The organism is Pseudomonas sp. PH1b (assembly GCF_000633395.1).
Taxonomy (GTDB): Bacteria; Pseudomonadota; Gammaproteobacteria; order Pseudomonadales; family Pseudomonadaceae; genus Aquipseudomonas.
Genome location: NZ_AYMU01000014.1, coordinates 1 through 57,671 on the forward strand (window position 1 = coordinate 1; position 57,671 = coordinate 57,671).

Below are 57,671 nucleotides of genomic sequence, written 5' to 3' on the forward strand. Positions count from 1 at the left end.
TCGCCAACCCCTATGGCGTGAGCTGCAACGGCTGCGGTTTCATCAACACCCCGAAAGCCACCCTGACCACCGGCAAGCCGGTGATCGAGAACGGCCAGATCCAGCGTTATCAGGTGGACCAGGGCAGCGTCGCCATCGACGGCGCGGGGCTCAATGCGAGCAACGTCGACCAGTTCGAAATCATCACCCGCAGCGCCAGGATCAACGCCGAGATCCAGGCCCAGCACCTGGCGCTGATCGCCGGGGCCAACGACGTCGACGCCAAGACCTTGAACGCCACGGCACGCACCGCCAACCCGGCGGATGCACCGCAACTGGCCATCGACTCATCGGCCCTGGGCGGCATGTACGCCGGGGCGATCAAGCTGGTGGGCACCGAGGCAGGGGTTGGGGTCAAGCTCGATGGCAAGTTGATTGCCAGCGGTGGCGACATCCAGCTCGATGCCAACGGCCAGTTGCGCATGGTGGACGCGAGCGCCGAGAAAGGCGCGGTGGCGATCAAGGCCGGCAGCCTCGATGCCCAGGGAGCGGTCTACGCCGGCAGCGATCTCAAGGTGCAGACCCGGGGCGACCTGAGCAACCAGAAAACCCTTGCCGCCCGCGACAGCATCCAGCTGGACAGCGGTGGCCAACTGAGCAACCACGGCATCATCGAGGCTGGGGTCAATGCCGATAACAGCCGCAACGCCAGCGGCGATATCACCCTCAGCGCCAAGAGCCTCAACAACAATGGCCAGAGCGTGGTGGCCAGCCGCGATCTGACGGTCACGGCAGCCCAGACCCTGGACAACCGGGGCGGCACCCTCAGTGGGCAGCGGCAAGTGAAGGTCAATGCCGGGACCCTGGACAACCAGAACCAGGGCCGGGTCCTGAGCAGCGATAGCCTGGTGCTGCAGGCCAGCGAGGTGCTGAACCACAACGCCCTGATCGCCAGCGACGGCCAACTCCTGGCCGAGATCGGCCACCTGGGCAATCGCCACGGTGAGCTCAGCAGCCTGGACCAGGTCACTCTGCAACTGGCTTCGCTGGACAACGTCGCCGGGCTGGTGATGGCCGGTGAAACCCTGGATATCAACGCCAGCGGGGCCATCGACAACCGTGGTGGTGCCCTGGGGGCGGAGCGTTTGCTGAAGGTGCAGGCCGCGTCCCTGGACAACAGCAAGGCCGGCAACCTGCGCAGCGAAGAGCGCTTGGAGGTCCGGGTTGCCGGACGCCTCGACAACCAGGACCAGGGCCTGATCCAGGCCACCGCGGCCATGGAGGTGCAGGCCGGGCAACTGGACAACCGCAAGGGCAAGATTTCCGCCAGCGACACCCTGCTGGTGCGCGGCGAGAGCCTGGACAACCGCGGCGGGGTGATCCGCGCCGATCAGGCCCTGGGCCTGCACAGCCGCGACGTGGACAACCGCGACAAGGGCCGCCTGGAAAGCCGGACCGCGGTCACCGTCGAAGGTCGCCGGCTGGACAACAGCGGTGGCCTGCTCAGCGCCACTTCAACCCTGGTGCTGAACAGCGGCGAGGTGCTCAACCACGCCGGCCGCATCGCCAGCAAAGGCGAACTCCAGGCCCAGGTGGACAGCCTCGCCCAGCGCGGCGGCGAGTTGGTGGCCGAAGGTGACCTGCACCTGCAGGGCCAGACCCTGGACAACCGGGACCAGGGCCTGGTGGCGTCCCTCAAGGCCCTGACCCTGGACGTCGCCGAGGTGGATAACCGTGGCGGCGCGCTGTCGGGCCAGGGAGAGCTGCAGATCAACGGCCAGGGGCTGAACAACAGTGATGGCGGCAAGGTCCTGGCCGACCAGCGCCTGCTGCTCCAGGTGACTCGGGTGGTCAACCAGAACCAGGGGCTGCTGTTCAGCAAGCAGGGGCTGAACCTGACTGGCGCCAGCCTGGACAACAGCGGCGGCCAACTGGTGAGCCAGAAACCGTTGCTGCTGACCCTCAGCGCAGCCCTGGACAACCAGCGCGGCCTGATCAGCGGCGAAGACCTGCTGACCCTCAAGGTCGGCAGCCTGGACAACCGTGGCGGGCGCCTGACCGGTGCCCGGGCCCTGAGCCTCGACAGCAGCGGGGCGCTGCTCAACCAGGGCGGCTCGATCGTCGCCGAACAGGGCCTGAGCCTGGACAGCGCCAGCCTGAACAACAGCGACAAGGGGGTGATCAGCGCCAAGGCCGACACACGCCTGGGCACCGGCGCTTTCGACAACAGCCAGGGCGGCAGCTTGACCAGCGTCGGGCAGTTGACCCTGAGCACTGCCCAGTTGACCAACAACCAGGGCCGGATCGGCAGCGACCAGGCCCTCAACGCCAGCGTCACTGGTCTGGAACAGCAGGGCGGCGAGCTGTTCAGCAACGCCGACCTGAGCCTGGACCTGAACCACGGCCTGCTGGACAACCAGGGCGGCAATCTGCACACCCCGGGGCAACTGCTGTTGCACAACCTCGAGCGGGTGGACAACCGCGGCGGGGAAATCTCCGGGGCCAAGGCCTTCAGCCTCAACGCCCGGCAACTGGACAACGGTGCCGGCAAGCTCCTGAGCAACCAGGCCCTGACCCTGCGCATCGAGCAGGCCCTGGCCAACGTCAAGGGCCTGATCTCGGCGGCGGCCATCGACAGCCGCAGCGCCAGCCTGGACAACCGCAACGGCCAGCTGCACAGCCGTGGCGACAGCCTGCTGCAGGTCAGCGGGCACGCCGACAACCAGGGCGCAATCCTGCTGGCCGCAGGGCAGATGACCCTCAAGGCCGCCAGCCTGGACAACCGCCAGGAGGGGCTGGTGGGCGCCACCCGCGCCCTGGACCTGCAGATCGGGCAACTGGACAACCGCGGCGGTGAAGTATCGAGCCAGCAGATCGGCCTGAGCGGTGCGCGCCTGGACAACAGCGACCAGGGCCGGCTGCTGGCCAGCGGCGACCTGACACTGAACGTGGCCCGGGTGATCAACCAGAGCCTCGGGCTGATATCCGCGGACCAGGGCCTGAGCCTCACCGGCACCGGCCTGGACAACCAGGGCGGGCAGTTGCTGGGCGTCCAGCGCCTGGACCTTGGGCTGGGTGAAGACCTGGACAACCGCAAAGGCCGGATCAGCAGCGAAGGCCGCCTGGCGCTCCAGGCGCGCAACCTGAACAACGACCAGGGCAGCCTCTCCAGTGGCGGCGCCTTGCACATCAGCGCCGGGCAAGCCTTGAGCAACCAGGGCGGCAAGCTGCTGAGCGACGCCGCCCTGACCCTGGCCAGTGCCCGGCTGGACAACCAGCAGCAGGGCATCATCAGCGCCAAGGGGCGGCTGTCGCTCACCACCGGCGCCCTGGACAACAGCCAGGGCGGCCACCTCAACAGCGGTGATGAACTGAGCCTGAACGCGGCCCAGGTCAACAACGACCAGGGCAGCATCGGCAGTGCCAAGGCCCTGACGGCCTCGGTCACCGGCTGGCAGCAGCAGGGCGGCAAGCTGTTCAGCAAGAGCACCCTGAGCCTGGACCTGAACCACGGCACCCTGAACAACCAGGGCGGCCTGATCAATGCCCCGGGTGCGCTGCTGCTGAGCAACCTCGGCGCAGTGGACAACCGCCAGGGTGAAATTTCCAGCCAGCAGGCTTTCGAACTGGCTGCCCGCAGCCTGGACAACAGCGCCGGGCAACTGCTCAGCAACCAGGCCCTGACCCTGCGCATCGAGGGCGCGCTGACCGCGCTCAAGGGCAAGATCGCCGCCGCTGCGCTGCAGATCGACGCCGCCAGCCTGGACCACAGCGGTTCGCTGCTCAGCGACACTGAACTGGGCCTGCGGGTCACTGGCCCGTTGCGCAACCAGGGCCTGATCCAGGCCGTCGGGCCGCTGCAGATCAGCGCCAACGGCCTGGACAACCAGGGCGGGCGCCTGCTCGGTGGCACCGGCCTGGGCATCGACCTGGGGCATCAAGGCTCGGATCTGGACAACCGCCAGGGCCTGATCAACACCCAGGGCGTGCTGAGCATTGCCGGGCTGCGGGACCTGCAGAACCAGGCCGGTGAAATCTCCAGCACCCAGGGCTTCACCCTGGCCGGGCGTAGCCTGGACAACAGTGGCGGCACGCTGATCAGCCACCAGCAACTGGGGATCGAGGCCGTGCACCTGGGCAACCAGCAGGGCCTGATATCAGGCTGGCAGGGGCTCAAGGTCAGCGGCGGCAGCCTGGACAACCGCCAGCAAGGCACCTTGTCGAGCCTGCAGGGTGACCTGCACATCGACCTTGGCGGCGCCTTGCTCAACAGCGCGGCGGGCGGGCTGGCCAGCCAGGGCCAGCTGACGCTCAAGGCCGCCAGCCTGGACAACAGCGACAAGGGCATCGTCACCAGCCAGGGCGGGCAGCAACTGGTCCTCGGCGGCGCCTTGAACAACGCCCGGGGCGGGCTGATCGAAAGCAGCGCTGGCCTCGACATCGCCGCTGGCGACCTGGACAACCAGGGCGGCAGCCTCAACGCCGCGGGGGCCCTGAACCTCAGTGGCAACCACCTGAACAACCAGGGCGGCAAGCTGCGCGGCGAAGGCGCGGTAACCCTCGATCTGCTGGGCGCGTTGATCAACACCCAGGGCCAGTTGGCCGCCAGCGGCCCGCTGCTGCTCAAGCGTTCCAGCCGGATCGACAACCAGGGCGGGCAGTTGATCAGCCAGAACCTGATGACCCTGTTCAGCGACCGCCTGGACAACAGCAACCGCGGCACCCTGGCCGCCAACGGCGCACTGCAGATCAACGCCAGTGGCGAGGTGCGCAACCAGAACGACGGCCTGATCTACAGCCGCGACGCCGGCCTGAACCTGCGCGCCGGCAGCCTGGAGAATGCCAAGGGCGCGATCCAGAGCGCCAAGGCCCAGACCCTGGTGACGACCGGGGGCATCGATAACCAGGGCGGCAAGCTGATTGCCGAGGACGGTGACCTGGACATCCAGGGCTCCAGCCTGGACAACCGCGCGGGTGTGCTGTCGAGCCTCAAGGGCCTGTTCCAGGCCCGGGTGTCGGGCGTGCTGAACAACCATGGCGGCCAGGCCGAGGCCCAGCGCCTGGACCTGCAGGCCCTGGCCGGGATCGACAACGGCGCCGGACGCATGGCGGCCAAGGGCGGCGACCTGCTGCTCAATGCCGGCAGCGCCGGGGTGGATAACCGCCAGGGTGGCCTGTACGCCAGCGGGCGGATCAAGGCCAGCGGCAATCAGTTGAACAACAGCGCCGGGCAAATCAACGGCCAGCACATCGGCCTGGATTTCAACGGCGCTCTGCTCAACCAGGGCGGCCTGGTCGAAAGCCGCGAGAGCCTGGCGCTGCGCGGCGCCAGCCTCGACAACCAGGGCGGCAAACTGCGCGCCCTGGCCCCTGGCGGCATGACCGACCTGCAGCTCGGCGGGCTGTTCGACAACCGCAACGGCCTGCTGGAAACCGCCAACACCGACCTGAGGCTGGCGGCCTCGGGCCTGCTCAACGGCGGCGGCAGCCTGCTGCACCTGGGGGATGGCAACTTCGATATCGCCACCGGCAACGTGATCAATGCTGGCGGCAGCCTGGTCACCCAGGGCGGGCTGACACTGACCGCCGACAACTGGACCAACAGCAGCGTGATCCAGGCCGGGCGCCTGAACCTCAACGTCAATACCTTCAGCCAGACCGCCAGCGGCCAGTTGCTGGCCAGCCAGCACTTGCAGGCCCGGGGCGGCAACTGGAACAACGACGGGCTGTTGGCCAGCGATGGCAGCCTGGACCTGCAGATCGGTGGCAGCTATTCCGGCAACGGCCGGGTGTCCAGCCTGGGCACCCTTGGCCTGGGTGCTGCCCAGGTCAATCTCGGCGCGGCAGGCAGCATCGCCGGTGGCGGCGATACCCAGGTCACGGTTGCCGGGCAACTGAACAACGCCGGGCGCCTGACATCCAACGCCAAGCTCACGGTGAATGCCGGCGGCGTGCTCAACACCGGGACCCTGGGCGCCGCCCAGGACCTGAGCCTGAGCACCCCGACCCTGGTCAACGACCATGGGTTCGTGTTCAGCGGCCAGAACGCCAACTTCAACGTCAACACCCTGAGCAACAGCTATGGTGAGTTCTACAGCCTGGGCGGCCTGAGCGTGGCGGGCATGGCTCCAGGCACCTCGGCCCAGAGCCTGAGAAACATCTCCGGCAATATCCAGAGCGGCGGTGATATCAACATCGCCGTGGCGGACCTGGTCAACGACCGCGAGAAGTACGAAGCCAGCCAGCAGTACACCGACGGGCGCATCACCATACGGTGCGTGCAGCACTGCGGTGGTGGTGCCAGCTGGGTCCGCGGGCCGGTGTACGTGTACCGCACCGTGACCGGGGTGGTGACCAGCGATTCACCGACCTCGACCCTCAATGCCGGGGGCAACCTGACGGTCAACAGCGGCAGCTTCCTCAACCGCTACAGCACCGTCTCGGCGGGCAATGACCTGACCATCACCAGCGGCACCATCACCAACCAGGCCTCCCTGGTGGCCTCCGGCAGCTCGGCCGTTCAGGTGGGCGCCGGGGTCAAGATCAAGCGCGGGCTGTTCTTCCAGCTGGCCCGAGAGGTGCAGGCCTACGACAGAGCGCACCCCCAGGGCTCGGCCTTCGACCAGCAGGCGTTCGCCGCGCTGATCGCCAAGTTCAGCCCGGGCATCTTCACCGGCATCGACCAGCCCGTGCAGACCTCGACCCAGGGCACTTCCGCCGCGCCGGCGATCATCCAGGCCGGCGGCAAGGCGCGCCTCACGGCGGCCAATGACATCAGCAACATCAGCGTGATCAAGAGTGCCATCGCCGTGGGCGGCAGTGCCCGCGACACGGCGGTGGGCGCTGCCAGCAAGCCGTTGATGGTGGTACTCAATTCCCAGCTGCCGCCGGACCTGGCGCAGCAGCAGGTCAACCCCCTGAGCCTGCCCAACTTCAGCCTGCCGTCCGGGCAGAACGGCCTGTTCCGCTTGAGTGGCCAGGGCGGCGCAGCGCAGCCCACGGCCCCGACCCAGGGCTGGAGCATGGCCGGCGCCAGCCTCGAACTGAGCACCCGCCAGGCCGGTCCGGCGCCGGTCCGGCCCCGGGAGCTGAGCAACCAGCCACTGCCGCAAGTGGCCCAGAGCGCTCGTGACCTGAACCTGGTGGATCACCAGGCCACGGGCATCGATGGCCGCACCGCCACGGTGCAGGTGAACGCCGCGTCCGGGGCTGGGCCGGTGGGCGTGCTGCTGCCCGCGGGCGGCGCTGGCAACCAGAGCGTCAAGCGGGTCCAGGGGCTGCCAGACAGCAGTGTGCGCAGCAACCCGCACAAGTACCTGATCGAGACCAACCCGCTACTCACCGACCTCAAGCAGTTCATGGGCTCGGACTACCTGCTGTCGAACCTGGGTTATGACCCGGACCAGAGCGCCAAGCGCCTGGGGGATGGTTTCTATGAGCAGCGCCTGATCCAGCAGGCGGTCACGGCCCGCACCGGCCAGCGTTTCCTCGACGGCCAGAACAGTGACGAGGGCATGTTCAAGTACCTGATGAACAATGCCATTGCCAGCAAGGACTCGCTCAACCTGGCCGTGGGCGTGACCCTGACCTCCCAACAGGTGGCGGCCCTGACCCACGACATCGTCTGGCTCGAAGAGCAGGAGGTGAACGGCGAGAAGGTGCTGGTGCCGGTGCTGTACCTGGCCCACGCCAACAACCGCCTGGCGCCCAATGGTGCGCTGGTCCAGGGCCGCGACGTGACCCTGATCGCCGGCAAGGACCTGGTCAACTCCGGGACCTTGCGCGCCAGTGAGAACCTCAGTGCGACCACCGGCAACAACCTGATCAATGGCGGCCTGATCGAGGCCGGTGGGCGCCTCGATCTGCTGGCCGGTGACAACCTGGTCAACCGTTCTGGCGGCATCATTGCCGGGCGCGATGTGACGGCCCGCGCCCTGGCCGGGGATGTGATCAACGAGCGCAGCATCAGCACCTTCCAGAGCAACCCCGGGAACACCACCCAGCGCCTGGACTACGCCGACAACGCGGCGCGGATCGAGGCCCGCAATGACCTGAGTGTGCGGGCAGGCCGCGATATCAATAACGTCGGCGGGGCGCTGAGCGCTGGCGCCGACATCGCCCTGATCGCGGGACGCGACGTCAACCTGACGTCGGCCCAGGAGCACGACAAAGTCACTCGCGACCGGTATTTGAATGAAAGCATCACTCAGCACGGTTCCAGCGTCAGTGCCGGGCGTGACATCGCGGTCAGCGCCGGACGCGATCTGACGGCGGTCGCCAGCCAGATCGAGGCCAAGCGCACCATTGCCATGGATGCAGTGGGGGACATGACCCTGGCTTCGGCGGCGGATGAGCAGCACAGCTACTCCAAGACCAAGAAGGTCACCCGCCAGGAAGACCACGAGCACCAGGTCGGCACGTCCCTCACCGCCGGGGCCGATGTGGTCCTCAGTGCCGGTAATGACCTGAGGCTGATTTCCAGCCGCATCAATGCTGGCAACGAAGCCTACCTGGTGGCCGGTGACAACCTGGAACTGCTGGCGGCCCAGGACAGCGACTACTCGTTGTACGACATGAAGAAGAAAGGCAGCTGGGGGCGCAAGAAAGCGCGCCACGACGAGGTGACTCAGGTCACCAACATCGGCAGCCAGATCAGCACCGGTGGCGACCTGACCCTCAAGAGCGGCGGCGATCAGCGATACCAGGTGGCCAAGCTGGAAAGCGCCAAGGACCTGACCCTGGACAGTGGCGGCGCGATCACCTTCGAAGGGGTCAAGGACCTGCATGACGAGACGCACACCAAGAGCAAGAGCGATCTCTCCTGGTACTCGATGAAGGGCAAGGGCCGCACCGATGAAACCCTGCGCCAGAGCACCCTGGTGGCCCAGGGCAATCTGCTGATCAAGGCGGCCGACGGCCTGCGCGTGGATATCCGCCAGGTCGACCAGCAGACGGTCAGCCAGACCATCGATGCCATGGTCCAGGCCGACCCGGGCCTGGCGTGGATGAAGGACGCCCAGGCGCGTGGGGACATCGACTGGCGCCAGGTCCGGGAAATCCACGAGAGCTTCAAGTACGACTCCTCGGGCCTCGGCGCGGGGGCCAAGCTGGTGGTCGCGATTCTGATGTCCCTGGCCATGGGCCCGGCGGGCCTCGGCCTGGCGGCGCCTCAGGCAGCGGTGGCCGGCAGCCTGGCCACTACCGGGGTCAGCAGCACCATCAGCAACAAGGGCAACCTGGGACGGGCGCTCAAGGAGACCCTCAGCGCCGACAGCCTGAAAAACGCTGCCATCGCCGGGTTCACCGCGGGCGCCTTCGAGTATGCCGACACCAACTGGTTCGGCGGTGCAGACAGTGCCGGAGCGGGCGCCGCAGCCCCGGGCAGCGAAGGCACCACGGCCTCGACCTTGAACAATGCCAACCCGTCCAAGGACATCTTCCGCTGGAGCACGGCGGCCGACACCCTGACCCGCACCACCGGGCGGGCACTGATCTCCAGTGGCATTTCCACGGCGATCGGCGGCGGCAGCTTTGGCGACAACTTGGGTGCGGCCCTGCTCGCAGAGGCGGGCAACGTGGCCATGGCGACGGGGTTCAACTGGGTCGGCGACAACGTCCGGTTCCCCAATGGCGGGCTCGAGAAGGTCGTCGCCCATGCGCTGATGGGCGGCCTGCTGGCGGAAGCCACCGGCGGCGACTTCAAGACCGGCGCTGCGGCGGCCGGCTTGAACGAAGCTTTGATCAACCAACTGGCGAGCGTGGCCGACGGCAACAAGGACCTGCAATTGGCGCTGTCGCAATTGACCGGCCTGGTGGCGGCTGCGGCGGTGGGCAAGGATCTGGACCAGGGGGCGCAGATCGCTCAGATGGCGACGGCCTACAACTACCTGTTCCACGAGGAAATCCTCGAGAAAGACCGCAAGCTGGGCGCCTGCACGACGAAAACCGAGTGCGACTCCATTCGTGCCTACTACCGCACTCTGGATGAGACCCGGAACAAGGAGTTCCCGCAGCTTTGCCAGCAGAACCCCACCTTGTGCCAGGCGGTATTCGAGCGCCTCAGGTCCGAGGAAGGCACCAACCAGCAATGGATGAGCGACCTGCGCAAATCGGGCCGGCCCGAGCTGTTTGGCCAGTTGACCGACCTGTATCTTGTCCTGGGCAACAATCAGGCTGCGCTCAACCGCTATATCGCCAATGCCCAGCGGGACAAGTATGGAACCCTGGGGGTCGCTGCTGCCGACTACATCCTCGAAGCGGCGGACCCCAGGTCGAAACTCTTCACCCCGGGAGGGGGCGCCAAGGGCCTGGCGGACGGTATCAAGCGCGGGATGGTGGGTGGTGGGGCCGGCCAGAACGGCGGCATCAAGCATGTCTACGACTCTCTGCGCAAAGCGCCGCAGTACCCCGAGGGCTTCAAGGAGCGCGCGGGAGGAACCAGCCGCAACGCGATCAAGAACGGGGACGTGCTGGCTGACCTGCGCAAAGTGGAACCCGGCAAGTGGAGCAAGGTGTACAAGGACGGTTTCGACAGCAACGGTGCACGTGTTTCGGTGCACTATTTCCAGAGTGAAAGTGGCAAGGTCTTCAACGTGAAGACCAAGAACGGTTGGAGTAATACCCAGTGAAGGAAATATCGTTGATGGTTGAAGCCCTGGGCGCTGAACAGGCCACCCGGCTGGTGTGCACGCTGGCGATTGGCTTGTTGACCTCGCTGCGCGATGAGGCCATCACCCTGGAGGAGGCCGAGTGGACCCTGTTCACGCCGCGTACCGCCAGCCTGTTGCAGGACAAGGGGCTATCGCCCGAGCTCTGCAGCCTGATCATGGAGGCATGCGAACTGGAGGATGTGCAGAGCCTGAGGCCGGATCGCCTGGAGGCCAGTGTGCAACTGCTGAGGGAACGTTTTGCAGCGATCCTGCACAGCGATCCCGGTTATGCCCAGAGGGCCAGTGAAAAGATCGGGAGGCAAGACTTGTATGTCATCCGTTAGCCCTCGGCCTGCGGTTCTCCAGTGATTCGCTCCCCTGGCTGCGCTGATTGACAGCCGGGGGGCCCAGCGCGAATTATCCAGCCCCTGGATAACCGCGGTGGGCATTATTCATGAAGCTCAATGTGCAGCGCCTGGACCTCAACCTGTTGCGGGTGTTCGACGCCCTGATGCAGGAGCAGAACCTGTCCCGGGCGGCGGTACGCCTGAACCTCAGCCAGCCGGCGGTGAGCAATGCCCTGGCGCGCCTGCGCCGGCACCTCGACGAGCCGCTGTTCATCCGTACGGCGCGGGGCATGCAACCCACGTCTCGGGCCACCAGCCTGCACCTGGTGGTGCGCCAGGCCCTGCACCTGTTGCAGCAGGGGCTGGACCCCGGTGCGGTGTTCGACCCGGCGGCGGCCGACCAACTGTTCACCCTGTCGATGAACGACTATGCCCAGGCGCGCCTGCTGCCGGCCCTGTCCCGGCGCTTGCAGCTCGTGGCGCCCGGGGTGCGGCTGGCGGTGCGCAGCGACAGCGCCGACTCCATCGCCGCCTGGCTCAGTGCCGGCATGCTCGACCTGGCGGTGGACTACCTGTACTTCGACAACCCGGAGCTGTGCTACCAGCCCCTGCTGGAAGAGCAACTGCTGGTGATCGGCCGCCGCGACCACCCGGCATTCGTCCCCGAACTGAGCCTGGAGGCCTACCAGGGCTGCCAGCACGTCGCGATTCCCGACCGTGGCGGCCGGGGCTCGCCGCTGGAAATCGTCCTCGGCTCGGCCAAGGTCCAGCGCCAGGTGCAGGTGTTCGTGCCCAACTACCTGAGCATCCCGCTGATCGTCGCCCAGTCCGACCTGCTGGGCACCGTGCCGCGGCATCTGGCGGAGCATTTCTGCGCCTTGCTGCCGCTGCGCAGCGCCCACCTGCCACTGCCGGCGGCGCCGGTGCAGGTCAGCCTGATCTGGCATCGCCAGCAGCAACAGGCGCCGGGGCTGCAATGGCTGCGGGGCGAGATCGATGCCATCGCCCGGGCGCCGGAGCACTCGCTGCATAGCGCTCCGGGGCATTGAGGCGTCGACCCTTTCAGAGTCTTCTCAATGGCCGTGGCGCGGCGAGCCAGGCGTTGAGGGTGGGAGGGGGCCGAGGTCTTGGTGGGGGTCTGGCCGAAAATCAAGAATCTTCTCGAAGAAAGCACAGAGTCGTCCCGTCTCGTTCGCTGCTTAACCTTTGTAGGCTGGGTCTGCCTTGAGGAAAAAGGCCAACGTCAAACACGAGATAGGTAAGTAAACCCATGAAATTCATCAAGTCTGCACTGGCTGTCGCGACGTGCTGCATGGCCGCCCAGGCCATGGCGGCCGACGGCGAAATCAACTTCACCGGTTCCATCACCGCCAACACCTGTTCGGTGAATGTCGGTGACCTCAACGGCGGTGCCGGCACCAACGTTTCCCTGGGCAACGCGCCGTCCCTGTCGCTGAAAAAGGCCGGAGACACCGCCGGTGCCGGTTCCTTTGCCCTGACCCTGACCGCCCCCACGGTGGAAGAGGGTGAAACCGATCACTGCGTACTGACCGGCAAGACTGCCACGGTGCGCTTTCTCAGCATGAACGGTGCCGCCGGCCCCAACGGCGAATGGCTAGCCCTGGAGGGCGCAGGCGGCGCCGGGGTGGCGAAGAACGTCGCGGTGCAGATCCGTGATGCCAAGGGCCAGGATGTGCAGCTGGGGCGTGCCTCCAGCGAATACGCGGACCTGACCCAGCCCATGCGCTTCACCGCCAACTACATCGCCACGGGTGAAGCCACGCCGGGCACCGCCAACGCCAAGGCTTCCTTCAGCGTCGATTACAAGTAAGACACATCCCGACCGGGGTCGATGGTGCCGGATGCACTCGGCCCCGCTGTCTGCAGCCCCCTCCCCAGGTTTTAAGTTGATATGAAGACTGCTTTTCTGCGCGCCGCTTTCTCTAGCAGGAGCTGGCTCTTTGGCGCGGCCCTGGCCGCACTCTGCCCGGTGCCCCTGGCGTCTGCCGGCATCATGCTCAATGGCACGCGAATCATCCTCGGGGCCGATGAGCGCAGTGCCTCGACGATTGTTTCCAACCTCACCCGCAGCGACTACGCGGTGCAGACCTGGGTCAACGACGCCCGTGACAGCAAGGACCAGCGCAGCCCGTTCATTGCCATGCCGGCCCTGTTCAAGGTGCGCGCGGGCGAGGAGCAAGTGGTGCGGATCATCAAGACCCCGGGGCAACTGCCGCAGGACCGGGAGTCGGTGTTCTATTTCAACGCCCAGGAAATCCCGGTGCTGGAGCACAAGCAGGAAAACGCCTTGAAAGTGGCGGTGCGCACCCGGGTGAAGCTGTTCTATCGCCCCGCCAATCTGCCGGGCAACGTCCAGGAGGCGCCTGCGCTGCTGGCCTGGAAACTGGTCGAGCAACCTGGTGGTGGCGCCGTCTTGCGGGTCAGCAACCCCAGCGCCTACCACATCACGTTCATCGGGATCCGGGTGCTGGACGGTGGCACGCCCGTCGAACTGCCAGACGTCGACATGGTGGCGCCCAAGTCCAGCCAGGACTACCCGATTCCCCGCCGGCTCACGTCCAGGACGGTGCTTGTGGAGTTCTCCACCATCAACGATTACGGCGGCTACAGCGAACCGGTCAAGTCCAGTGCCGGGTTCTAGGTCATTGGCGCATCGATGGAGTGCAACCCCTGGGAAGTCATTGCAAGTGCTGAGGTCAGGATGGGTGTTTATTTGAGGGCTTTGAGCGGCTGTCTGGTTGGGTCGTTGTTGCTGACGACGCTCAAGAGCAACCAACTGTTCGCCGCCGAGTTCGATACCGGGTTCGTGGCGGATTTCGGCGACGGTACCGCGTTGAAAAGCGACCTCGAAGCCATGCTCCATGAGCAGGAGGTCGGCCCCGGCAGCTACCTGGTGGGGATCACCCTGAACCGTGACTATTTTGGCCAGCGTGAAGTCAGCTTTGTCCGTGCGGGGCCGGACCTGAAGGCCTGCCTGCCCCAGGCGTTGCTCGTGGAAATGGGCGTCAAGCTGGCGCCGCGCAAGGATTCACCGGGGGACCAGCACTGCCTGGACCTGCCGACCCTGGTGGAAGGCGCGACGGTGCGGTTTGACAGCCGGCAGCTCAAGCTGGACATCAGCGTGCCGCAGATCGCCATGAACCGTGATGCCCGGGGGTATGTGGCCCCCGAAGAGTGGGACAGCGGCATCAATGCCGGTTTTCTCAACTACCAGTTCTCCGGATCGCAGAGCAAGAGCCGGCAACGCAGTGCGGCCAACTACAATCTGTATCTCAATGGCGGCCTCAACCTGGGGGAGTGGCGCCTGCGTTCCAGTTCCTCCTACCGCAAGGATGGCACCTGGGAGCGCGCGGCCACTTATGTGCAGCGCGACTTGCCGGGCACCTTTGGCAACCTGACCCTGGGGGAAAGCGTGACCCCGGGTGATACCTTCCAGAGCGTGCCGTTTCGCGGGGTGCAGGTGGCCAGCGACACCCAGATGCTCCCCGATTCGCTGCAAGGCTATGCGCCGGTGATCCATGGCGTGGCCCAGACCCAGGCCCGGGTCGAGGTGCGCCAGCATGGTTATTCGCTGTACAGCACCTTCGTCACCCCGGGGCCCTTCGAGATCCGCGACCTCAACGCCGCCTCCGGCAGTGGCGACCTGGAAGTGATCATCACCGAAGCCGACGGTAGCGAGCGGCGCTTTATCCAACCCTATGCGACCCTGGGCAACCTGCTGCGCGACGGCACCTGGCGCTACAGCGTGACGGCAGGCCAATACCATGAACCCACGGCCTTGATCGACCAACCGACCTTCACCCAGGTCTCCCTGGCCTATGGCTTGCCGAGGGACTACACCTTGTCCCTGGGGGGGCTGCTGGGGGAGGGCTATCGCGCTTATCAGGTGGGCGTGGGCAAGGGGCTGGGGAGCCTGGGCGCACTGTCCCTGGATGCGACTCAGGCGCTGACCGACACCCGCCAGGAGTCTGTCAGTGGCCAGAGCTATGGCCTGCGCTACGGCAAGGCATTCGCCGGTGGTACCAACCTGCGCTTTGCCGGCTATCGCTATTCGACCCCGGGCTACCGGGATTTCAGCGAGGTGGTGAGCCAGGGCTCCTGGCGCAGCGATGGGGGCGCAAGCGGCGGTTATCGCCGGGTCAGCCGGCGCAGCCGCCTGGAGGCCAATATTTCCCAGACCCTGGCCGACAGCACGTCGCTGTACCTGAACCTGTCGCAGCAGGACTACTGGAACTCATCCCGGCAACAGCGCCAGTTGCAGTTTGGAGTCAGCGGCCAGGTGCAACGGGTCAACCTGTCGCTGTACGCCAGCAAAAGCCTGAGCGACAGCGACAACGAAGGTGTACAGGTGGGCCTGACCCTGAGCTTCCCGCTGGGACGGCAGAACGCCAGTGTCAGCCTGGAGCGCAACGCCGATGGCAGCAATGACCAGCGCCTGGGCCTGAGCGGCCTGGCCGGGGACTACAACCAACTCAACTACAACCTTGATATGCAACGCAGCGAGCGTTCGGCCAACACCGGCTCGGCCTCGGCCGGTTATCGCGCGCCCTGGGCCAACCTCAGTGCGGGCCTGAGCAGCAGCAGCGCCTACAAGACCGTCAACGTCGGCATGTCCGGTTCGGTGCTGGCCCATGGCGGGGGCGTGCAGCTGGGGCAGAGCCTGGGCGAAACCATGGCCCTGGTGGAGGTCAAGGACACCCCCGACGTCGGTGTCAACAATGCCCCGGGAACCTTCACCAACGCCAAGGGCTATAGCCTGGTGCCCTATGTCCAGCCTTATCGGCGCAATCGCATCAGCCTGGACACCAGCAAGCTGGACGCCAATACCGATATCGACAGCGGCGTGGGCACGGTGACGCCGCGTCGCGGAGCGGTGGTGCTGGCGCAGTTCAACGCCCGGCATACGCAGAAGGTCCTGGCGACCATCGCGTTGCCCGATGGCACGCTGGTGCCTTTCGGCAGCGCGGTGCTGGATGCCGCGGGCCAGCGGGTCAATGCCGTGGGGCCGATGGGCCAGGTGTTGCTGTCGGTGGGCGAGAGCACGGATTTCCGCCTGGTCTGGGGCAACGCGGCGCAGCAGCAGTGCGCGTTCAGCCTGGATCTTGAGCAGGCCCATGAACAGGAGGGGTTCAAGCTGGCTCAGGTACGCTGCACGGCCCCGCACGGTTAGTTTCAATCCGCGGTGCCCAGGGCCCGCAGCCGAGGCTTGCGGGCCTTTTTCGTGGCCGCCCGGCAGCTCACGGCGGACCGGCGGCTGCGGCCAGGGTGCTGTTGAGCCTGTCCATCAGTTGCCGCAGTTCCTGGCACAGCAGAGACAGGCCACTGACCGGGGCATTGTTTTCAAGGGCGTCTTCCAGGGTTTCGCACAGCCGCATCAGCGGCTCGGACTGCATCATCTGCGCCGCGCTCTTGAGCTTGTGGGCAAGCCCTGCCACGGCCTTGAGATCGAGGCGCGCCATGGCGTCTTCCAGGGCCTGCAGGTCCTGCTGGTTGCACAGGATCAGGTTGCCCAACAGGCTGCGCCGCTTGTCCTCCGGCAAATTGAAGCGCACCAGCGCCGCAGCGCCGTCTTCGTCTTCCGGGGGCGTCGCGCTCGCGGTGAATACCGGCACGTAGCGGGCCAGCATCGATACGCTCAGGGGCTTGAGCAGGCAGGCATCCATGCCGGCGGCGAGAGCGGCCTGGCGATCCTCTTCCCGGGCACTGGCAGTGGTGCCGATGATGGTGCACGGGCGTATGCACAGTGTCTGCTCCAGGCGGCGGATTTCCTCGGTCAGGGCGATGCCGTCCAGTTCCGGCATGTTGCAGTCGGTGATGACCAGGTCGATGTCGTGGTCCTCCCAGATGAACAGCGCCTGCAGTCCGTCCTGGGCCAGGATCGGCTCATGGCCGAGCAGTTCGATCTGCTCCTTGAGCAGGGTCAGGCTGGGCAGGTGGTCTTCGGCGATGAGGATCTTCAGGCGCTGCCGGGTCGGCACGGCGGGTTCGCTCGCTGGCAACGCCAACGGTGTTTCGCTGGGGGTGGCCTGTTGGGCAGTGGCGGTCAGGGTCATGGTGGTGCCCTGGCCCAGGGTGCTGTCCACCAGCAGGTCGCCGCCAATGATCCGGCTCAGGGACTGCGAGATGCACAGGCCGATTCCCGCGCCGCTGTTGCGATTGACGGTCACCCGGGAGAACGGCGTGAACAGGCTGGGCCGGTCGGCGGGGTCGATGCCCGGGCCGCTGTCCTCGACGCTGACGGTGAAGGCGAAATGCACGGGATCCAAGGGCGAACCCCGGACCCGCAGGGTGATGCCGCCGGTGTCGGTGAACTTGATCGCGTTGCTCATCAGGTTGCTCAGGATCTGCTTGATCTTCTGTCGGTCCAGGCGCGCGGGCAGATCGGCCCAGGCATCCACATCGAGCCGGATCCACAGGCCCTTGCGGGCCGCCAGGCTGTCGAAGATGGTCCGAGTGGTATTGACGATGTCCTTCAGGGTGCAGGTTTCCAGGTGCAGGCGAGTCTGCCCGGACTCGATGCTGGAGATGTCCAGGATGCCCCCCAGCAGCTCCAGCAGGCTGACGGCGGCGTCATGGGCCACTTGCAGCGATTCGAGGTTCTTGCCCTGGGGCGCCTTGCGAGTCAGCACCAGTTCCAGCATGCCGATGATGGCGTTCATCGGCGTACGGATTTCATGGCTCATGGTGGCGAGGAAGGTCGACTTGGCTCTGTTGGCCTGGTCCGCCGAATCCTTGGCCTGGCGCAGTTCTTCGAGAATGCGCAGGCGATCGCCGATCTCCAGCCAACCGCAGACCACCCCGAAGATCTGCTGCCGGTCATCTCGCAGGGGTTGCGCCCAGTGATAGATGTCCAGGGCTTTGCCGCCCAGGGGCAGGGTCTGGTCGCGGGAGATGGCAGTACCGCTGTTCACCACCTGTTCATAGTCCTGGAGCCACTGACCGAGCACCGCCTGGCCCAGCATGGCGTCGAGCATCTTGCTGTTGGTGCTGGAGCTGGCGCCGGGGACGAAGGTCTGGGCGTAGGAGGTGTTGAACAGCAGCAGTTCGCCTTCGCGGTCGCGCACGTAGATGGGGTGGGGAATGCTGTCGACGATGTTCTGGATCAGGCTCAGGCGCTCCTGCAACTGCCTGCGCACGATGGATTTCTTGAAGATCAGTTTGCGCAGGTAAAGGATCCAGATGCAGGTGGCCAGGAGCAGCACGAAGGAGACGCTGAGTGCTTGGTAGATGCGCAGGCTGACGGCTTCCCAATACAAGTTGTCGGTAGCGGCATTGGCCCGCCAGCGCCCGGAGATCGCCGCGATTTCACTGGGGGAGATGCGCCGCAGGGCTTTTTCGATGATGGAGATCAGCACCCGGTTCTGCGGCAGGCTGGCGATGCCCACCCGGGCGCTGACGCCCTTGAGCTGCTCCGAGGCGTGGAGGGCGTCCTCGTACTTGTAAGACAGGTAGTACCTGGCTTGGTGGGTGGACGTCAGGGTGAAGTCGCTGTCACCGTCGCGGACCCTGTTCAGGGCGTCGGGGACGTTGTCGGTGGTGTGGATCTTCAGGTGTGGGTAGTGCATGCGGATGTGCTCCAGCAAGGCATCGGAGTGGGGCAGGGCGATGCTTTGGCCGGCACTGTTGAGGTCGGGTTTGGGCTTGCCGTCATTCTTGCTGATGAGCAGGTAGGGTGTGGTGATCACCGGCAGGGTAAACAGGTACTTGGGCTCCCTGAAGTCGGTTTCCGACATGATGGCCAGGTCCACCTGGCCGCTGTCGAGCAACTCCATGGCCTTGTGTACCGAGCGAGTGCGCACGATCTCGAAACGCAGTCCGGAGTTGAGGCGCACCAGTTCCATGATGTCGGACATGGTGCCGCCGAACTGTCCGTTGCTGTCGAACAGGGCGTAGGGCGCCAGGTCCTCGCTGACGGCAATCCGGAATGGCAGCTTTCTGTCCAGCAGCTGTTTTTCCTCGCTATCGAGCACGCTGACGAATTCCTCGTCACTGCACTTGAGCGTCATGACCCACCAGTTGACCATCCTGATGACCTGGCAGCGGCTGCGCGATTGCAGTTGCTGGTCAATCAGGGCGGCCAGCCGTGCGTTGGCGCCGGTGTAGGCCAGGCCGATATGGGTCTCCAGGCCGTTGACACTGATATTGGTCACCAACTGATTGTTGAAGCTCTGGTTCAGCAGGTAGTTGGTGCTGACGGTATCTCCCAGGTAGGCCTGGGCATTGCCCTTGAGCACGGCGGCAATGGCGTCATAGGGGGAGGTGTAGTTGTTGATGGTGGCGCTGCGAAAGATCTTGAAGGTGTTGGCATCGATGAAGCCGTCGGGGGTGGAAGAAATCTGCGAGGCCTTATCGCGCAGATCGATCTCCAGCAGGCTGCCGGTGGTGGAGTACAGGGCGATCTGGGTGTAGGCATAAGGAGCCGATATCTGCACGCCATACTTTTGCACTTCCGGCCGGGTCGCGGCGTCCAGCAGGTCGATCTCGCCGGCCTTGAGTGCTCTATAGGCGCTGTCGCGGCCGGCATACAGGCTGATCGCGAAGCGGATGCCCAGGGCCTTTTGCAGCGCCAGCAGGTTCTCCGCGAGGATGCCCTCCAGCGCGTTTTTTTCGGAAAAGATGGTCAGGGGCGGGTAGTCGGGGGAGGTGACGCCCAGGCGTACGGTTTTTCTCTTGGCGAGCCAGGCCTGGTTCTCGGGGCTGACAGGAGCGGAAAACTCCAGGGCTTGCCCTCGTGAGGATAAATGCAAGGTTTGAGCACCTTGTGTTGTACCTGGCAGCAGCGCCAGGTGCAGCGCCAGGAGTAGCGTCATCAGGATGGCTTTCATGTCGGGCAAGTCAGACCAGGCTCATTTCTTTGGCGATCTCGGCCAGTTCTATGGTGGTGCGTACTCCCAACTTGCGCAGGATATTGATCTTGTGTCCGCTGACGGTCTTGTTACTCAAATGCAGCTTTTCACCGATGGCTACATTGCTCAGCCCCTGCACCAGAAGTTGCAGCACGATGATTTCCTTGTTGGTCAACTTCGGTGTGCCGCAGGTGCTATCGGACTTGTACTCCATGTAGTGCCCCAACACTTCCTTGGGGAAGTAGAGGTAGCCATCGTTGAGGGTATCAAGGCCCTTTATCAGTTCTTCCAGGCTTGCACTCTTGTTGATGAAGCCCAAGGCGCCGGCTTGCATACAGCGCGCTGCATAGGTACTGGCCAGTTGCGAGGTGAACACCAGGGACTTGATCTTGATGTTCTCGGAATTGATCCGCTGCAACACCGAAAGTCCATCCAGGCTATTGAGCCCGATGTCCAATAAGAGGTATTCCGGGGCAAGCTTGCGGACCTTGGACAGAGCGTCCAGGCCGTCGGTTGACTCTCCTACGACCTGATAACCGTGTTGCTCTAACATGGCTTTGATCGCACCACAGATGACGGGGTGATCGTCCACTATTAGTACAGTTCTGCTCATGACTACCTCATTTTGATTACTTTTTTTAGAGCTTTATCGCGTTACGTGATAAAGCGCTGGTTCAGTGTTTTTATTGTACGCCCGGCGTTTGGCAGTCGGTTGTCGAGCCTGCCGTCCGGTGGTTTTTTAAGGATGTTCTTGGTTTTATATGAGAAGCGTCTTGGTCTTTAGGGCAAGTGGCTTTGTTAGTCTGAGTACCCTTGTAGTTAAGTGGTACTAGAGGCTTAGAGACAGTCAATGCGTGCTCAATTGTTGTTCTTGTTTTGCTGTATAAGTGGCGGCGCCTGGGCCGATTGTTCAGGGGGGCAGACCGACTTTTATCCGGGGTTCGACATGGGGACACACTATGTGCCCCGGGATGCGCCCCTTGGTTCGGTGATCGGCACGGCCAACGTCAGCTACAGCTACCAGCATTCCAGCACGATCTCGTGTCGGGTCGGTGACACCTGGGAAACCCGGCAGAACCCCTGGCCCAAGGTCACAGGCATCAGCCTGCCGCCTATCACCGGGCTGGACATGGGCAATGCCACCATCCTGAAACCAATGTGCCTGGGGTTGGCCTGGTAGTGATCGCACCCGGTCGCAACATGACGCGTTGGAACACCACTGGCGGGGTCGCCCCCTATGTGCCATTCAAGCTGACCAATACCACGGCGACCAACATCACCGAGCCGATAGAAACTCGGTTCACCTTGATCAAGATCAGCGACGAGATTCCCATGGGCAGCTCGGCGATCAAGAACTCCACCTCGGCGGTGGCGTTCTGGTCTGGCAGCCGACGCCTGCATGCGGTGTTCCTGACCGGCACGGTGATCCGCTCGGAGTGCTCGGTAGTCGGTGGTGCCAATGCCTACATCGAGGTGCCCATGGGCGAAGTCATGCGCCGCCAGTTCAACGGCAAGGACAGCCATATGGACAACAAGGACCTGCGCATTGCCCTGACCGATTGCACGGCGGGCACCTACCCGACCAACCAGGGCTGGAACTTCTACCAGAGCTCCAACGCCCACCTGCGTCTGGATGGTGTCCAGGGTTCGGCCATCCTCGACGCCAACCGGGGCATTCTCGGCCTGACCACCGACTCCACCGCCAAGGGCGTGGCCGTGCAGGTCCTGCACAAGGATGGCCTCACGCCCTTTACCCTGGGCCAGGATGTGTCGATGGGCCGCCTGAGCGGCACCGGCATGAACATCGAACTCAAGGCGCGCTACATCCAGACCTCCGATACCGCGGCCGGGCCCGAGCCGGGCAAGGCCAATGCCCGAGCGGCCTTTACCCTGACCTACAAGTAGCGATGAAGGTCGGCCGTCACGGTGGTGGGGCCTACCAGGAAAACCCCAGGCTCAGAAGCTTCCTACCTTTATTCGAGAAGTATCCTGAATTCACTTGAGCCAATTTTGGCTAGCATGATTTTTTATCCGGAGCCGCAGGTCATGTCGACACTGAGCGTACTGTTGTTGTGTTCGAACGCTTTTCGAGTTCGACGGTTTTCAAGAATTCTCGCGGCCTCCGGTTTTGCTCAGGTACAGGTGATTGGCGACGACGCCGATTGGGCCCGATTTCCGCCGGCCCTGGCCGAGCTGGACCTGGTGATCTGCGATTCGCTGCACGCTGTGAGCGCCATCCCTTACCTGCGCCGCCTCTGCGAACACTACGGGTTTTTCTCGATGATGGAGTGCGAGGCGCTGCAAGCCCCGATTCGCTGGGGGCTGGCGAATTTTCGCGAGCGCTCCGGCAAATACCGGGTGGGCAGCTACAACGAACTGGATACGGCGCAGATCAGCGGCCTGCTGCTGAAGGCGTTGACGGTCAAGCGCACGGTCAAGCGCCGTGCTCCAGGCTATGCCCAGGCGGCGCGGGGGCGCGCATCCGCCGGCAATGACTGGATCGCCGAGCTGGATGTGGCACAGGCCCTGGAGCAGCGGCAGATCGTTCCCTACTTCCAGCCCCAGGTCTGCATGAAGACTCGGCGCATCACCGGGGCCGAGGTGCTGGCCCGCTGGCAGCATCCGCGCAAGGGCGTGCTGGGGCCGCAGTTTTTCCTTGACCTGTTCAACAGCCCCGAGCACCAGCGCCTGCTGTTCGATTGCCTGTTGCAACAGGGGCTGATGCTGCAGCGGCAGCTGCAGGCCCCCGGTAGCCATGGGGCCCTGGTGTTTTCCTACAACGTCGAGGCCAGCCAGTTGACCGAGCCGCAATTCGCCACCCGGCTGGTGCAGCGGATCGACGAGGCAGGGGTGCCCAAGCACCAGGTCACCCTGGAAATCACCGAGCGCCAGGCCCTGGTTCTGGACATGCAGGGCATCGAGAACATCAGCGTGCTGGTGAACAGCGGCGTGCGCCTGTCCCTTGACGACTTCGGCACCGGGCATTCATCGATCATGCGTCTGGCGGATATTCCCTTCGGCCAGATCAAGCTGGATTCGGAGTTTGTCGCCAACGCCCTGGGGCTCAAGGAAACCCGGATCATCGAGGCTATCGTGGGAATGGCCCGTTCGCTGAACCTGGAGCTGGTGGCCGAAGGCATCGAAACCGAGCCGCAACGTGCCCACCTGCAGCGCCTGGGAGTCGATGCGGCCCAGGGCTTTCTGTTTTACAAGCCGATGAATGCGGCAGCCCTGGTCCAGGTCCTGGCGTCGAGCCATTTGCCCCAGCGGCAGATCAGCCAGGGCTAGTGCGGCAACGGCCGTTGCGCGATCACTGCGCCTTGAGCATCACATAGGCTTCGCCGCCACGGCGGTCGTGCATGACGATGAAGGTCTGCCCGTTCAGGGTGATCTTGCTCGGCACAGTCTGCGCCACCGGGGTGCTGGAAAACTTGCCGACCACGCTGAGAAACTGCTGGGTCAGCGAGCTGTCGTTCTGGGACGGGGTAGTGATCGCGCATTCCTTGTTGGCTTGTACCTGCACCCCCAGGCTCTGGTCCTGGTTCATGCCCATCTTGGCAAAACCGGCATCGGTCAGGTCGCTGATGCCGTGGGCCCGGGCGGCGGTTTCGGCGCCGGCGAAGGACGGTGCGGACTTCAGGCAGATATCGCGAAAGGCCAGGATCCCGGCGGAGGTGATGGTGGGCTCCGGGTTGATCTCCCGGGTCACGCTGGTGCAGGCGCCGAGGAGCGCCAGGGCAGTGAGAAGGGCGGTGCGGGGCAGAGTACTCATGGACAATCCTTGGCAACAGGTCGGCAGGAACGCGGGTGGGGTCATGCCGAATCGGGCATCGGCGTTCCAGCAGGGTAGGCAGGGGCGCTGTGCAGATCAATCTTTTGTGTGAGATTCCGCGCACCGCTGCCCGCCATGGAGGGTGGCTGGCGCAGTAATTGCGTGACCCATGCATCAGTTCAGCCATGGGGCCTGTGGCCATGCAATTACGAGCGTTGCGTTACTTCCACGAGGTGGCCCGGTGCGCCTCTTTGCGTCAGGCGGCGGAGCGCCTGTACGTGACCCCCACCGCGGTCAGCCGGCAGATCGAGCAGTTGGAGCACTTCTTCGGCACCGCACTGATCGAGCGCGGGCCCCGGGGCATTCGCCTGACCGTGGAGGGCGAGTGCCTGGCCGAGCAGGTCACCTCGACCTTGCGCGGCTTCGACCAGGTGCGGGATGTGATTGCCAGCCGGCAGAGCCAGGTCGCGGGTAACGTCAGCATCCATGTGTCGGAAAGTATCGTTTCCAGCGTGCTGGCGCCGGTGCTCGCGGCGTTCACCCGGGCCCACCCGAAAGTCACTTTCAATATTGTCATCGCCAGTGCCGGCGCCACCCTGGATGCGCTGTGCAGCGCAGAGGCCGACCTGGGCCTGGCCTTCTACCTGCAGGAGCGTGCCGAGGTGGAGGTGACAGCCCATTGCCAGCTGTGGCACCGGGTGCTGGTCAGCGCCGAGCATCCGTTTGCCCAGTGCCCGAGCATTCGCCTGCAAGACCTGGAAGGCCAGCCCCTGGCGATACCCGACTCGGCCTACGGCGTGCGCCAGGCCCTGGAGGGCGCAGCGAAGAAACGTGGAGTGAACATTCTTCCGGTGTTCACCACCAGTTCACTGGAAGTGCAGAAAAGCCTGGCCCGCCAGCGTGCGGCGGTGCTGATCCTGCCCCAGGTGGATGCCGAGGCCCGGGAACTGGGGGACGGCCTGGTGGCGGTGCCCATCGACGACGAACACCTGGAGCGGATCCGCGTCGACCTGTGCGTGGTGCGCAACCGGCCCTTGTCCGTGGCCACCTTGCGCTGCCAGGAAATGCTCGCCCGCGCCATGCAGCGCCACGGATTGCTGTAGGAGCTGGCTTGCCAGCGAAAGCGGCCTTGTGGTTTGCACCGGGCTTGAGGGCCTCTTCGCCGGCAAGCCGGCTCCTACGGAGGTGCAGGTGATATCGGTTGTTGTAGGAGCTGGCTTGCCAGCGAAAGTGGCCTTGGGGTTTGCACCGGGCTTGCGGACCTCTTCGCCGGCAAGCCGGCTCCTACGGAGGTGCGGGCGGTCTCGGGTGCTGTAGGAGCTGGCTTGCCAGCGAAAGCGGCCGTGGGGTTTGCACCGGGCTTGAGGGCCTCTTCGCCGGCAAGCCGGCTCCTACGGAGGTGCAGGTGATATCGGTTGTTGTAGGCGCTGGCTTGCCAGCGAAAGCGGCCTTGGGGTTTGCGCCGGGCTTGCGGACCTCTTCGCCGGCAAGCCGGCTCCTACGGAGGTGCGGGCGGTATCGGGTGTTGTAGGAGCTGGCTTACCAGCGAAAAAGGCGCCGGGATTCAGAACAGGTTGAAGGGGAAGTTGCCCACCAGGCGTAACTCGTCATAGCTGCCGTCGATCTGTCCGCCGCTGGCGCGGTGGTTGTAGACGATGGTGCGCAGCACTGCATCCTTGAGCCGTCCGGACTGCACCACATACGCCAGCATCAATCCGTTTTCGTTGTGCTTGGCGCCCTCCAGGCCGCGCACGTTGTAGCCGCGGTTGCGGCCGTTGCGGTCACCGTCGTAGTGCGTGCCATCGATCCCCCAGCCCTTGGCGTGCCACAGGCTGGCGCTCAGCCCCGGTACGCCGTAGGCGGCGAAATCCAGGTCGTAGCGCAATTGCCAGGATTTTTCATTGGGGCCGTTGTAGTCCGAGTACAGGGAGTTGGCCATGTAGTTGCCGGTGGATTCCCACACGTAGTCGAAGTACTCGTCGCCGAACACTTGCTGCCAGGCCAGGGTCAGGCTGTGGGCCTGGTGGCTGCCGGTGACGGCCAGGCTCAGGGCGTCGTTGTCGATGTAGCCCAGGCGCTGCTGGCCCTGGTCTTGGGTGCGGTAGTAGTTGAACGCGGTCTTCAGTGCCAGCTGGCTTTTGTCCCCGGCGTGGTGGATCAGGCCCAGGTAGTACTGGTCCCACATGTTCTCGAAGCGCGAGGCATACAGGCTGCCCTCCAGGCCCAGGCCGGGTTTCACGGTCGCCCCCAGGTAGCTGATGCGCTCGCCACTGTAGGCGCGGTTGCCAAAGGTGGTGGTCAGGCGTTCGCTGCCGGTGCCGGTGCGGGGGATGGCCCGGTCGAAGCTGTCGGCCTGCACCGACAGCCAGTCGGTTTCGTTGCTGTACAGGCCCACGCCCTGGAAGCTGGAGGGCAGGGCGCGGTTGTCCTTGTAGCGCAGCACCGGGTTGTCGGTCATCAGGCGCCCGGCCTTGAGCTCGGTGTTGGACAAGCGCAGGCGCACATCGCCAATGCCCAGGCGGCTCCAGGTGGGCAGGGCGTCGCCGTCGCTGTCCACCAGTACCCGGTCGCCGCCATTGGCCACCCGGCCATGGCCGCGCTCCAGGTTGACCGCGCTGAACAGGCCGGCGTCCACGCCGAAGCCGATCAGGCCCTGGGTGTAGCCCGAGCTGTACTTGAGCATGCCGGTCTGCACCCAGGTCTGCCGCACCCGGGTGCGCTGGTTGCCGCCGGGTTTCTTGACCGTCAGGTAGGTGTCGCGCTGGGTGTGCTGGTTGGAGTAGTAGTGGCGCAGGTTGAGGTCCAGGCTGCTGCCTTCGATGAACCCCGGGGCCTGGGCCTGCTGGCTTGGGCGCGGATTGTCCTGGGCCAGCAGGGGGCTACTGGCGCTCATGGCCAGGAGGCAAAGTACGAGCTGTTTCATGTCGCTTCCCCACAAATCAAAGGCGTCGGTCCACCGCCCGGCCGCGGTCATGCGCGGCCGGCAGGGTAGAGAAAAACGCGGTGCCGGAAAAGGGTGTTGGGCGGTGAGGCGAATGCTCAGCGGGCGCGGGCTTCTGCGAGCCGTTGGCCGGGGGTGCTGCGTCCGGGAGTCTGCGGGCGGGTTTCCTTGGCGAACCAGGCCGCAGTCAGGCACACCAGGTTGGCCACCAGCAGGTAGCCCACCGGCGACATCGGATTGCCGGTGGTGCCGATCAGCCAGGTGATGATGATCTGCGCGGTGCCGCCGAAAGCCGCCACGCCGACGGCGTAGACGATGGAGAAACCGGTGGAGCGCACCGCCTTGGGAAAGCTTTCCACCAACAGCACGATCAGCGCCGCGCCGCTCATGCCGTGCAAGCCGGAAAGCACCGCCAGGGTCAGCAGAAAGGTCGCCGGGCTGGGGTGTTTGGTCATCAGCTGCAGGGCTGGGAACAGTACCAGCAACAACACTACCCGCGGCGCCATGAGGATGGTGCGGCGGCCGAAACGGTCGCAGAGCATGCCACCGACAATCGCGCACACCGCCATCGCCGCGCCGGCCACCAGGGTCGAGAGCATGGAGATGCTGGTGGGCAGCTTGAGCTCGGTGAGGGCGAAGGTGGTCATGTAGTTGATGAAGTACTGGGTGATGGTGCTGCCGGACAGAATCAGCAGCCCCAGCACCAGGGCCCGTCGATGTTCGCCGAACACCTGGCGCACCAGGCTGCCGGTGCTGGTCTGCTCGCCCTGGCCGTGGAAGGTTTCCGCCAGGTTGCGGCGGATGTAGATGCCGATCGGCAGCACCAGCAGGCCGAACACGAAAGGTACGCGCCAGCCCCAACTGTTGAGGTCCTCGGGGGACAGCACCTGGGTCAGGGTGTAACCCACGGTGCCGGCGGCCATGGCGGCGACGCCCTGGGCCACCACCTGCCAGCAGGCGTAGGTGCCGCGCTTGTGGGGCGGCGCGGCTTCGAGGATGTAGGTGGTGGCGGGGCCGGCCTCGCCGCCCCAGGCCAGGCCCTGGATCAGCCGCGTGAGCACCAGCAGGATCGGCGCGGCGATGCCGATGCTTTCATAGCTGGGCAGGATGGCGATGCTGCCGGTGCCCACGGCCATCATCACCAGGGTCAGGAGCATTGCCGGCTTGCGCCCGACACGGTCGGCGTAGGCGCCGATCAGCACCGCGCCCAGGGGCCGGACGATAAAGCCGACGCCGAAGGCGGTGACCGACAGCATCAGGCTGACGAAGGCGCTGTCGGAGGGGAAGAAGGTGTGGCCGATCATCACCGCGAAGGTGGCGTAGACCCCGAAATCGAAGAACTCCACGGCGTTGCCGAGAATCACTGCGAACACGCTGCGCTTGCCCCCTGCAGCGTTGGGCGTTGCGGGCTCGGGTGTGGCTGACGGATTGGACGCTTGGCTGTGCATACTGGCCCCTCGAATTTTTATTCATAGGTTGCCCAGGCCCCGGGCGGCGAGGCCCGGGGCTGGGGTGAAGGTGGCAGTTTCGGTGTGTCAGTGGGACGGCGGGCTTGGCCAGCTGTGGATCGCTCCACGCCAGCTCTCATAGGTCCTGGCCACTTGCAGCAGCCATTGATCGGCAAAGCGCGGGGCGATCATCTGCAGGCCGATGGGCATGCCATCGGCAGCGAACCCGCAGTTGATCGATAGCGCCGGCTGTTCGCCCATGTTCCAGGGCAGGGTGAAGACGATGTGCTCGAACGGTTGCTGCGGGTCGTTGCTCGGCGACGGCCACTCGGCGGGAAAATGGTTGATCTGGTTGGTGGGCGAGAGCACCAGGTCGAACTCGCTGAACACCTGGGCGGCGCGGCGGCGCATTTCGAAGGTCTGGTTGAAACCCAGCACCGCCTCGACCCCGGACAGATCGGCGCCAGGGGCGGCCCAGTCGCGGATATAGGGCAGCACCCTGGCGAACTGCTCGGCGCCGAGGGCTGAGAGCTCCGCCCATTGCCGGGCCCGCCAGAAGCGGTCGAGGCCGTCCAGTTGCGCCCGGTCCATGATCGGCGCGAGGGTCTGCACCTGGGCGCCGTGGCTTTCGAACAGCCGCGCGGCGCGTTCCACCGCCTCGCAGACAAAGCCTTCCGGTTGCAGCCCGGCGCCGGGTTGCAGCATCAGGCCGATCTTCAAACCGTTGACCGACACCGGCTCATCGCTCCAGTCGCTGGTCAAGGGCGGCAGGCTGGTGGCGTCCCGGGCATCGGGCTTGGCCAGGTAGCGCATCAGCAGCACCGTATCCTCGACGCTGCGGGTCATGGGCCCGGCGCAACGCCCGGTGTAGTACGGGTCGATGGGAATCCGCCCGAGGGTCGGCTTGAACCCCACCAGAGCGCACCAGGCGGCGGGCAGGCGTACCGAGCCGCCGATATCGGTGCCGATGTGCAGCGGCCCGTAGCCGGCCGCGGCCGCCGCCCCGGCGCCGGAGCTGGAGCCGCCGGTATTGCAGGCGGTGTTCCAGGGATTGCGGGTGATGCCGTGGAAGCTCGACAGCCCCGAAGACAACATGCCGAAATCCGGCACCGTGGTCTTGGCCAGGATGATCGCCCCGGCTTCGCGCATCCGCGCGGCGGGCGGGGCATCCTGCAAGGCCGGTTTCAGCGTGGTGGTCGCGCTGCCCAGGGGAATGGGCGTGCCCTGGGTGGCGATCAGCTCCTTGACCGTCACCGGAATCCCGTCCAGCGGGCCGTTGGGGGCGCCCTTGTTCCAGCGCTCGGTAGAAGCCCGGGCCTGCTGGCGCACCTGCTCGGGATCGAAAGCGTAGAGCGCGCGGATATGGGGTTCCCAGCGTTGGATATGGGTCAGCAGATGTTCGTAATAGTCGAGGGGAGACAGCTGGCGGCTGGCAAATTGCGCCAGCAGCTGGGCGGCTTGTAGATCGTGCAAATCAGTCATCGAACGCATCCTTGTGTCGGGCGTCAGTCGGGTTGCTGATGGCCCGACTGTATCGTTTCCACCCTAGCCCAACCATCACAAAGGACGCAGTGTGGTGTTGCGTTTTTGTGAGCACTGCCTCCCAATGCCCACGCCCCCGAACAGCCATTTTTCTTGAACTCTGGAGACCAGCATGATCATCAGGACCTGGCACGGATGTGTTCCCAACCTGCACGCGCAGGGCTTCAGCCAACACCTTGAAGTGACCGGCATTCAGCACGCCGAGGGTGTTCCGGGCAACCTCGGCGCCTTTGTACGGCAGGAACGCCAGGGCGACTGGACGCATTTCTTCCTGGCGACGTATTGGCAGGATATCGACGCGATCAAGGCCTTTGCGGGCGAGGATTACCACGTGGCGGTGACCTATCCGGATGACGAACAGTTCGAGCTGCTGTCGGATCCTTACGTGTTTCAGCATGAGGTGCAGCGGATCGTTGCTCTTTAAGGCTCGGTAGCTGGAGGTTACAGCGGCGGGTGGCGGTGGCAGGCGCGGGCGTAACCAGGGAACGCGCAGGGCCGCCACCGCGGCTAGTGATACAAAGGCACCTGAACGAGGAGGGGAGGGATTGTGCAACCGTTACCAAAGTCGAGAGTTGGAGCTTCAACCACTGTTCTCATGAAAAAACTATTCTTTATTTTATCTGTCCTGCTGGTCGCTTATCTGTATATCGGGTTCTACGAGAAAATCGAGGATGCCTATCCGGAAAAAGTGTTTTTCATCAAGAGGTATCCATCTTTTCAAATGGAGTTTGAGAATATCTTTGCCTATGAGTCAGACGATAAAACACTCTCTGAGTTAAGCGATCTGGAGAGGCAGAAAGTAATTGCCTACTGTAAATATCGGTTGGGTTTAGCGACAACGTTGACCACTCAAAGTGAGTTGGATAGCTGTAAGGCCAGATAAGGTATGCCCTGATCTCGGCTTAGTGCTTTCCAAACTTGTCATTCGGCTCAGGTCCTCGCCCGCAAACGGTGCCTCAACAGATCCAGCACACGAAAGGCTTTTCGTAGGAGCTGGCTTGCCAGCGAAGGGGTCGAAAAGGTTTGCCCAAGGCTCACGGGCCTCTTCGCCGGCAAGCCGGCTCCTACAGGTTCAGCGCGGCTGCGCTTGCAGCTGGCGGCCCAGCACATCCAGTACATCGCGCAGCGGTATGGCGCAGATCAGTGCCAGCTCTTGCAGCACCACGGCATCGCCGGGGGGGGCGGGGCGGGCTGCAAAGTTTTCCAGCAGTTGAGTGACGGCGCGGATGCGATAGGCCGCCGCTTCGTAGAGCACGTCGGCAGGGGCCTGGGTATCGATCAGCAGGGAAGGGATGGTGCAGTCGTGGCCGGTGATCGGCATGTATCTGTTCATAAGTAACGCCTCGGTCGGTTGAGAGCGCCACTGGATCGTCGCCAAACGAAGGGTGGCAGCTGTACGCAGGTTGGCGAACCGGGACCGGGGAGCCGGCAGACCCGAAGGTCTCCCGCGTACAGCCGCCATAAAGCAGCGTACGGATGCGAAAAGCCCTGCAAACAAGCGCAGGGCTCTCGCACACGGTCACAGGGTCGCCAAACCCGATCGTCATCAGCACGACCCGGAACTTTAGGTATGCACCCCAGAACGGAACAAGGCCCTGGCAGGGCAGGACTTTCTGAGTTTGCTGTAGGACTCAGGAGCGCGAGTGTGGCTCAAGCGCCCGCGGGTTCAGTGACCCGTCTCAGTCGAAGCCGACGCTTGCGCTGTGGCGGGTTTCGCGATCGTGCAGCTGATCGATATTGGTTTCGTAGGTGCATTGCCCGCTGCAACTGTGCTCGTAGCTGATGGCCGGCTTGAACTGCAGCTTGAGTGTCGGCCTGTCGTTCTGGGGCGTCGGGGCCTGGGTGGGCGTGGCCGGCAGCGGGGGCTGCGGGTAGCTCAGGTCGAGGCCCTCAGCCTGGGCCGAGAGGGCTGCCGCGAGCAATACACCCGGGAAAAACGCTTTGCAACTGAACATCTTTGAATCCGCATGGCCATAAAAGGGTTGCCGATTATAACGAGCCAGGCGCGGAAAATTTAGCCGCAATGGCTCTGGCCCGGGTTTTTCGAGCGGTTAATGAGCCTCGGGTCTTCGTACCATGAAATATTTGTCATGGGGCGCCGAGGCCGGCCGCTCTTACACTGCAAGTCACCTCCATGGCCAAGGACACCTCCCATGCCGGCAAAACCTGCGACCCGCATTCTCGATACCCTTGAGGGCCTGCGCCTGCAAGGCAGCGAGGCCGAGCACTGGCGCCAGTGGGGGCCCTACCTCAGCGAGCGGCAGTGGGGCACGGTGCGCGAGGACTACAGCGCCGACGGCGACGCCTGGAAGTATTTCCCCCACGATCACGCCCGCAGCCGCGCCTACCGCTGGGGTGAGGACGGCCTGGCGGGGTTTTCCGACAAGGCCCAGCACTGGTGCCTGGGGCTGGCGCTGTGGAATGAACACGACAGCATTCTCAAGGAGCGTCTGTTCGGCCTGAACAACGCCGAGGGCAATCACGGTGAGGACGTCAAGGAGCTGTATTTCTACCTCGACGGGGTGCCCAGCCATGCCTACATGCGCATGCTCTACAAATACCCCCAGGCCGCCTTTCCCTACGCCGACCTGGTGGCGGAAAACGCCCGCCGCGGCCTGCACGACACCGAGTACGAGATCCTCGACACCGGGGTCTTCGAAGACGACCGCTACTTCGACGTGACGGTGGAATACGCCAAGCACACCGCCGATGACATTTTCATGCACATCACCGTGCACAACCGTTTCCACCTGCCGGCACGGCTGCGGGTACTGCCCCAGGTCTGGGCGCGCAACACCTGGAGCTGGGGCGGCAGCGAAGCGCGGCCGAGCCTGCGCCTGGAGGGCGACCGGGTGCTGGCGCGGCATGGGCCATTGCCCGATCGGCAGATCACTGCCTGGGGCGCCGAGCCCTGCCAGTGGCTGTTCTGCAACAACGACAGCAACTTTCCCAGGCTTGATGGGCTTTCTGCGCCGGGGCCGTTCAAGGACGGGATCAATGACTACCTGGTCGAGGGCCAGGCCAACGCCGTGGCCTTCGATGGCGGTACCAAGGTGGCGGCGCACTTTGTTCTGGAGCTGGCAGGCGGCGAGAGCCAGAGCCTGTTCCTGCGTTTTGCCCCGGCGGGCAGCGAGCAGGTCAGTGCGCGCAACCTGTTCGAGCAGCGCCGCCGCGAAGCCGATGAGTTCTACGCGGCCTTGCAGCAGGGCATTGCCGACGCGGATGCGCGCAATGTCCAGCGTCAGGCCCTGGCCGGGCTGCTGTGGTCCAAGCAGTTGTACTATTTCGACGTCAACCAGTGGCTCGACGGCGATCCCGGGCAGCCGGCGCCACCGAGCGAGCATGGGCAACTGCGCAATACCCATTGGCGGCACCTGTCCAACTGCGACATCGTCTCCATGCCCGATACCTGGGAATACCCCTGGTACGCCTCCTGGGACCTGGGTTTCCAGGCCGTGGCCTTTGCCCTGATCGACCCGGCCTTCGCCAAGCAGCAGCTGCTGTTGCTGGTGAAAGACCGCTTCATGCATCCCAATGGCCAGCTGCCGGCCTACGAGTGGCGTTTCGACGATGCCAACCCGCCGGTGCACGCCTGGGCCTGCTGGCGGGTCTACCAGCAGGAAAAGGCCCTGGTGGGTGAGGGCGACCTGGACTTTCTCGAACGGATCTTCCACAAGCTGTTGCTGAACTTTTCCTGGTGGGTCAACCGCAAGGACGCCGAGGGCCGCAACCTGTTCCAAGGCGGTTTCCTCGGCCTGGACAATATCGCCCTGTTCGACCGCTCCGCCGCCTTGCCTGAAGGTTTCGCCCTGGATCAGGCCGACGGCACGGCCTGGGTCGCGGCCTACGCCCTGGACCTGATGCGCATCGCCCTGGAGCTGGCCAAGCGCAACGGGGTGTACGTGGACATTGCGGTGAAGTTCTTCGAGCACTTCCTCTATATCGCCGGGGCCATCAACCGGGTGGACGAAAGCGCCGAGGGGCTGTGGGACGAGCAGGACCAGTTTTTCTACGATGTGCTGCACCGTCCCGACGGGCAGAACGAGCCGCTGCGCCTGCGCTCCATCGTTGGCCTGATGCCGCTGTTCGCGGTGCAGGTGCTGGAGCAGCACGAGCATGAGGGCCTGCCAGGGCTGGCCCAGCGCCTGCTGGGCTTCATGCACCACCGGCCGGACCTGGCGAGCCTGGTGTCGCGCTGGTACGAGCCGGGCAAGGGCAACCGCATGCTTCTGGCGCTGTTGCGCGGCGAGCGCACCAAGGACCTGCTCAAGCGCATGCTCGATGAGAGCGAGTTTCTCTCGGCATTTGGCATCCGCTCCCTGTCCAAGGCTTTCGAGCAGCCCTTTGCCCTGCAGGTGGACGGCAAGCAGTTGTGCGCCCGTTACGAACCGGCGGAATCCGATTCACGGCTGTACGGCGGCAATTCCAACTGGCGCGGGCCGCTGTGGATGCCGATCAATTACATGCTGATTGAATCCCTGCGCGAGTTTCATCGTTACTACGACGTCAACTTCTCGGTGGAATACCCGCGGGGTTCCGGGTACCTGGCGTCGTTGGCGGAAGTGGCCGATGGCTTGAGCCAGCGCCTGACGCGCTTGTTCCTGCTGGACGAGGAAGGGCGCAGGCCGTCCATGAGCGGCTACCCGCAGTTGCAGGTGGCGGCCGAGGACCGGGAGCTGGTGCTGTTCCATGAATACTTCCATGGCGAAACCGGACGCGGCCTGGGGGCCAGCCACCAGACCGGCTGGACGGCGCTGGTGGCCTTGCTGCTGCAAGCTTAGTTGCGGCAGCCGGGGAGGTTGCGCCGCAGTGTTCAATTGGCTTGCTGCGCCTTGAGTTTTTCCGCGACATCCGACACCACCCAATTCAGCGTGGCGATCGGCACCGTGATCACCTTCCCATCGGCGTACAGCGCGCAGAAGGTTGTCGAGCACTGCATGACCCGGTAAGTGCGTTTATGCCCATCGGGGTCGTTGACGGCCACCTGGGGCGAGTCCTTGAAGCCGTTTTTCAGATCTTCGGCCGCCAAGTCTTTGCCGATCAGCACAAAGGGGGTGATGGTGACCATCAAGATGAAGGAGATGAAAAACATCGTCACAAACAGGCCGTAGCTGGGGATGAAGATGTACAGCGCGCATTTGCCTATCTCCCTGAACAATGACGGAGCGGGAGTGCTGGCCTGCGGCTGCTTGGCGGACTCTTTGTTGTCCGTGAGTTTTTTGTTGAACAGGGCGATCAGATAGTTGAAGCCGCCGAACACCAGAATGCTCAGCACACAGACGATTGCAGCCCACAGCCAGTGCTGCCCGATGAACTCCAACCCGCCTTTCAAGCCGTTGGTCATGGCGTGGTACCAGGCCAGAACTGCGTTGACGAAGGTGGTGGAGGTGTCCATGGGAAACATCGAGGTTTCCAGCTGAAAGTAGCCGAGGTAACCATCGTGGTAGGCCTTGCCGTTCAAATAGAAGAACGGCGTGGTGATTGCCAGAATCACCGAGCCGATCATGCCCCAGGCAATCGGGCTTTTAGCGGTCTTTTCCTGGGCGTGTTCTGTGTTCTTGAGCTTGGCGTTCATGGTCTTTCCTTAGATTTTTCCAATGGGGTCTTCAAGGCTGCGATCCGCGCGGGGCGAAATCATCGCAGCTGCTTTCTTTGTTGTGATCGAGCAAGCGGGGGAAGCCGGGCTGCGTCGCCTATCAGCGATACCAATGAGGCTCATGCCCGGAAAAACCATCGAAGTCCTCCCAGACCTTTTGCGTGCGTTGCAGGCTGGCGTGGACTTCCTGCTCGCCGAAGGCCATGGCCCAGAGCACGCTGAAGAAGGTATCGAACGCGGCGTAGAACGCCATGCGAGTGAGAAAAACAGAGTCGGGCTGGCCTGCGCAGTAGCCGTCGACCTGGCCGCGGGCGAAATCGTGGCTGAGGTTGCAGGAAAACAGCGCCAGCCGGTTGAAGTCCCGTGCCGGATCCCCGAAACGGTAGCGGTTGAAGTCGATGATCGACAACTGCTCATCGGCGCCGACGATCATGTTGCTCAGGTGATAGTCGCCATGGAGAAATACCAGGGGGGTGTCGGCCAGCAGATGAAAGTGCTGTTCGAGAAACTGCAGGAAGTCTTGTTCATGGGCCACCTGATGGCCGCAACCCCGGTACTGTTCGAGTTTCTTGCGGTAGATGGCGCGCATCTGCTGTTCGGCGTTTGCAGTGCCTGGGGGCGCGTTAACGCTGTGGATCTGCTGGAGTGTGCGGCCAGCTTGCAGGCCCAGTTCATAGCAGGCCGCGGCGGGCTGTTCGGTGACCCATTGCGCACCGTCCTGGCCTTCGATCCACGACAGCAGCGAGTAGACCTGGCGCCCTGAATCGAACAGGCCGAAGGCCAGGGGCTGGGACATGGCGATGCCGGTCGCCGCCAGGTGCCGGGTCCACTGGAATTCGTCGCGTTTGCTGGTGTACTGGGCAGCATCACTGGTGCGCAGGAGCAGGTGCTGGCCCTGTTCATCGACGATGTGAAAGATCCGGTCGCTGGACCAGCCAAGGGTCTGTGCTTGGATACTGCGCCACGTGGCGTGGCCTGGAATGTCCTGCATGATCGCCTCCTTGCAAACCACTGCCGCCCCTGGGGGGCGGCAGCAAAAGGCGGCGAATGCTACGTGGCCTGGCGGTGTTTTGGAAGCTTGCCGCGCAGGCGGTGGATCAACCCACCAAGGCGATGTCCTGGGGTTTGGCCCAGTCCTCGATCAGCCGCTCTGGGGTGCAGCAGGTCTTGCGCTTGTAGACGAAGTTGCTGCATTTCTCGGCGAAGCCCTTGCGGTTCTGCACCATGTCCATGTGCATTTCCTCCAGCTCGGCATTGCGGCAGTGCTGCATCAGTTGCGGGTCGGCGTCCAGCTTGCGCTGGCGCAGGTGCTGGTAGCGCGGGTCGTTGAGCACAGCGTTGGCCCGCTGCAGCAGCCACAGGCTGAACTCTTCCGGGCAACGCGGGCCGATCTCCTGGACCATGCCCATCTGCAGGGCCTGGAGGGCGCTGATGGGCAGGCAGGCTTCGGTCAGTTGCCGGGCCATGGCCTGGCCGACGGCGCGGGGCAGGCTGTAGGTCCAGTACTCGGAACCGTACAGGCCCATGCTCTTGTAATGGGGGTTGTACACGGTGTCGGCGCGGGCCAGGACGATGTCCGCCGCCAGGGCCAGCATCAGTCCGCCGGCGCCGGCGTTGCCGGTCAGGCCGCTGACCACAAGTTGCCGCGCGGTCAGCAGTTCCAGGCAGACGTCGTCGATGGCCTGGATGTTGGCCCAGGCTTCCAGGCCGGGCTCTTCAGCGGCCTGGATCACGTTGAGGTGCACACCGTTGCTGAAGGCGCCGCGCCCGCCACGCACCAGCAGTACCTGGGTGTCCTGGGCCTTGGCCCAGCGCAGGGCCTCGACCAGGCGCTGGCACTGTTCGGTGCTCATGGCGCCGTTGTAGAACTCGAAAGTCAGTTCGCCGACCTTGCCCGACTCGCGATAGCGGATCGGCTGGTACGGTTCGCTACTGAACGGGCTGCTGGCCACCGACCATTCGAGGACCGGCACCTCGTTCAGGCGTTCGGCCAGTACGTGGCGGGCCGGACGCTTGAAGGTTTCCTCGCCGGGCTGGGGCTTGAGGCGTAGGGAGCCGATCCACAGGCTTTGATCGCCGCAGGCCACCAGCACCGCATCGTCGTGTACCGCCAGCAGTTGGCCGGGCATGCCGCTGCGTGAATCCAGGTGGGCGTCGTACACGTAGTACTGGCCGCCGGCGAGGCTGGCCAGGACCCCGGGCTGGCCGTCGGCGGCGTCGATGCTGCGCTTGATGAACTGAGCGCAGTCGTGCCAGCTGAAGGTGCGGTCGCACTGTTTCATGTTCGGTTGCAGGCGGCCGAGTACGGAAGGCTTGTCGTAGTCCAGGGGCTCGGGGGTGTAGCCGTTGCGGAATTTCTCCACCACGTCGCGGATGCAATGGATCGCGGCGTCGCTCACCAGGCCGTTGTACAGCTCGGATTTGCGCAGGCCGGTCGGCAGGTTGAATTCATGGGTGGACCAGATCGGCCCGGCGTCCATTTCTTCCACCGCCTGCAGTGCGGTGACGCCCCAGCGCTTGAGTTCCTTGCTGATGGCCCAGTCCAGGGCGCTGGCGCCGCGGTCGCCGACGATGCCCGGGTGGATGATCACCACTGGACGCTTGGGGTTGCTCCACAGCTGCTGGGGGACCCGGTCCTTGAGGAAGGGGCAGATCACCAGGTCGGCCTTGGCGTCCTCGATCTGCTGGCAGACTTCCTCTTCGCTGGTGAACAACACGACGCTGGGGCGGTGCCCGGCGTGGCGCAGGTCGAGCCAGGCGCGTTGGGTCAGGCCGTTGAAGGCGGTGGACAGCAGGATGATCTTCAGTGATCGCATAATGCAGACTCTTCCGTGAGTGATGGCGGTATGGCAGGTGGCTCCGGCTGAGCCTTCCCTGGCCGCGATGGAAGGCGCAAGAGTAGAGGGGCGTTGCGGAGGGGGAACTGACCGAGATCAATCAAGCGTCTCGCCTGAAATGCCAGCTGCCCAGCGGTATTGATTCAGGGCAAAGGCACGGGCCAGAGCGGTTGCGCCAGCCAGAAACGACGAATCCCGCCACAGGGGCGGGATTCGGGTACAGCCGGACCTTGCGCGGTCTTAGGCTGGGAACAGCTCGCTCAGTTTCATCGCCAGCATCATGTCGCCTTCGGCGCGCAGCTTGCCGCCCATGAAGGCCTGCATGCCGTCGGTTTCGCCGCTGACGATACCGTCCAGGGTTTCGCCGTCCATCACCAGGGTGACCTGGGCGTCTGGGTTCTCGCCTTCCTTGAGTTCGCAGGTGCTGTCCTTGACGACCAGCGAGAAGTGCTTGGAGTCATCGATGCGGAAACCGAAAACCAGGTCCAGGCCGGCAGCGGCAGCTGGGTTGAACTTGGCTTGCATGGCTTGTACGGCGTCAGCTACGGAGGTCATGGTTCGATCCTTTTATGGGGTGGTTACAGCAAGGGTCACAGTAAGCCGGGCTCAACGGAAAGTGATGAGCTCCGGGGCCTTCAACAGTTGCAGATGGGCATGACCGTTGAAGGAAGCCAGGGACACCTCGCGCCCGCGAAATTTCAGCAGGTTGAGCGAGGTGTTGACGATTTGCCAATTCAGTTCGAACGCCTGTTCGGCCGGCATTCGGGTAATCAGGTGGAGCAGGGCGGTGATGGTGCCGCCAGAGGTGAACACGGCGATCTTCTGCTGGTTGTTGGCGGCTTCGAGAATCCGCTGCAGGCCGCCCTGGACCCGCTCGACGAAGCCCAGCCAGCTTTCCAGGCCTGGCGGATCGTAGGTGCCGGCCAGCCAGCGCTGGATGATCAGGGCGAAGATGCGCTGGAACTCGGCGCGGTTCTGCGCGGCATTGCGCAGGATATTCACGGCATCGGGTTCTTGCGCCAGCAGGTCGGGCAGCAGGGCGCGGATGACGGCATCGGCGTCGAATTCATTGAAGGCCGTGTCGATTTCCAGCTGCGGGCTGGGGGCCCCGGCGGCGCTCATCTGCTCCAGGGCGGCTTGCGCGGTGTGTTGCTGGCGGCGCAGGTCGCCAGACAGGCAGCGATCGAAGCTCAGGCCCAGCTCGGCCAGGTGCTCGCCAAGCAGCGCCGCCTGGCGTACGCCAGTGGCCGACAGCACGTCGTAGTCGTCTGCACCGAAGGAGGCCTGGCCATGTCGAATCAAGTAGATGCTGCCCACGTCCGCGTCATCCCGGTACGTTGAAAGTTTTGCGAGGTTATGAGGATGCCGGGGAGCTGTCAATGAAAAAACATACGCTTGTTTGAAATGATTGTTGGAGCTTGGTTACACAAGGTTTCCCGACTGGTGGCCGACCGGTCACGCCGGTATGCTTGAGCCCATTACGCCGCTCGTTGGCAGCGGTCCATGTTTGAGGAGTCCCTGTGGAGTTTATCGCCGAATACGCCAGTTTCCTGGCCAAGACTGTGACCCTGGTGGTCGCCATCCTGGTGGTGCTGATCACCGCCGCTGCGCTGCGCAGCAAGGGCCGGCGCAAGGGTGTGGGGCAGTTGCAGGTCAGCAAGCTGAATGATTTCTACAAGGACCTGCGCGAGCGCCTGGAGCAGAGCCTGCTGGACAAGGATCAGCTCAAGGCCCTGCGCAAGGCCAAGAGCAAGGCGGAAAAGAGCCAGAAGAAGCAGAAGAAACAACCGGCCGAGGTCAAGCCACGGGTCTTCGTGCTGGACTTCAATGGCGACATCAAGGCCTCGGCCACCGAAGGCCTGCGCCACGAAATCACTGCCCTGCTGAGCCTGGCCACGCCCAAGGATGAAGTGGTGCTGCGTCTGGAGAGCGGTGGCGGCATGGTCCACAGCTACGGGTTGGCCTCGTCGCAGCTGGCGCGTATCCGCCAGGCCGGAGTGCCGCTGACGGTGTGCATCGACAAGGTGGCGGCCAGCGGCGGCTACATGATGGCTTGCATCGGCGAAAAGATTATCAGCGCGCCGTTCGCCATCCTCGGCTCCATTGGCGTGGTGGCCCAGTTGCCCAACGTCAACCGCCTGCTGAAGAAGCACGACATCGATTTCGAGGTGCTCACCGCTGGTGAGTACAAGCGCACCCTGACGGTGTTTGGCGAAAACACCGAGAAGGGCCGGGAGAAGTTCCAGGAAGACCTGGACGTCACCCACCAGCTGTTCAAGAACTTCGTCTCCCGCTATCGCCCGCAACTGGCCATTGATGAAGTGGCCACCGGTGAAGTCTGGCTGGGGGTGGCGGCGCAGGAAAAGCTGCTGGTGGACGAGTTGCAGACCAGCGACGAATACCTGGCGGACAAGGCCAAGAACGCTGAGGTCTTCCACCTGCACTATGCCGAGCGCAAGAGCCTGCAGGAGCGGGTAGGGCTGGCGGCCAGCGGTTCCATCGACCGCGTGCTGCTGACCTGGTGGAGTCGCCTGACCCAGCAGCGCTTCTGGTAACCCCGCGGGCCTTGTAGAAGCCGGTTTCGTAGGAGCTGGCTTTGTAGGAGCTGGCTTGCCAGCGAATGAGGTCGCAAGGTTTGTGCAAGGTTCGAAGGCCCCTTCGCCGGCAAGCCGGCTCCTACGGAGAGTGCGTCGTTTGTGGGCCTGGGCTGTAGGAGCTGGCTTGCCAGCGAAGGCGGTCGCAAGGTTTGTGCAAGGTTCGAGGGCCGCTTCGCCGGCAAGCCGGCTCCTACGGGGAGTGCGTCGTTTGTGGGGCTGTGCTGTAGGAGCTGGCTTGCCAGCGAAGGCGGTCGCAAGGTTTGTGCGAGGTTCGAGGGCCTCTTCGCCGGCAAGCCGGCTCCTACGGGAGTGCGTCGTTTGTGGGGCTGTGCTGTAGGAGCTGGCTTGCCAGCGAAAGCGGTCGCAAGGCTTGTACAAGGTTCGACGGCCTCTTCGCCGGCAAGCCGGCTCCTACGGTCGGTCGGAGGCAGAGGCGGATACAAAAAAGCCCTGAAGCGGTTTCCCGCTTCAGGGCTTTTTGTTGGCACCAGGGTTTAGCGACGACGGAACAGCGGCAGCGGTTCGTCGGTGGCGGCCTGGTAGGTCACCGAGAAGTCCTTGAGGCTTTCCAGGGCTTCGTAGGGGTCCTTGTCGGCCCGCAGCGCGTAGGCATCGAAGCCGCAGCGATGCAGGTAGAACAACTGGTCGCGCAGTACGTCGCCAATGGCTCGCAACTCGCCCTTGTAGCCGTAGCGGTCACGCAGCAGGCGGGCGTTGGAGTAGTTGCGGCCATCGGTGAAGGCCGGGAAGTTCAGGGCTATCACCTGGAACTGCTCGACGTCGTCACCGATTTCTTCGGCTTCTTCGTCCGCATCCAGCCACACGCCGAGGCCGCCATCGCGGGCCTTGAGGGCATGAGCGTGCTCGCGCCACAGGGCCAGCGGCACGATCAGGTCGTCGCAGTTGGAGATGCCGTCGAGGGTCGCGTCCTTGGGCAGCAGGTGCCAGGTTTCGTCGATGACCTCGTTGTTCTTAATGATTCGCTGCATAGACGCGCTCCTTGAAGAGGTCGATGCCAATACGTTGATAGGTGTCGATGAAGCGTTCGTCTTCGGTACGTTGTTCCACGTACACGTCGATCAGCTTCGAGATCACGTCGGGCATGGCTTCCTGGGCGAAGGACGGGCCGAGGATCTTGCCCAGGCTGGCGTCGCGGCTGGCGCTGCCACCCAGGGACACCTGGTAGAACTCCTCGCCTTTCTTGTCGACCCCGAGGATGCCGATGTGGCCCACGTGGTGGTGACCGCAGGCGTTCATGCAACCGGAGATGTTCAGGTCCAGCTCGCCGATGTCGAACAGGTAGTCCAGGTCGTCGAAACGGCGCTGGATGGATTCGGCAATCGGGATCGACTTGGCGTTGGCCAGGGAGCAGAAGTCGCCGCCCGGGCAGCAGATGATGTCGGTCAAAAGGCCGATGTTCGGCGTGGCGAAGCCGTTCTCCCGCAACTCGCCCCACAGGGTGAACAGTTGGCTCTGCTCGACGTCGGCAAGGATGATGTTCTGCTCGTGGGAGGTGCGCAGCTGGCCGAAGCTGTAACGGTCGGCCAGGTCGGCGATGGCGTCGAACTGCTTGTCGGTGACGTCCCCCGGCGCTACGCCAGTGGGCTTGAGCGACAGGGTCACGGCTACATAGCCCGGCTTCTTGTGGGCCAGGGTGTTGCGCACGCGCCAACGGGCGAAGCCCGGGTGCTCTTTGTCCAGGGCCGCGAGTTCTGCGTCCTGGCTGGGCAGGGTCTTGTAGTCCGGGTCGACGAAGTGCTTGGCCACCCGGTGCACTTCGGCATCGGTGAGGGTGGTCTGGCCACCCCGCAGGTGGGCCATTTCCGCCTCGACCTTCTCGGCGAACACTTCGGGGGTCAGGGCCTTGACCAGGATCTTGATCCGCGCCTTGTACTTGTTGTCGCGACGGCCATAGCGGTTGTAGACCCGCAGGATGGCGTCGAGGTAGCTTAACAGGTCCCGCCACGGCAGGAACTCGTTGATGAACGCGCCGACCACCGGGGTACGGCCCAGGCCGCCACCCACCAAGACCCGGAAGCCCAGCTCGCCGGCGGCGTTGTACACCGGCTCCAGGCCGATGTCATGGACTTCGATGGCCGCGCGGTCGGAGGTCGAGCCATTGATGGCGATCTTGAACTTGCGCGGCAGGTAGGCGAATTCAGGGTGGAAGGTGGTCCATTGACGGACGATCTCGCACCACGGACGCGGGTCGATCAACTCGTCGGCAGCAACACCGGCGAACTGGTCGGTGGTGACGTTGCGCAGGCAGTTGCCGCTGGTCTGGATGGCGTGCATCTGCACGGTGGCCAGCTCGGCGAGGATGTCCGGGATGTCTTCCAGGGCCGGCCAGTTGAACTGCACGTTCTGCCGGGTACTGATGTGGGCGTAGCCCTTGTCATAGTCGCGGGCGATCTTGGCCATCATCCGCGCCTGGCGCGAGGTCAGTTGGCCGTAAGGCACGGCGACCCGCAGCATCGGGGCAAAACGTTGGATATAGAGGCCATTCTGCAGGCGCAGGGGGCGGAATTCTTCTTCGCTCAGCTCGCCTGCCAGATAGCGTCGGGTCTGATCACGGAACTGCTTGACGCGGTCCTCGATGATCCGCTGATCGTACTCGTCGTATACGTACATATAGGTCCAGTTCTCAGGCTACAGGTGGCGCACAAGCGGCACTTGGCAAATACTGCGGTGAACGTCTTCTACGCGGTGCCTGGGCCTGATCGACCCGGCTTGGCTGCCGGTTTCACCTCGTCCTGCCTTCGTTTTCGCTCAACGCCACCCATGTCAGCAAATCTGCGCGCACGGCCGCGCACTCCGATCGGAGCCGCCGAACGATACCAGCTTGCGGTTATGCGCAAAAGTGAAGTTTTAGTATATGCAAAGAACCAAAACGACTAACGGTAGGGGGTTGTGAGTGCCCACATTTGTGATGGGGGCAATCCTGGGCTTAACTGTGGGCGTGTCTTTAGAGCAGTCACCGAAAAATCCAATTAGAGGCGATGCTATGACTCATCCAACCAAAGTGAGGAAAAGCGACAGCAGTGTTGATGCTTGGGCCATTCTCTTTCTGATCATACTGGTCGTGGGTACGGCCGTGTTTTGGGTCAGCCACCAGTAGTTAAGTGAATAAAAGAGCCTGGATTGTCGGACAATCATGACAATTTGCCGTCATTGGCCAGTATTTTGCCCGTTATACTGCCTGGGTTAATTCTGGGGCTCTTCTCGTCATGTTCAAGGTGCTGTGCAGGTGTGTGTTTTGGCTGAGTCTGCCGTTCTGGACGGTGGCTCAGGCGACATCGGTGGTGTTTCTCAATCCCGGCAACTCGACGGAAACCTTCTGGGTCAGCTACTCGCACTTCATGCAGGCCGCCGCCCGCAGCCTGGACATGGACTTGAGCATTCTCTATTCCGAGCGTGACCCGCAAAAGACCCTGGAGCAGGCTCGCGAGCTGTTCCAGAGCGCGCAGAAGCCCGATTACCTGATCCTGGTGAACGAGCAGTACATCGCGCCGCAAATCCTGCGTTTGTCCCAAGGCTCCGGAATCAAGCTGTTTATCGTCAACAGCCCCTTGACCCTGGACCAGCGCGAATTGATCGGCCAAAGCCAGCACATCTACGCCGAGTGGTTCGCCAGCATGGTGGGCGATGACGAGGAGGCCGGCTACCAGATGCTCAAGGAGCTGCTGCGCAAGCACGGCCCTGTGCCCGAAGGCCAGACCCTCGATCTGCTGGCGTTCTCCGGCCTCAAGGTCACGCCCTCGGCGCAACTGCGCGAGCAGGGCCTGCACCGGGCCCTGGCCGAGCACCCCGAGGTGCATTTGCGCCAGCTGGTCTATGGCGAGTGGAACCGCGAGCGAGCCTACCGGCAGGCGGAACAGTTGCTCCGGCGTTATCCGCAAACACAGCTGATCTGGTCGGCCAACGATGAAATGGCCCTGGGGGCGATGGAGGCTGCCCGGGAGGTGGGGCGCAAGCCGGGCGTGGATCTGCTTTTCAGCGGAGTCAACAGTTCGCCGGAGGCCTTGCGGGCGTTTATCGACGGGCAATTGTCAGTGCTGGTGGCCGGGCACTTCACCCTCGGTGGCTGGGCCATGGTGGTGATTCACGATGATGCCCTGGGGCTGGATGCCCGGCGTTTGGGCGGTCCGAACTGGCAGTTGTCGCTGTTCCAGGCACTGACCCGTACCCAGGCTCAGCAATTGCTGGAAAAGGGTGATCAGATCGGGGCCCGGTTCGATTTTCGCGGGCTGTCCGGCCAAGGCAAGCCGGACAGCTACCGCTATCCCTTCGGATTGCAGCTACTGCTGCGATAACGCCGGTTCAGACTCCCGCCAGGTGCATCGCCAGCTTGGCAATGCCCAGCAGCACCAGGACGAAGAGGGTGGTGAACAGGATGCCCAGCACAATGAAGTGGCTGGGCTTGCCGTGGCTGAAGTCGCGGGCGCGGTTCTTCCCGCTCTGTACGCCGAAGGCGGCGGCCAGCACGCTTTGCAACATCTGCAGGAAGGTCGGAGGCTGATTGTCCTTGCTTGGATCGTCCATAAATCCCTCGACACGGTGGAGTGTCAACAGAGCATAGACAATGCCGCCGCTGATGGCGGGCTAGTGTCGGAGCTGGCTTGCCAGCGAAGAAGCCTCGATCGAGGACCGCCTTCGCCGGCAAGCCGGCTCCTACAGAACCCGGGTCAGTTGTCGTAACCCAGGTTTGGTGCCAGCCAGCGCTCGCTCACGGCCAGGTCCTGGCCCTTGCGCGCGGTGTAGCTCTGCACCTGGTCCTGGTCGACCTTGCCCACGGCGAAGTACTGCGCCTGGGGGTGGGCGAAGTACCAGCCGCTGACCGCCGCCGCCGGGAACATGGCGAAGTGTTCGGTGAGGAACACGCCGCTGCGGCCGGCACGGCCTTCGGATGCCTCGGGGTCGAGCAGGGCGAACAGGGTGCTCTTCTCGGTGTGATCGGGGCAGGCCGGGTAGCCCGGGGCCGGACGGATGCCGCTGTACTGCTCCTTGATCAGCGCCTCGTTGTCCAGCTCTTCGTCCTTGGCATAACCCCAATAGTCTTTGCGCACCTGCTGGTGCAGCCACTCGGCGCAGGCCTCGGCCAGGCGGTCGGCCAGGGCCTTGACCATGATCGAGTTGTAGTCGTCGCCGGCGTCCTGGTAGGCCTTGGCCACCTCTTCGGCGCCGATCCCGGCGGTGGTGATGAAGCCGCCAACGTAGTCGGTGATGCCGCTGTCCTTGGGTGCGACGAAGTCCGCCAGGGAGAAGTTCGGCTTGCCGTCGGTCTTGATGATCTGCTGGCGCAGGTGATGCAGGCGCGCCAGTGGCTGGCCGTCGTCACCATAGACTTCCAGGTCGTCGTCCTGCACCTGGTTGGCCGGCCAGAAGCCGAACACCGCGCGGGCGCTGATCAGCTTCTCGTCGATCAGCTTGTCGAGCATCTCCCGGGCGTCCTTGTACAGCGCGGTAGCGGCTTCGCCCACCACTTCGTCGTCGAGGATGCGCGGGAACTTGCCGGCCAGGTCCCAGGAGATGAAGAACGGCGTCCAGTCGATGTACTCGGCCAGTACCTTGAGGTCGATATTGTCCAGTACCCGGGCGCCGGTGAAGGTTGGCTTGACCGGCTGGTAGCTGCTCCAGTCGAACTGCGGCTTCTTGGCGATGGCCGCGGCGTAGCTCAGGCGCTCGGTGCGGGCGCTGCGGTTGGCGGTGCGCTCGCGCACCTCGACGTATTCCTCGCGGGTCTTGTCGACGAAGCCGGCCTTGAGTTCCTTGGACAGCAGCTGGGTGGCCACGCCCACGGCGCGCGAGGCGTCGGTCACATAGACCACCGCATCATTGCTGTACTTGGGTTCGATCTTCACCGCGGTGTGGGCCTTGGAGGTGGTGGCACCACCGATCATCAGCGGCAGGTGGAAATCCTGGCGCTGCATTTCCCGGGCGACATGGACCATCTCGTCCAGGGACGGGGTGATCAGCCCGGACAGGCCGATGATGTCGCACTTCTGCTCCTTGGCCACCTGGAGGATCTTCTCCGCCGGCACCATGACCCCGAGGTCGACGATGTCATAGCCGTTGCAACCGAGCACCACGCCGACGATGTTCTTGCCGATGTCGTGCACGTCGCCCTTGACCGTGGCCATGAGGATCTTGCCCTTGGCTTCCGGCTTGTCGCCTTTCTCCAGTTCGATGAAGGGGATCAGGTGAGCCACCGCCTGCTTCATCACCCGGGCGGATTTCACCACCTGGGGCAGGAACATCTTGCCCGCGCCGAACAGGTCGCCGACCACGTTCATGCCGGACATCAGCGGGCCTTCGATCACTTCGATCGGGCGGCTGAAGCTCTGGCGCGATTCTTCGGTGTCTTCGACGATGTGGGTGGTGATGCCCTTGACCAAGGCATGCTCCAGGCGCTTGTTGACTTCCCAGCTGCGCCATTCCTCGGTTTCCGCTTCCTTGACGCTGCCGTCGCCCTTGAACTGGTCGGCGATGGCCAGCAGCGCATCGGTGCCGTTCGGCGTGCGATTGAGCACCACGTCTTCCACCGCATCACGCAGCTGTTGCGGGATCTGATCGTAGATCTCCAGCTGGCCGGCGTTGACGATGCCCATGGTCAGGCCGTTGCGGATCGCATACAGCAGGAACACCGAGTGGATCGCCTCGCGCACCGGGTTGTTGCCGCGGAACGAGAACGACACGTTGGACACGCCACCGGAGCTCAGGGCGTAGGGCAGCTCGTCGCGGATGTAGGCGCAGGCGTTGATGAAATCAACCGCGTAGTTGTTGTGTTCCTCGATGCCGGTGGCCACGGCGAAGATGTTCGGGTCGAAGATGATGTCTTCCGGCGGGAAGCCCACTTCGTTGACCAGGATGTCGTAGGAGCGCTTGCAGATTTCCTTCTTGCGCGCCTCGGTGTCGGCCTGGCCGACCTCGTCGAAGGCCATCACCACCACGGCAGCGCCGTAGCGCTTGCACAGCTTGGCGTGGTGGATGAACTGCTCGACGCCTTCCTTCATGCTGATGGAGTTGACGATGCCCTTGCCCTGGATGCATTTGAGGCCGGCTTCGATCACTTCCCATTTGGAGGAGTCGATCATGATCGGCACCCGGGAGATGTCCGGTTCGCCGGCAATCAGGTTGAGGAAGGTGATCATCGCCTTCTTCGAATCCAGCATGCCCTCGTCCATGTTGATGTCGATCACCTGGGCGCCGGCTTCCACCTGCTGCAGGGCGACTTCCAGGGCCTCGGTGTAGTTGTCCTCGCGGATCAGCCGGGCGAATTTCGCCGAACCGGTGATGTTGGTCCGCTCGCCGACGTTCACGAACAGCGAGTTGCGATCGATGGTGAAGGGTTCCAGGCCCGACAGGCGGCAGGCCTTGGGGATCTCCGGGATCTGCCGCGGGGCGTAGCCGGCCACGGCCTTGGCGATGGCGCCGATGTGCCCCGGGGTGGTGCCGCAGCAGCCGCCGACGATGTTGAGGAAGCCGCTCTGGGCGAACTCCTCGATGACCTTGGCGGTTTCTTCCGGCAGTTCGTCGTACTCGCCGAATTCGTTGGGCAGGCCGGCGTTGGGGTGGGCCGAGACGTGGGTGCTGGCCTTGTTCGACAGCTCTTCCAGGTAAGGGCGCAGTTCACGGGCGCCCAGGGCGCAGTTCAGGCCCACCGAGATCGGCTTGGCGTGGGCCACGGAGTTCCAGAAGGCTTCGGTGGTCTGCCCGGACAGGGTGCGGCCGGAGGCGTCGGTGATGGTCCCGGAAATCATGATCGGCAACTCGATGCCCAGTTCCTCGAACACGCCCTGCACGGCGAAGATCGCCGCCTTGGCGTTCAAGGTGTCGAAGATGGTCTCGATCAGGATCAGGTCGGCGCCGCCCTCGATCAGGCCCTTGGTGGCCTCGGTGTAGTTTTCCACCAGTTCATCGAAGGTGACGTTGCGGTAGCCGGGGTTGTTGACGTCCGGCGACAGCGAGCAGGTGCGGCTGGTCGGGCCCAGGACGCCGGCGACGAAACGTGGTTTGTCCGGGTTCTCCTGGGTCTTGGCGTCGGCCACCTTGCGTGCCAGTCGTGCGCCCTCTACGTTTAATTCGTAGGCCAGTTCTTCCATGCCGTAATCGGCCATGGAAATGCGCGTGGCGTTGAAGGTGTTGGTTTCCAGGATGTCGGCGCCGGCATCCAGATAGGCTTTTTCGATGCCACCGATCACGTCCGGACGGGTGATCACCAGCAGGTCGTTGTTGCCCTTGACGTCGCTGGGCCAGTCGGCGAAACGCTTGCCACGGTAGTCCTGTTCTTCGAGCTTGTAGCTCTGGATCATGGTGCCCATGCCGCCATCGAGAATCAGGATGCGCTCTTTGAGGGCTTGTTGAAGAGCATGGAGGCGAGCACTGCGATCAGACATGAGAACTACCCGGTAAGGCCATTACGAAGGGCGTGGATCATAGCAAACCTGCATGGTTTTGCAGCATGGCCGGTTTTTGCATGAATATCGCTCATGTTGGCCGGCGGGCCAGACCGGTAGAATCGCGGCGTTTTTCATTTTCGGGACCAGGGACATGCCGTATCGTTTTGTCGTCAGCAGCGTGGTGCTGCTTTTCAGTTCACTGTGCATGGCGCAAGGTCCGGCGCCGGTGATTTCCTACACCCGTGATGTCCAGCCGATCTTTACCGAGAAGTGCGTGGCCTGCCATGCCTGCTACGACTCCGCCTGCCAGCTCAACCTGGGCAGTGGCGAGGGAGCTGCTCGCGGTGCCTCGAAGATCCCGGTGTATGACGGCGAACGCAGCAAGGCCCAGGCCCCCACGCGGCTGTTCTACGACGGATTCGGCAAGGCCGCCTGGCAGCGCCAGGGTTTCTATTCGGTACTCGATGCCCAGGGCAGCCAGGCCGCGCTGATGGCGCGGATGCTGGAGCTCGGGCACCGCACCCCGCTGCAACCCAACGCCAAGCTGCCCAGCGAGATCGTGCTGGGCCTGAATCGCGAGAACATGTGCGCTCAGCCTGCCGAGTTTGACGGTTACGCCAGCGCCCATCCCAAGGAAGGCATGCCCCTGGCGGTGACCGGCCTGACCGACCAGCAGTACCAGACCTTGCAGCGCTGGCTGGCCTCGGGCGCGCCGATCGATGAGCAGGGCCTGGCCCCCAGCGCCCGTGAAGCGTTGCAGGTGAGCCAGTGGGAAAACCTGCTCAACGCCCCCGGCGCCCGGGAAAGCCTGGTGGCGCGCTGGCTCTATGAGCACCTGTTCCTGGCCCACCTCTATTTCGAGGGGGGCGAGCCGGGCCACTTCTTCCAGTGGGTACGTTCGCGGACCCCCAGCGGCCAGCCGATCGACCTGATCAACACCCGTCGCCCCAACGACGATCCGGGCACCCAGGTCTACTACCGCCTGTGGCCGGTGCAAGGGGTGATCGTGCACAAGACCCACATCACCTACCCGCTGAGCGCGGCGAAGATGGCCCGGGTCAAGACCCTGTTCTACAGCGGCGACTGGCAGGTCACTGCGTTGCCGGGCTACGGCCCGGGTCGCCGGGCCAACCCGTTCGAGACCTTCGAGGCGATCCCGGCCAAGGCCCGCTACCAGTTCATGCTGGATAACGCGGAATACTTCGTGCGCACCTTTATCCGCGGCCCGGTGTGCCGCGGGCAGATCGCTACCGACGTGATCCGCGACAACTTCTGGGCATTGTTCCAGGCGCCGGAACACGACCTCTACATCACTGATCCGGCGTATCGCGGCCAGGCCACGCCGCTGCTGGCCATGCCTGGGCAGAACGACGATGTCGGCAGCGTGCTGGGCCTGTGGTTGTCCTACCGCGACAAGCGCAACGAGTACGAGGTCCTGCGCCGTGACTCCTATGCCGATGCTCCAGCGCCCAGTTGGTCGACCCTGTGGGCCGGCAACGACAACGCGCTGCTGAGCATTTTCCGTCACTTCGACAGCGCCTCGGTGACCAAGGGCCTGATCGGTGAAGTGCCGCAGACGATGTGGCTGTTCGACTACCCGCTGCTGGAGCGCACCTACTATCAATTGGCGGTGAACTTCGATGTGTTCGGCAACGTCTCGCACCAGGCCCAGACCCGGCTGTACTTCGACCTGATCCGCAATGGCGCGGAGCAGAACTTCCTGCGCCTGATGCCCGCCGGCACCCGCGAGGATTTCCTCGACGATTGGTACCAGAACAGCGGCAAGTTCAAGATGTGGCTGGATTACGAGTCCATCGACGACGACAAGCGCAGTGCTCTCAAGCTTGACCTCAAGGACCCGAAAAAGGATTTCGCCAACCAGTTGCTGGCCCGCTATGGCGACCTCAACGCCAAGCCGGACCCGATCAACCGCTGTGACAGCGCCTACTGCTCGCGACCCAATATCGACCCGGCGCTGCAGGATGCCGAACAGGCCCTGAGCCGCCTGGCGTCGCGTCCGGCAGCGGGGCTCAAGGTCATCGACCAGTTACCGGAAACGACCTTGCTGCGGATCCAGACCCTGAGCGGCAAGCGCGAGTTCTACAGCATGATGCGCAACCGCGCCCACAGTAACGTGGCCTTCATGCTTGGCGAATCCTTGCGCTACCAGCCAGGCCTGGACACCCTGACCATTTACCCGGGCATTCTCAGCAGCTATCCGAACTTCATGTTCAACGTTCCGGCCGAGCAGGTGCCGGATTTTGTCCAGGCCATGCAGCAAGCCCGCGATGGCGCGAGTTTCGAGAAAGTGGTGGAGCGCTGGGGCATTCGTCGCAGTCACCCGCAGTTCTGGCAGTACTTTCACGATCAGACCCGCTATCTGCAGGAAACCGATCCGATAGAAGCGGGTGTCCTGGACATGAACCGCTACGAAAACCTCTGATAGACCGCCGTTGTCCGCCCACGGGCCGCTGCTGGCGGGGTCGTGGGCGGCCCCTACCAAGGTCTATCCCGACAAAAATACTAGGACTTTGTCAGCGGCGTCGATTGGCGTAAACTGCGCCCACGTCTGCGAGGAACCACCATGAGCGCCATAACCATTACCGACGCCGCCCACGATTATCTGGCTGATCTGCTATCCAAGCAGAACACCCCGGGGATTGGCATCCGCATTTTCATCACCCAGCCAGGGACTCAGTACGCCGAGACCTGCATCGCCTACTGCAAGCCGGGCGAAGAGAAACCCGAAGACAAGGCCCTGGGCCTGAAGAGTTTCACCGCCTACATCGACGCCTTCAGCGAAGGTTTCCTCGATGATGCGGTTGTCGACTACGCCACCGATCGCATGGGCGGCCAATTGACCATCAAGGCGCCCAACGCCAAGGTGCCGATGGTCAATGCCGACAGCCCGATCAACGAGCGGATCAACTACTACCTGCAAACCGAGATCAACCCGGGTCTGGCCAGCCATGGCGGCCAGGTCAGCCTGATCGAGGTGGTGGAGGATGGCATTGCCGTCTTGCAGTTCGGCGGTGGTTGCCAGGGTTGCGGCCAGGCCGATGTGACCCTGAAGGAAGGCATCGAGCGCACCTTGCTTGAGCGCATCCCCGAGCTCAAGGGCGTCCGTGACGTCACTGACCACACGCAGAAAGAAAACGCCTACTACTAAGGCGTTCGCTGCGACTTGAAAAAACGGCGCCCCGTGAGCGCCGTTTTTTTATGCCTGCAAGCCGGCTCCTCCCCCCAAAAAACGTCTTCCGTAGGAGCCGGCTTGCCGGCGAATGGGCCCTTGAGCCCTGCACCGATACCGAAGACGCCTTCGCTGGCAAGCCAGCTCCTACAAGGTGTCAGGTGCGGCAATGATGGGCGGCGCCCAACCTCGCAGGAGCCGGCTTGCCGGCGAATAGGTCCTTGAGCTCTGCACCGATACCGAGAACGCCTTCGCTGGCAAGCCAGCTCCTACAAGGCGTCAGGCACGGCAATGAAGGGAGGCGCGCAACCTCGTAGGAGCCGGCTTGCCGGCGAATGGGCCCTCGAGCCTTGCACCGATACCGAGACCGCCTTCGCTGGCAAGCCAGCTCCTACGGGCCAACTCCTGCGGGTGGGCGCTTGGGCTCAGGGGCGGTAGAGGTGGGCGTGCCCGGCGCGGTACAGCGAGGATTCGCTGAATGCATCGGTGGCCAGCACCCGGCCCACCAGGATCAGTGCCGTGCGCCGGAAGCCCTTGGCCGCCACCTGATCGATGATGTCCGCCAGGGTTCCCAGGGCCCAGTCCTGATCCGGCCAGGTGGCCCGGTGCACCACGGCAATCGGGCAGTCGGCGCCGTAGTGCGGCAGCAGTTCGGCGACGATCTTCGGTAGGTGATTGACCCCCAGGTGGATCGCCATGGTCGCGCCATGGGCCGCCAGGCTGGCGAACTCCTCGCCGGCCGGCATCGCTGTCTTGTCGGCGTAGCGGGTGAGAATCACGCTCTGGGACACGTCCGGCAGGGTCAGTTCGGCCCCCAGCAACGCGGCGCAGGCGGCGGTGGCGGTGACCCCGGGGATGATCTCGAAGGCAATGCCCAGCTCCCGCAGGCAGCGGATCTGCTCGCCGATGGCGCCGTACAGGCTCGGGTCGCCGGAATGCACCCGGGCCACATCCTGGCCCTGGTCATGGGCTTGCTTGATCACTTCGATGATCTGTTCCAAGTGCAGTTCGGCGCTGTTGACCAGCCGTTCGGCGTGATGCCCTTCAAGTACCGCCTGGGGCACCAGGGAGCCGGCGTAGATGATCACCGGGCAACGCTGGATCAGGCGCAGGCCCTTGACGGTGATCAATTCGGGGTCGCCGGGGCCGGCACCGATGAAGTAGACAGTCATGGCTGTTTCCTGTGAAAAAAAGGCGGTAGCGCCGCTTCAGATGAAGATTGCTCATGATCGAGGGCGGGGATTATCGGCGATTCTACCGGCAGGCGGCCAATGCCAGGGTGGCCTGGGCGTATTTCTGGCGGGGCACCCAGAGCCTGGCGGGCTGCTGATGCAGGTGCTCGGCCAGGGCCAGGGCGGCGCTTTCGGCCACGCCGTAGCAGCCGGTACGCTCGAAGGCGATCTGCGAGCGATGGCTCAGGCGCAGGGCGTAGGGGGCGAGCTGACTGCTGCTGAAACAGGTCAGCGGCAGTTCCAGTTGCTCCGCCAGTTGCAGCAGGCCGGGCTCGTTGCGCTTGAGGTCGATGCTGGCCAGGGCCAAGACCTGCGCGGTCTGCAACTGGTGTGCCGCCAGGACCTGGTCGAGCAAGGCGCGCAGCGTGGTCACCGGGCAGCCTTTCTGGCAACCCAGGCCGACCACCAGGGTCGGCGCTGCGCTTGAATCACTCATGCCGAGTACGGGTCCGCACCCTTGCGCCGGAACAGCCAGGCGCTGATCAGCCCCAGCGCCAGCCAGAACGCGGCGTTGGTCAGTTGCGAGGCGATCTTGAACTGCGCTTCCAGGGCTTCGGGAGCCAGCATGGAGTGCACTTCCGGCTGTGGCGCGCCGATCACATGGGGGACGGCGATGATGGCCGCACCCAGGATCTTCAGCAGCCAGTTCTGGGCGAACACGATCAGCGCGATGCCCACGGCGGTGGAGGCGGCGGTGCCGACCCACCAGACCTGGCGCTGCACCAGATCGGCGGCTGCGGTGCCCGGCAATTCCGGTGGCAGCCCCAGGGTGGGCGCCAGGCAGAAGGTGGCGTAGCCGGCCAGGCCCCAGAGCAGCCCCTGGGAGGTGCGGTTAGGTGCGCGCAGGGTGTAGAGCCCGGCCAGCATCAGGGCAAAACCCACTGCCACCACCAGGTTGCCGCCGGTGGTGGACAGCACGCGCTGCCAGCCGTCTTCCGGTTCCCAGGCTTCGGCGTCGTGGCTATGCCCGGCCATGGCGCCCTCGGCGTGTTCATGGACTTCGGCCGCGGGGGCCTTTTCATAGGTTTCCGCCTGGAGGATCAACGGGGCGACCCAGAAGCTTTGCAGCAGGGTCAGCAGCAGGGCGGCCAGCAGCCCGGTGAAACCTGCGGTTTGCGCGATACGCTTGATCATCTCGGCAGGCCTCAGTGGCAAGGGAACGCGGCGCTGTGGCGGGTATCGTGGGCAGCGTTGTGCACCGCTTCGATATGGGAGAAACCGGCGAAGTACACCAGGCACGCGCCCAGGATCGAGGCACCGATGGCGGCCACCAGGCGCTGGCTCAGGGTGGAGGTGCTGGTGGTGGTATGGCTGGTGCTGCTGATGATCGACATGGCGCTTCCCTTTGGAGTGTCGGCGGGGAGCGGCGCAGGAAAACCCCGCGTGACGGCCACGCAGGGTTTGCAACAGCGCCCGCCCACCGCGGGTTTGTTATCTGTGTGTTGCGGGCCGGTCTCCGGGCTTGCGAGGGGCAGGGCAGTGTCATGCCGTGCCGGCAAGTGTCGCCTTCCCATGCCTTGGCACAGTGGATTCGACACTTCGCTCGCTTACCGTTGCGGGGGCAGCACCGGACTGGTCACGACTTTGTAGTAAAGCACGTGATTCACCGGTTTCCCGTTTCACCCTGTGAAGGGCACCCGTAACAAGGCGCGTAGCAAATCATGGGCGGGGCAGGGGCGTCAATTGCCATGAACGCAGGCGCAGGTGCCGGCTGGTCGGCGCATTGCCGATTGACCGTCTCCCGCGCTCTGCGTAGCCTTGCGCCTTCGAGGTTCTTCGGCCAGGGGTCGAAGCTAAGAAGGGAACGCGGTCGATGCCGCGGCTGCCCCCGCAACTGTGAAGGGTTTGATTGCTGCAAGGCCACTGCACGAGCGTCGACGACGCCGGCGGGAAGGCGCAGCAAGCGCCGGTGCCAACGACCGGCCAGCCCTCAGCCAGGAGACCTGCCTCGATCCAAGATTCTCACTACAACCGGGCGGGGTGATCCGGTGGCGAAATCTCCGTGCGCCTGGCGCTGCGGCTCTCGTCCCGTTTGCCCACCTGCTTTGCCAAAAGGGCATCCGATGAAAACACTGGCCAAACTCCCTGTCACCATCGTCACCGGCTTCCTTGGCTCGGGCAAGACCACCTTGCTGCGGCACATGCTGGACAACGCCCAGGGCCGGCGCATTGCAGTGATCGTCAACGAATTCGGCGAGCTGGGCATCGACGGCGAGATCCTCAAGCAGTGCTCCATCGGCTGCACCGAGGAAGAGGCCAGCGGCCGGGTCTACGAGCTGGCCAACGGCTGCCTGTGCTGCACCGTGCAGGAAGAGTTCTTCCCGGTGATGCGTGAACTGGTGGCGCGCCGCGGCGACCTGGACCACATCCTCATCGAAACCTCCGGCCTGGCCCTGCCCAAGCCCCTGGTCCAGGCCTTCCAGTGGCCGGAAATCCGCAGCGCCTGCACCGTCGACGCAGTGATCACTGTGGTCGACAGCCCGGCGGTGGCCGCCGGCACCTTCGCCGCCTTCCCCGACCAGGTGGACGCCCAGCGCAAGCTCGACCCCAACCTGGACCACGAATCGCCCCTGCATGAGCTGTTCGCCGACCAGCTGTCCAGCGCCGACCTGGTGATCCTCAACAAGACCGACCTGATCAGCCCCGAAGACCTGGCCAAGGTCCGCCTGGAAGTGGCCGAGGAGCTGCCGCCGGCGGTCAAGGTCATCGAAGCCAGCAGCGGGCGCCTGCCCCTGGACGTGCTGCTGGGCGTGGGAGCCGGCTCCGAGGAACACATCGACAGCCGCCACAGCCACCACGACCATCACCACGACGGCGATGACGATCACGACGACCATGATCACGATGCCTTCGACTCGATCTCCATCGAACTGCCGCAAGCCGATGAAAGCCTGCTGCTGGATGCCCTGACCCAGCTGGTGGTCAAGCACGGCATCCTGCGGGTCAAGGGGTTCGCTGCCATCCCCAACAAGCCGATGCGCCTGTTGATCCAGGGCGTGGGCACCCGTTTCGACAAGCACTTCGACCGCAAGTGGGGCGCCGATGAGGCCCGCACCACGCGCCTGGTGCTGATCGGCCAGGAACTGGACGCCGCCCAGCTGGAAGCCCAGCTGCGCGCTGCCCTCAGCGTCTAAGCCATGCACCTGCTCAGGACCCAGCCCGGCGGTTTCGTGTCGGATGACAACATTGCCGACCTGGGACAAACCCCCGCCGAGCTGGTGATCCTGTGCAGCGGCGACTCCAGCCTGGCGCTGCTGGCGGACGCCGCCGAGCAGCTGCCCGCGGACTACCCCAGCTTTCGCCTGGCCAACCCGATGCAGGTGCAGAACCACGCCTCGGTGGACCTGTATGTGGACCAGGTGCTGCGCCACGCCAAGGTCATCCTGATTTCCCTGCACGGCGGCATCGCCTACTGGCGCTACGGCGTCGAGCAGTTGGTGGAACTGTCCCAGCGCGGGGTGCAATTGATCCTGGTGCCGGGTGACGATCGCCCGGACCCGGAGCTCAGCGACTTGAGCACGGTTGCTGCCAGCGAACGCGACCGCCTGTGGCAGTTTTTGCGCCAGGGCGGGCGCGACAACGCGCTGAATTTCTACCGCTGCCTGGCCAGCGGCCTGTTGGCGCGCGACTACCCCTGGAGCGAACCGCAGACCCTGCCGCGCACGGCGATCTACCACCCGCACAAAAGCCAGGCCGCCCTTTGCGACTGGCAGGCCGACTGGCAGGAGGGACAAGCGGTGGCGGCGCTGCTGTTCTACCGCTCCCACCTGCAGGCGGCCAACACCGGCTTTATCGACCTGTTCTGCCAGCGCTTGCTGGCGGCGGGCCTCAACCCCTTGCCCATAGCGGTGGCCAGCCTCAAGGAGCCCGGTTGCCTGAGCCAGGTGGAAGACTGGCTGGATGAAACCGCGGCCGCGGTGATCCTCAATACCACCGGCTTTGCCCAGTCCAGCCCCGAAGCCCCGCACCTGCGGCCGTTTCGTCGCAATATCCCGGTGATCCAGGCGATCTGCGCCCAGGACAACGAACCGGGCTGGCGGGACAGCGAGCAGGGCCTGGGCCCCCGGGACCTGGCCATGCACATCGCCCTGCCGGAACTGGACGGACGGATCATCAGCCGGCCCATCAGCTTCAAGGACCTGGCCTGGCGCAGCGAGCGCAGCCAGTCGGACGTGGTCTGCTACCGCGGCCAGCCCGAACGCATGGATTTCGTCGCCCAGCTGGCGCGGCGCTGGGTCGAGCTGGGGCGCCTAGACAACGGCCAGAAACGCATCG

The 57,671-nt window shown here is 64.2% G+C and carries 40 protein-coding genes and 2 riboswitches (1 of these 42 running past the window's edge); of the genes, 19 read left to right on the top strand and 21 right to left on the bottom strand.

Going from position 1 to position 57,671, the window contains the following annotated elements:
- From U873_RS0122370 to U873_RS0122395, 6 genes are all read left to right on the top strand, one after another.
- Positions 1 to 10,607 (top strand): DUF637 domain-containing protein (locus U873_RS0122370; protein ID WP_025130358.1); only part of this gene is annotated, 10,607 nt, incomplete at its 5' end.
- Between the two features lie 14 nt (positions 10,608 to 10,621).
- Positions 10,622 to 10,972: a DUF3969 family protein gene (locus U873_RS0122375; protein WP_025130359.1), complete on the top strand. Its 351-nt coding sequence runs from the start codon at positions 10,622 to 10,624 to the stop codon at positions 10,970 to 10,972.
- 110 nt (positions 10,973 to 11,082) lie between these two features.
- Positions 11,083 to 12,024 (top strand): LysR family transcriptional regulator, encoded by a 942-nt coding sequence (locus U873_RS0122380; protein ID WP_025130360.1) that lies wholly within the window; start codon positions 11,083 to 11,085, stop codon positions 12,022 to 12,024.
- Between the two features lie 221 nt (positions 12,025 to 12,245).
- Positions 12,246 to 12,806, top strand: coding sequence for a fimbrial protein (locus U873_RS0122385; protein ID WP_025130361.1), 561 nt, complete (start codon positions 12,246 to 12,248; stop codon positions 12,804 to 12,806).
- Positions 12,807 to 12,887: 81 nt separating this feature from the next.
- Positions 12,888 to 13,637 carry a molecular chaperone gene (locus U873_RS0122390; RefSeq protein ID WP_025130362.1) on the top strand — a complete coding sequence of 250 codons (750 nt, stop codon included), beginning with the start codon at positions 12,888 to 12,890 and terminating at the stop codon, positions 13,635 to 13,637.
- 105 nt (positions 13,638 to 13,742) lie between these two features.
- The gene (locus U873_RS0122395; protein WP_256244713.1) at positions 13,743 to 16,166 is read left to right on the top strand and encodes a fimbria/pilus outer membrane usher protein; all 2,424 of its coding nucleotides are present in this window, start codon (positions 13,743 to 13,745) and stop codon (positions 16,164 to 16,166) included.
- Positions 16,167 to 16,233: 67 nt separating this feature from the next.
- Here the strand turns inward: U873_RS0122395 and U873_RS0122400 are convergent, their stop codons facing one another.
- Positions 16,234 to 19,821 (bottom strand): ATP-binding protein, encoded by a 3,588-nt coding sequence (locus tag U873_RS0122400; RefSeq protein ID WP_025130364.1) that lies wholly within the window; start codon positions 19,819 to 19,821, stop codon positions 16,234 to 16,236.
- Positions 19,822 to 19,831: 10 nt separating this feature from the next.
- The gene (locus U873_RS0122405) at positions 19,832 to 20,455 is read right to left on the bottom strand and encodes a response regulator transcription factor (RefSeq protein WP_025130365.1); all 624 of its coding nucleotides are present in this window, start codon (positions 20,453 to 20,455) and stop codon (positions 19,832 to 19,834) included.
- A 333-nt stretch (positions 20,456 to 20,788) separates the two neighbouring features.
- Here U873_RS0122405 and U873_RS0122410 point away from each other — a divergent pair, with 333 nt between their 5' ends.
- The 3 genes from U873_RS0122410 to U873_RS0122420 all read left to right on the top strand — a co-directional run bounded on the left by U873_RS0122410 (position 20,789) and on the right by U873_RS0122420 (position 23,130).
- Positions 20,789 to 21,022 (top strand): hypothetical protein, encoded by a 234-nt coding sequence (locus U873_RS0122410; protein WP_157838118.1) that lies wholly within the window; start codon positions 20,789 to 20,791, stop codon positions 21,020 to 21,022.
- A gap of 20 nt (positions 21,023 to 21,042) precedes the next feature.
- Positions 21,043 to 21,747, top strand: coding sequence for a fimbrial protein (locus U873_RS0122415; protein WP_157838119.1), 705 nt, complete (start codon positions 21,043 to 21,045; stop codon positions 21,745 to 21,747).
- A gap of 141 nt (positions 21,748 to 21,888) precedes the next feature.
- Positions 21,889 to 23,130 carry an EAL domain-containing protein gene (locus U873_RS0122420; protein ID WP_025130368.1) on the top strand — a complete coding sequence of 414 codons (1,242 nt, stop codon included), beginning with the start codon at positions 21,889 to 21,891 and terminating at the stop codon, positions 23,128 to 23,130.
- 22 nt (positions 23,131 to 23,152) lie between these two features.
- Here the strand turns inward: U873_RS0122420 and U873_RS0122425 are convergent, their stop codons facing one another.
- Positions 23,153 to 23,614 carry a hypothetical protein gene (locus U873_RS0122425; protein WP_025130369.1) on the bottom strand — a complete coding sequence of 154 codons (462 nt, stop codon included), beginning with the start codon at positions 23,612 to 23,614 and terminating at the stop codon, positions 23,153 to 23,155.
- A gap of 200 nt (positions 23,615 to 23,814) precedes the next feature.
- Between U873_RS0122425 and U873_RS0122430 the strand changes: the two genes are divergently transcribed.
- A complete protein-coding gene (locus U873_RS0122430; protein WP_025130370.1) occupies positions 23,815 to 24,717 on the top strand; it encodes a LysR family transcriptional regulator in 903 nt (300 codons plus the stop codon).
- A 461-nt stretch (positions 24,718 to 25,178) separates the two neighbouring features.
- Here the strand turns inward: U873_RS0122430 and U873_RS0122435 are convergent, their stop codons facing one another.
- The 3 genes from U873_RS0122435 to U873_RS0122445 all read right to left on the bottom strand — a co-directional run bounded on the left by U873_RS0122435 (position 25,179) and on the right by U873_RS0122445 (position 29,485).
- On the bottom strand, positions 25,179 to 26,537 hold the full coding sequence (locus tag U873_RS0122435; protein ID WP_025130371.1) for an OprD family outer membrane porin: 1,359 nt from the start codon (positions 26,535 to 26,537) through the stop codon (positions 25,179 to 25,181).
- A gap of 116 nt (positions 26,538 to 26,653) precedes the next feature.
- Positions 26,654 to 28,003 carry a citrate-proton symporter gene (locus U873_RS0122440; RefSeq protein ID WP_025130372.1) on the bottom strand — a complete coding sequence of 450 codons (1,350 nt, stop codon included), beginning with the start codon at positions 28,001 to 28,003 and terminating at the stop codon, positions 26,654 to 26,656.
- Positions 28,004 to 28,090: 87 nt separating this feature from the next.
- Complete coding sequence (locus U873_RS0122445; protein WP_025130373.1) at positions 28,091 to 29,485, bottom strand: amidase; 1,395 nt, start codon at positions 29,483 to 29,485, stop codon at positions 28,091 to 28,093.
- 172 nt (positions 29,486 to 29,657) lie between these two features.
- Between U873_RS0122445 and U873_RS0122450 the strand changes: the two genes are divergently transcribed.
- Together U873_RS0122450 and U873_RS0122455 are read left to right on the top strand one after the other, a co-directional pair.
- On the top strand, positions 29,658 to 29,969 hold the full coding sequence (locus tag U873_RS0122450) for a hypothetical protein (RefSeq protein ID WP_025130374.1): 312 nt from the start codon (positions 29,658 to 29,660) through the stop codon (positions 29,967 to 29,969).
- A gap of 171 nt (positions 29,970 to 30,140) precedes the next feature.
- A complete protein-coding gene (locus U873_RS0122455) occupies positions 30,141 to 30,428 on the top strand; it encodes a hypothetical protein (protein ID WP_025130375.1) in 288 nt (95 codons plus the stop codon).
- A 189-nt stretch (positions 30,429 to 30,617) separates the two neighbouring features.
- On the opposite strand, the gene U873_RS0122460 is transcribed toward U873_RS0122455, so the two are convergent.
- Positions 30,618 to 30,878: a hypothetical protein gene (locus U873_RS0122460; RefSeq protein ID WP_025130376.1), complete on the bottom strand. Its 261-nt coding sequence runs from the start codon at positions 30,876 to 30,878 to the stop codon at positions 30,618 to 30,620.
- A 346-nt stretch (positions 30,879 to 31,224) separates the two neighbouring features.
- A complete protein-coding gene (locus U873_RS0122465) occupies positions 31,225 to 31,500 on the bottom strand; it encodes a hypothetical protein (RefSeq protein ID WP_025130377.1) in 276 nt (91 codons plus the stop codon).
- Positions 31,501 to 31,698: 198 nt separating this feature from the next.
- Between U873_RS0122465 and U873_RS0122470 the strand changes: the two genes are divergently transcribed.
- The gene (locus tag U873_RS0122470) at positions 31,699 to 34,326 is read left to right on the top strand and encodes a glucosidase (RefSeq protein WP_025130378.1); all 2,628 of its coding nucleotides are present in this window, start codon (positions 31,699 to 31,701) and stop codon (positions 34,324 to 34,326) included.
- 32 nt (positions 34,327 to 34,358) lie between these two features.
- Here U873_RS0122470 and U873_RS0122475 read toward each other — a convergent pair whose 3' ends face one another.
- The 5 genes from U873_RS0122475 to U873_RS0122495 all read right to left on the bottom strand — a co-directional run bounded on the left by U873_RS0122475 (position 34,359) and on the right by U873_RS0122495 (position 39,295).
- Complete coding sequence (locus tag U873_RS0122475; RefSeq protein WP_025130379.1) at positions 34,359 to 35,120, bottom strand: hypothetical protein; 762 nt, start codon at positions 35,118 to 35,120, stop codon at positions 34,359 to 34,361.
- 121 nt (positions 35,121 to 35,241) lie between these two features.
- Positions 35,242 to 36,132 (bottom strand): phosphotransferase family protein, encoded by an 891-nt coding sequence (locus U873_RS0122480; RefSeq protein WP_025130380.1) that lies wholly within the window; start codon positions 36,130 to 36,132, stop codon positions 35,242 to 35,244.
- A gap of 106 nt (positions 36,133 to 36,238) precedes the next feature.
- Entirely contained in the window at positions 36,239 to 37,957 is a 1,719-nt protein-coding gene (locus U873_RS0122485; protein ID WP_025130381.1) for a hydrogenase maturation protein, read from the bottom strand.
- A gap of 261 nt (positions 37,958 to 38,218) precedes the next feature.
- Positions 38,219 to 38,533 carry an SCP2 sterol-binding domain-containing protein gene (locus U873_RS0122490; protein ID WP_011061945.1) on the bottom strand — a complete coding sequence of 105 codons (315 nt, stop codon included), beginning with the start codon at positions 38,531 to 38,533 and terminating at the stop codon, positions 38,219 to 38,221.
- Between the two features lie 51 nt (positions 38,534 to 38,584).
- Positions 38,585 to 39,295 (bottom strand): histidine phosphatase family protein, encoded by a 711-nt coding sequence (locus U873_RS0122495; RefSeq protein ID WP_025130382.1) that lies wholly within the window; start codon positions 39,293 to 39,295, stop codon positions 38,585 to 38,587.
- A gap of 203 nt (positions 39,296 to 39,498) precedes the next feature.
- Between U873_RS0122495 and sohB the strand changes: the two genes are divergently transcribed.
- Positions 39,499 to 40,533, top strand: a complete 1,035-nt coding sequence (gene sohB, locus U873_RS0122500) for a protease SohB (protein ID WP_025130383.1) — start codon at positions 39,499 to 39,501, stop codon at positions 40,531 to 40,533.
- 536 nt (positions 40,534 to 41,069) lie between these two features.
- Here the strand turns inward: sohB and U873_RS0122505 are convergent.
- Positions 41,070 to 41,564 carry a DUF934 domain-containing protein gene (locus tag U873_RS0122505; RefSeq protein ID WP_011061942.1) on the bottom strand — a complete coding sequence of 165 codons (495 nt, stop codon included), beginning with the start codon at positions 41,562 to 41,564 and terminating at the stop codon, positions 41,070 to 41,072.
- Complete coding sequence (locus U873_RS0122510) at positions 41,548 to 43,206, bottom strand: nitrite/sulfite reductase (RefSeq protein WP_025130384.1); 1,659 nt, start codon at positions 43,204 to 43,206, stop codon at positions 41,548 to 41,550. Before U873_RS0122510 ends, U873_RS0122505 begins: the two co-directional genes overlap by 17 nt.
- 596 nt (positions 43,207 to 43,802) lie before the next feature.
- Here U873_RS0122510 and U873_RS0122515 point away from each other — a divergent pair.
- Positions 43,803 to 44,888 carry an ABC transporter substrate-binding protein gene (locus U873_RS0122515; RefSeq protein ID WP_025130385.1) on the top strand — a complete coding sequence of 362 codons (1,086 nt, stop codon included), beginning with the start codon at positions 43,803 to 43,805 and terminating at the stop codon, positions 44,886 to 44,888.
- Positions 44,889 to 44,895: 7 nt separating this feature from the next.
- On the opposite strand, the gene U873_RS0122520 is transcribed toward U873_RS0122515, so the two are convergent.
- Both U873_RS0122520 and metH read right to left on the bottom strand, forming a co-directional pair.
- Positions 44,896 to 45,117 carry a DUF2970 domain-containing protein gene (locus U873_RS0122520; RefSeq protein ID WP_025130386.1) on the bottom strand — a complete coding sequence of 74 codons (222 nt, stop codon included), beginning with the start codon at positions 45,115 to 45,117 and terminating at the stop codon, positions 44,896 to 44,898.
- Between the two features lie 143 nt (positions 45,118 to 45,260).
- Positions 45,261 to 48,971, bottom strand: a complete 3,711-nt coding sequence (gene metH, locus U873_RS0122525; protein WP_025130387.1) for a methionine synthase — start codon at positions 48,969 to 48,971, stop codon at positions 45,261 to 45,263.
- Positions 48,972 to 49,125: 154 nt separating this feature from the next.
- Between metH and U873_RS0122530 the strand changes: the two genes are divergently transcribed.
- Together U873_RS0122530 and nfuA are read left to right on the top strand one after the other, a co-directional pair.
- Positions 49,126 to 51,417, top strand: coding sequence for a fatty acid cis/trans isomerase (locus tag U873_RS0122530; protein WP_025130388.1), 2,292 nt, complete (start codon positions 49,126 to 49,128; stop codon positions 51,415 to 51,417).
- Between the two features lie 141 nt (positions 51,418 to 51,558).
- Positions 51,559 to 52,143 carry a Fe-S biogenesis protein NfuA gene (gene nfuA / locus U873_RS0122535; protein ID WP_025130389.1) on the top strand — a complete coding sequence of 195 codons (585 nt, stop codon included), beginning with the start codon at positions 51,559 to 51,561 and terminating at the stop codon, positions 52,141 to 52,143.
- A gap of 446 nt (positions 52,144 to 52,589) precedes the next feature.
- On the opposite strand, the gene cobM is transcribed toward nfuA, so the two are convergent.
- The 4 genes from cobM to U873_RS0122555 all read right to left on the bottom strand — a co-directional run bounded on the left by cobM (position 52,590) and on the right by U873_RS0122555 (position 54,730).
- A complete protein-coding gene (cobM, locus tag U873_RS0122540) occupies positions 52,590 to 53,336 on the bottom strand; it encodes a precorrin-4 C(11)-methyltransferase (RefSeq protein WP_025130390.1) in 747 nt (248 codons plus the stop codon).
- Between the two features lie 82 nt (positions 53,337 to 53,418).
- Entirely contained in the window at positions 53,419 to 53,832 is a 414-nt protein-coding gene (locus tag U873_RS0122545) for a cobalamin biosynthesis protein (protein ID WP_025130391.1), read from the bottom strand.
- Positions 53,829 to 54,530, bottom strand: coding sequence for a CbtA family protein (locus tag U873_RS0122550; RefSeq protein ID WP_025130392.1), 702 nt, complete (start codon positions 54,528 to 54,530; stop codon positions 53,829 to 53,831). The genes U873_RS0122545 and U873_RS0122550 overlap by 4 nt, the downstream gene beginning before the upstream one ends.
- An 11-nt stretch (positions 54,531 to 54,541) precedes the next feature.
- Positions 54,542 to 54,730, bottom strand: a complete 189-nt coding sequence (locus tag U873_RS0122555) for a CbtB-domain containing protein (protein WP_025130393.1) — start codon at positions 54,728 to 54,730, stop codon at positions 54,542 to 54,544.
- A 95-nt stretch (positions 54,731 to 54,825) separates the two neighbouring features.
- A riboswitch (cobalamin riboswitch) is annotated at positions 54,826 to 55,052 on the bottom strand.
- A gap of 96 nt (positions 55,053 to 55,148) precedes the next feature.
- A riboswitch (cobalamin riboswitch) is annotated at positions 55,149 to 55,362 on the top strand.
- A 97-nt stretch (positions 55,363 to 55,459) separates the two neighbouring features.
- Here U873_RS0122555 and cobW point away from each other — a divergent pair.
- Positions 55,460 to 56,530: a cobalamin biosynthesis protein CobW gene (gene cobW, locus U873_RS0122560; RefSeq protein ID WP_025130394.1), complete on the top strand. Its 1,071-nt coding sequence runs from the start codon at positions 55,460 to 55,462 to the stop codon at positions 56,528 to 56,530.
- 3 nt (positions 56,531 to 56,533) lie between these two features.
- Positions 56,534 to 57,671, top strand: partial view of a cobaltochelatase subunit CobN gene (gene cobN / locus U873_RS0122565; protein ID WP_025130395.1) — the 5' portion only. Its footprint extends 2,636 nt past the window's final position; the window shows 1,138 of its 3,774 coding nt (coding positions 1-1,138); the start codon lies at positions 56,534 to 56,536; its stop codon lies off the right edge, out of view.

Bases quoted from the DNA above. Each gene is read 5' to 3' on its own strand.
- U873_RS0122410 (WP_157838118.1), top strand. From the start codon at position 20,789: ATGGGGACACACTATGTGCCCCGGGATGCGCCCCTTGGTTCGGTGATC.
- U873_RS0122415 (WP_157838119.1), top strand. From the start codon at position 21,043: ATGACGCGTTGGAACACCACTGGCGGGGTCGCCCCCTATGTGCCATTC.
- U873_RS0122470 (WP_025130378.1), top strand. From the start codon at position 31,699: ATGCCGGCAAAACCTGCGACCCGCATTCTCGATACCCTTGAGGGCCTG.
- U873_RS0122475 (WP_025130379.1), bottom strand. From the start codon at position 35,120: ATGAACGCCAAGCTCAAGAACACAGAACACGCCCAGGAAAAGACCGCT.
- U873_RS0122435 (WP_025130371.1), bottom strand. From the start codon at position 26,537: ATGAAACAGCTCGTACTTTGCCTCCTGGCCATGAGCGCCAGTAGCCCC.
- U873_RS0122550 (WP_025130392.1), bottom strand. From the start codon at position 54,530: ATGATCAAGCGTATCGCGCAAACCGCAGGTTTCACCGGGCTGCTGGCC.
- U873_RS0122530 (WP_025130388.1), top strand. From the start codon at position 49,126: ATGCCGTATCGTTTTGTCGTCAGCAGCGTGGTGCTGCTTTTCAGTTCA.
- U873_RS0122385 (WP_025130361.1), top strand. From the start codon at position 12,246: ATGAAATTCATCAAGTCTGCACTGGCTGTCGCGACGTGCTGCATGGCC.
- U873_RS0122445 (WP_025130373.1), bottom strand. From the start codon at position 29,485: ATGACTGATTTGCACGATCTACAAGCCGCCCAGCTGCTGGCGCAATTT.
- U873_RS0122440 (WP_025130372.1), bottom strand. From the start codon at position 28,003: ATGCACAGCCAAGCGTCCAATCCGTCAGCCACACCCGAGCCCGCAACG.
- U873_RS0122455 (WP_025130375.1), top strand. From the start codon at position 30,141: ATGAAAAAACTATTCTTTATTTTATCTGTCCTGCTGGTCGCTTATCTG.
- U873_RS0122490 (WP_011061945.1), bottom strand. From the start codon at position 38,533: ATGACCTCCGTAGCTGACGCCGTACAAGCCATGCAAGCCAAGTTCAAC.
- U873_RS0122375 (WP_025130359.1), top strand. From the start codon at position 10,622: ATGGTTGAAGCCCTGGGCGCTGAACAGGCCACCCGGCTGGTGTGCACG.
- U873_RS0122405 (WP_025130365.1), bottom strand. From the start codon at position 20,455: ATGAGCAGAACTGTACTAATAGTGGACGATCACCCCGTCATCTGTGGT.
- U873_RS0122555 (WP_025130393.1), bottom strand. From the start codon at position 54,730: ATGTCGATCATCAGCAGCACCAGCCATACCACCACCAGCACCTCCACC.
- U873_RS0122545 (WP_025130391.1), bottom strand. From the start codon at position 53,832: ATGAGTGATTCAAGCGCAGCGCCGACCCTGGTGGTCGGCCTGGGTTGC.
- U873_RS0122485 (WP_025130381.1), bottom strand. From the start codon at position 37,957: ATGCGATCACTGAAGATCATCCTGCTGTCCACCGCCTTCAACGGCCTG.
- cobW (WP_025130394.1), top strand. From the start codon at position 55,460: ATGAAAACACTGGCCAAACTCCCTGTCACCATCGTCACCGGCTTCCTT.
- U873_RS0122420 (WP_025130368.1), top strand. From the start codon at position 21,889: ATGTCGACACTGAGCGTACTGTTGTTGTGTTCGAACGCTTTTCGAGTT.
- U873_RS0122450 (WP_025130374.1), top strand. From the start codon at position 29,658: ATGATCATCAGGACCTGGCACGGATGTGTTCCCAACCTGCACGCGCAG.
- U873_RS0122380 (WP_025130360.1), top strand. From the start codon at position 11,083: ATGAAGCTCAATGTGCAGCGCCTGGACCTCAACCTGTTGCGGGTGTTC.
- nfuA (WP_025130389.1), top strand. From the start codon at position 51,559: ATGAGCGCCATAACCATTACCGACGCCGCCCACGATTATCTGGCTGAT.
- metH (WP_025130387.1), bottom strand. From the start codon at position 48,971: ATGTCTGATCGCAGTGCTCGCCTCCATGCTCTTCAACAAGCCCTCAAA.
- U873_RS0122430 (WP_025130370.1), top strand. From the start codon at position 23,815: ATGCAATTACGAGCGTTGCGTTACTTCCACGAGGTGGCCCGGTGCGCC.
- U873_RS0122460 (WP_025130376.1), bottom strand. From the start codon at position 30,878: ATGAACAGATACATGCCGATCACCGGCCACGACTGCACCATCCCTTCC.
- U873_RS0122390 (WP_025130362.1), top strand. From the start codon at position 12,888: ATGAAGACTGCTTTTCTGCGCGCCGCTTTCTCTAGCAGGAGCTGGCTC.
- U873_RS0122480 (WP_025130380.1), bottom strand. From the start codon at position 36,132: ATGCAGGACATTCCAGGCCACGCCACGTGGCGCAGTATCCAAGCACAG.
- U873_RS0122505 (WP_011061942.1), bottom strand. From the start codon at position 41,564: ATGCAGCGAATCATTAAGAACAACGAGGTCATCGACGAAACCTGGCAC.
- U873_RS0122510 (WP_025130384.1), bottom strand. From the start codon at position 43,206: ATGTACGTATACGACGAGTACGATCAGCGGATCATCGAGGACCGCGTC.
- U873_RS0122425 (WP_025130369.1), bottom strand. From the start codon at position 23,614: ATGAGTACTCTGCCCCGCACCGCCCTTCTCACTGCCCTGGCGCTCCTC.
- U873_RS0122520 (WP_025130386.1), bottom strand. From the start codon at position 45,117: ATGGACGATCCAAGCAAGGACAATCAGCCTCCGACCTTCCTGCAGATG.
- cobM (WP_025130390.1), bottom strand. From the start codon at position 53,336: ATGACTGTCTACTTCATCGGTGCCGGCCCCGGCGACCCCGAATTGATC.
- U873_RS0122515 (WP_025130385.1), top strand. From the start codon at position 43,803: ATGTTCAAGGTGCTGTGCAGGTGTGTGTTTTGGCTGAGTCTGCCGTTC.
- U873_RS0122465 (WP_025130377.1), bottom strand. From the start codon at position 31,500: ATGTTCAGTTGCAAAGCGTTTTTCCCGGGTGTATTGCTCGCGGCAGCC.
- U873_RS0122400 (WP_025130364.1), bottom strand. From the start codon at position 19,821: ATGAAAGCCATCCTGATGACGCTACTCCTGGCGCTGCACCTGGCGCTG.